52 protein-coding genes (2 of these 52 only partly in view) are annotated in these 57671 nt (G+C 48.6%); 30 read left to right on the top strand and 22 right to left on the bottom strand.

Features of this window, described 5'->3' with window-relative positions; all coding sequences use genetic code 11:
- From ACHZA1_RS04540 to eno, 3 genes are all read left to right on the top strand, one after another.
- On the top strand, window positions 1-988 hold the 3' portion of the coding sequence (locus tag ACHZA1_RS04540) for a DNA-directed RNA polymerase subunit alpha (protein ID WP_320054053.1). Its footprint begins 5 nt before the window's first position; only the last 988 of its 993 coding nucleotides appear in the window; its start codon lies off the left edge, out of view; the stop codon is at window positions 986-988.
- Window positions 989-995: 7 nt separating this feature from the next.
- Window positions 996-1490 carry a 50S ribosomal protein L17 gene (gene rplQ / locus ACHZA1_RS04535; RefSeq protein ID WP_320054052.1) on the top strand — a complete coding sequence of 165 codons (495 nt, stop codon included), beginning with the start codon at window positions 996-998 and terminating at the stop codon, window positions 1488-1490.
- Between the two features lie 102 nt (window positions 1491-1592).
- On the top strand, window positions 1593-2897 hold the full coding sequence (gene eno / locus ACHZA1_RS04530; protein ID WP_320054051.1) for a phosphopyruvate hydratase: 1305 nt from the start codon (window positions 1593-1595) through the stop codon (window positions 2895-2897).
- 282 nt (window positions 2898-3179) lie between these two features.
- Here eno and ACHZA1_RS04525 read toward each other — a convergent pair whose 3' ends face one another.
- A complete protein-coding gene (locus tag ACHZA1_RS04525) occupies window positions 3180-4907 on the bottom strand; it encodes a C69 family dipeptidase (protein ID WP_320054050.1) in 1728 nt (575 codons plus the stop codon).
- A gap of 247 nt (window positions 4908-5154) precedes the next feature.
- Between ACHZA1_RS04525 and ACHZA1_RS04520 the strand changes: the two genes are divergently transcribed.
- A complete protein-coding gene (locus ACHZA1_RS04520; RefSeq protein WP_320054049.1) occupies window positions 5155-6006 on the top strand; it encodes a C1 family peptidase in 852 nt (283 codons plus the stop codon).
- Between the two features lie 219 nt (window positions 6007-6225).
- Here the strand turns inward: ACHZA1_RS04520 and ACHZA1_RS04515 are convergent, their stop codons facing one another.
- From ACHZA1_RS04515 to ACHZA1_RS04490, 6 genes are all read right to left on the bottom strand, one after another.
- Window positions 6226-7350 carry a TlpA disulfide reductase family protein gene (locus ACHZA1_RS04515; protein ID WP_320054048.1) on the bottom strand — a complete coding sequence of 375 codons (1125 nt, stop codon included), beginning with the start codon at window positions 7348-7350 and terminating at the stop codon, window positions 6226-6228.
- A gap of 140 nt (window positions 7351-7490) precedes the next feature.
- Window positions 7491-8264: a DUF6261 family protein gene (locus tag ACHZA1_RS04510; RefSeq protein WP_320054047.1), complete on the bottom strand. Its 774-nt coding sequence runs from the start codon at window positions 8262-8264 to the stop codon at window positions 7491-7493.
- Window positions 8265-8897: 633 nt separating this feature from the next.
- Window positions 8898-9278: a protease inhibitor I42 family protein gene (locus ACHZA1_RS04505; RefSeq protein ID WP_320054046.1), complete on the bottom strand. Its 381-nt coding sequence runs from the start codon at window positions 9276-9278 to the stop codon at window positions 8898-8900.
- Entirely contained in the window at window positions 9271-10692 is a 1422-nt protein-coding gene (locus ACHZA1_RS04500; protein WP_320054045.1) for an NAD(P)/FAD-dependent oxidoreductase, read from the bottom strand. The genes ACHZA1_RS04505 and ACHZA1_RS04500 overlap by 8 nt, the downstream gene beginning before the upstream one ends.
- Before the next feature lie 490 nt (window positions 10693-11182).
- Window positions 11183-11647 (bottom strand): IS200/IS605 family transposase, encoded by a 465-nt coding sequence (gene tnpA, locus ACHZA1_RS04495; protein WP_320054044.1) that lies wholly within the window; start codon window positions 11645-11647, stop codon window positions 11183-11185.
- Window positions 11648-11706: 59 nt separating this feature from the next.
- A complete protein-coding gene (locus tag ACHZA1_RS04490; protein WP_320054043.1) occupies window positions 11707-12291 on the bottom strand; it encodes a Yip1 family protein in 585 nt (194 codons plus the stop codon).
- 197 nt (window positions 12292-12488) lie between these two features.
- Here ACHZA1_RS04490 and purL point away from each other — a divergent pair, with 197 nt between their 5' ends.
- From purL to ACHZA1_RS04475, 3 genes are all read left to right on the top strand, one after another.
- On the top strand, window positions 12489-16178 hold the full coding sequence (purL, locus tag ACHZA1_RS04485; protein ID WP_320054042.1) for a phosphoribosylformylglycinamidine synthase: 3690 nt from the start codon (window positions 12489-12491) through the stop codon (window positions 16176-16178).
- 148 nt (window positions 16179-16326) lie between these two features.
- The gene (locus ACHZA1_RS04480) at window positions 16327-16770 is read left to right on the top strand and encodes a MoaF N-terminal domain-containing protein (protein WP_320054041.1); all 444 of its coding nucleotides are present in this window, start codon (window positions 16327-16329) and stop codon (window positions 16768-16770) included.
- A 243-nt stretch (window positions 16771-17013) separates the two neighbouring features.
- Window positions 17014-17640: a LysE family transporter gene (locus tag ACHZA1_RS04475; protein ID WP_320054040.1), complete on the top strand. Its 627-nt coding sequence runs from the start codon at window positions 17014-17016 to the stop codon at window positions 17638-17640.
- Between the two features lie 81 nt (window positions 17641-17721).
- On the opposite strand, the gene ACHZA1_RS04470 is transcribed toward ACHZA1_RS04475, so the two are convergent.
- Window positions 17722-19308: an Rne/Rng family ribonuclease gene (locus tag ACHZA1_RS04470; RefSeq protein ID WP_320054039.1), complete on the bottom strand. Its 1587-nt coding sequence runs from the start codon at window positions 19306-19308 to the stop codon at window positions 17722-17724.
- 211 nt (window positions 19309-19519) lie between these two features.
- Window positions 19520-19813: an HU family DNA-binding protein gene (locus ACHZA1_RS04465; protein ID WP_320054038.1), complete on the bottom strand. Its 294-nt coding sequence runs from the start codon at window positions 19811-19813 to the stop codon at window positions 19520-19522.
- Between the two features lie 136 nt (window positions 19814-19949).
- Here ACHZA1_RS04465 and mutY point away from each other — a divergent pair, with 136 nt between their 5' ends.
- The 6 genes from mutY (at window position 19950) to ACHZA1_RS04435 (ending at window position 25010) form a co-directional block, all read left to right on the top strand.
- A complete protein-coding gene (gene mutY / locus ACHZA1_RS04460; RefSeq protein ID WP_320054037.1) occupies window positions 19950-21026 on the top strand; it encodes an A/G-specific adenine glycosylase in 1077 nt (358 codons plus the stop codon).
- A 47-nt stretch (window positions 21027-21073) separates the two neighbouring features.
- Window positions 21074-21508, top strand: a complete 435-nt coding sequence (locus tag ACHZA1_RS04455) for a single-stranded DNA-binding protein (RefSeq protein WP_320054036.1) — start codon at window positions 21074-21076, stop codon at window positions 21506-21508.
- A 193-nt stretch (window positions 21509-21701) separates the two neighbouring features.
- Complete coding sequence (gldE, locus tag ACHZA1_RS04450) at window positions 21702-23039, top strand: gliding motility-associated protein GldE (protein WP_320054035.1); 1338 nt, start codon at window positions 21702-21704, stop codon at window positions 23037-23039.
- Window positions 23026-23622: a gliding motility lipoprotein GldD gene (gene gldD / locus ACHZA1_RS04445; protein ID WP_320054034.1), complete on the top strand. Its 597-nt coding sequence runs from the start codon at window positions 23026-23028 to the stop codon at window positions 23620-23622. Before gldE ends, gldD begins: the two co-directional genes overlap by 14 nt.
- A 1-nt stretch (window position 23623) precedes the next feature.
- Complete coding sequence (locus ACHZA1_RS04440; protein WP_320054033.1) at window positions 23624-24271, top strand: 4'-phosphopantetheinyl transferase superfamily protein; 648 nt, start codon at window positions 23624-23626, stop codon at window positions 24269-24271.
- Window positions 24258-25010: a geranylgeranylglyceryl/heptaprenylglyceryl phosphate synthase gene (locus ACHZA1_RS04435; RefSeq protein ID WP_320054032.1), complete on the top strand. Its 753-nt coding sequence runs from the start codon at window positions 24258-24260 to the stop codon at window positions 25008-25010. The genes ACHZA1_RS04440 and ACHZA1_RS04435 overlap by 14 nt, the downstream gene beginning before the upstream one ends.
- 789 nt (window positions 25011-25799) lie before the next feature.
- Here ACHZA1_RS04435 and ACHZA1_RS04430 read toward each other — a convergent pair.
- Together ACHZA1_RS04430 and ychF are read right to left on the bottom strand one after the other, a co-directional pair.
- A complete protein-coding gene (locus ACHZA1_RS04430) occupies window positions 25800-27428 on the bottom strand; it encodes an alkaline phosphatase family protein (RefSeq protein ID WP_320054031.1) in 1629 nt (542 codons plus the stop codon).
- 39 nt (window positions 27429-27467) lie between these two features.
- Window positions 27468-28568 carry a redox-regulated ATPase YchF gene (gene ychF, locus ACHZA1_RS04425; RefSeq protein ID WP_320054030.1) on the bottom strand — a complete coding sequence of 367 codons (1101 nt, stop codon included), beginning with the start codon at window positions 28566-28568 and terminating at the stop codon, window positions 27468-27470.
- Window positions 28569-28768: 200 nt separating this feature from the next.
- On the opposite strand from ychF, the gene ACHZA1_RS04420 reads away from it, so the two are divergent.
- The 5 genes from ACHZA1_RS04420 to ACHZA1_RS04400 are packed head-to-tail and all read left to right on the top strand — an operon-like array spanning window position 28769 to window position 32124.
- Entirely contained in the window at window positions 28769-29614 is an 846-nt protein-coding gene (locus tag ACHZA1_RS04420) for a transketolase (RefSeq protein ID WP_320054029.1), read from the top strand.
- A 30-nt stretch (window positions 29615-29644) separates the two neighbouring features.
- Window positions 29645-30598, top strand: coding sequence for a transketolase C-terminal domain-containing protein (locus ACHZA1_RS04415; RefSeq protein ID WP_320054028.1), 954 nt, complete (start codon window positions 29645-29647; stop codon window positions 30596-30598).
- 16 nt (window positions 30599-30614) lie between these two features.
- Entirely contained in the window at window positions 30615-31163 is a 549-nt protein-coding gene (locus ACHZA1_RS04410) for an RNA polymerase sigma factor (RefSeq protein WP_320054027.1), read from the top strand.
- 49 nt (window positions 31164-31212) lie between these two features.
- The gene (locus ACHZA1_RS04405; protein ID WP_320054026.1) at window positions 31213-31662 is read left to right on the top strand and encodes a hypothetical protein; all 450 of its coding nucleotides are present in this window, start codon (window positions 31213-31215) and stop codon (window positions 31660-31662) included.
- A gap of 3 nt (window positions 31663-31665) precedes the next feature.
- Complete coding sequence (locus tag ACHZA1_RS04400; protein WP_320054025.1) at window positions 31666-32124, top strand: hypothetical protein; 459 nt, start codon at window positions 31666-31668, stop codon at window positions 32122-32124.
- A gap of 76 nt (window positions 32125-32200) precedes the next feature.
- On the opposite strand, the gene folE is transcribed toward ACHZA1_RS04400, so the two are convergent.
- Together folE and ACHZA1_RS04390 are read right to left on the bottom strand one after the other, a co-directional pair.
- Entirely contained in the window at window positions 32201-32827 is a 627-nt protein-coding gene (folE, locus tag ACHZA1_RS04395) for a GTP cyclohydrolase I FolE (protein ID WP_320054024.1), read from the bottom strand.
- Between the two features lie 12 nt (window positions 32828-32839).
- Entirely contained in the window at window positions 32840-33259 is a 420-nt protein-coding gene (locus ACHZA1_RS04390; protein ID WP_320054023.1) for a 6-carboxytetrahydropterin synthase, read from the bottom strand.
- Between the two features lie 704 nt (window positions 33260-33963).
- Between ACHZA1_RS04390 and ACHZA1_RS04385 the strand changes: the two genes are divergently transcribed.
- Window positions 33964-34539 carry a superoxide dismutase gene (locus ACHZA1_RS04385; RefSeq protein ID WP_320054022.1) on the top strand — a complete coding sequence of 192 codons (576 nt, stop codon included), beginning with the start codon at window positions 33964-33966 and terminating at the stop codon, window positions 34537-34539.
- A 78-nt stretch (window positions 34540-34617) separates the two neighbouring features.
- Complete coding sequence (locus tag ACHZA1_RS04380) at window positions 34618-35190, top strand: nitroreductase family protein (RefSeq protein ID WP_320054021.1); 573 nt, start codon at window positions 34618-34620, stop codon at window positions 35188-35190.
- Window positions 35191-35232: 42 nt separating this feature from the next.
- On the opposite strand, the gene ACHZA1_RS04375 is transcribed toward ACHZA1_RS04380, so the two are convergent.
- Window positions 35233-38463, bottom strand: coding sequence for an FAD-dependent oxidoreductase (locus tag ACHZA1_RS04375; RefSeq protein ID WP_320054020.1), 3231 nt, complete (start codon window positions 38461-38463; stop codon window positions 35233-35235).
- 359 nt (window positions 38464-38822) lie between these two features.
- Here ACHZA1_RS04375 and ACHZA1_RS04370 point away from each other — a divergent pair, with 359 nt between their 5' ends.
- From ACHZA1_RS04370 to ACHZA1_RS04335, 8 genes are all read left to right on the top strand, one after another.
- Entirely contained in the window at window positions 38823-39149 is a 327-nt protein-coding gene (locus tag ACHZA1_RS04370; protein ID WP_320054019.1) for a hypothetical protein, read from the top strand.
- Window positions 39150-39396: 247 nt separating this feature from the next.
- Window positions 39397-40299: a PASTA domain-containing protein gene (locus ACHZA1_RS04365; RefSeq protein ID WP_320054018.1), complete on the top strand. Its 903-nt coding sequence runs from the start codon at window positions 39397-39399 to the stop codon at window positions 40297-40299.
- Window positions 40300-40320: 21 nt separating this feature from the next.
- Window positions 40321-41400, top strand: coding sequence for an RluA family pseudouridine synthase (locus tag ACHZA1_RS04360; protein ID WP_320054017.1), 1080 nt, complete (start codon window positions 40321-40323; stop codon window positions 41398-41400).
- 37 nt (window positions 41401-41437) lie between these two features.
- Window positions 41438-42424, top strand: a complete 987-nt coding sequence (locus ACHZA1_RS04355; protein WP_320054888.1) for a D-alanine--D-alanine ligase — start codon at window positions 41438-41440, stop codon at window positions 42422-42424.
- 263 nt (window positions 42425-42687) lie between these two features.
- Window positions 42688-43644: a glycoside hydrolase family 5 protein gene (locus ACHZA1_RS04350; RefSeq protein WP_320054016.1), complete on the top strand. Its 957-nt coding sequence runs from the start codon at window positions 42688-42690 to the stop codon at window positions 43642-43644.
- Window positions 43645-43956: 312 nt separating this feature from the next.
- Window positions 43957-44742, top strand: a complete 786-nt coding sequence (locus ACHZA1_RS04345; RefSeq protein WP_320054015.1) for a DNA/RNA non-specific endonuclease — start codon at window positions 43957-43959, stop codon at window positions 44740-44742.
- An 84-nt stretch (window positions 44743-44826) separates the two neighbouring features.
- On the top strand, window positions 44827-45477 hold the full coding sequence (gene elbB / locus ACHZA1_RS04340) for an isoprenoid biosynthesis glyoxalase ElbB (protein ID WP_320054014.1): 651 nt from the start codon (window positions 44827-44829) through the stop codon (window positions 45475-45477).
- Window positions 45478-45748: 271 nt separating this feature from the next.
- Window positions 45749-46942 carry a helix-turn-helix domain-containing protein gene (locus ACHZA1_RS04335; protein ID WP_320054013.1) on the top strand — a complete coding sequence of 398 codons (1194 nt, stop codon included), beginning with the start codon at window positions 45749-45751 and terminating at the stop codon, window positions 46940-46942.
- A gap of 773 nt (window positions 46943-47715) precedes the next feature.
- Here the strand turns inward: ACHZA1_RS04335 and ACHZA1_RS04330 are convergent.
- Window positions 47716-48114, bottom strand: coding sequence for a hypothetical protein (locus tag ACHZA1_RS04330; RefSeq protein ID WP_320054012.1), 399 nt, complete (start codon window positions 48112-48114; stop codon window positions 47716-47718).
- Window positions 48115-48649: 535 nt separating this feature from the next.
- On the opposite strand from ACHZA1_RS04330, the gene ACHZA1_RS04325 reads away from it, so the two are divergent.
- Complete coding sequence (locus ACHZA1_RS04325) at window positions 48650-48934, top strand: hypothetical protein (RefSeq protein WP_320054011.1); 285 nt, start codon at window positions 48650-48652, stop codon at window positions 48932-48934.
- 840 nt (window positions 48935-49774) lie between these two features.
- Here ACHZA1_RS04325 and gcvP read toward each other — a convergent pair.
- From gcvP to ACHZA1_RS04310, 3 genes are all read right to left on the bottom strand, one after another.
- A complete protein-coding gene (gcvP, locus tag ACHZA1_RS04320; RefSeq protein WP_320054010.1) occupies window positions 49775-52633 on the bottom strand; it encodes an aminomethyl-transferring glycine dehydrogenase in 2859 nt (952 codons plus the stop codon).
- Between the two features lie 111 nt (window positions 52634-52744).
- A complete protein-coding gene (locus ACHZA1_RS04315; protein WP_320054009.1) occupies window positions 52745-53401 on the bottom strand; it encodes an MBL fold metallo-hydrolase in 657 nt (218 codons plus the stop codon).
- A 16-nt stretch (window positions 53402-53417) separates the two neighbouring features.
- The gene (locus tag ACHZA1_RS04310) at window positions 53418-54080 is read right to left on the bottom strand and encodes a protein-L-isoaspartate(D-aspartate) O-methyltransferase (protein ID WP_320054008.1); all 663 of its coding nucleotides are present in this window, start codon (window positions 54078-54080) and stop codon (window positions 53418-53420) included.
- A 146-nt stretch (window positions 54081-54226) separates the two neighbouring features.
- Between ACHZA1_RS04310 and ACHZA1_RS04305 the strand changes: the two genes are divergently transcribed.
- A complete protein-coding gene (locus tag ACHZA1_RS04305) occupies window positions 54227-55054 on the top strand; it encodes a hypothetical protein (RefSeq protein ID WP_320054007.1) in 828 nt (275 codons plus the stop codon).
- A 56-nt stretch (window positions 55055-55110) separates the two neighbouring features.
- Here ACHZA1_RS04305 and rpmH read toward each other — a convergent pair whose 3' ends face one another.
- The 4 genes from rpmH to ACHZA1_RS04285 form a co-directional block, all read right to left on the bottom strand.
- Window positions 55111-55269 (bottom strand): 50S ribosomal protein L34, encoded by a 159-nt coding sequence (gene rpmH / locus ACHZA1_RS04300; protein ID WP_320054006.1) that lies wholly within the window; start codon window positions 55267-55269, stop codon window positions 55111-55113.
- Window positions 55270-55401: 132 nt separating this feature from the next.
- A complete protein-coding gene (rsmG, locus tag ACHZA1_RS04295; RefSeq protein ID WP_320054005.1) occupies window positions 55402-56022 on the bottom strand; it encodes a 16S rRNA (guanine(527)-N(7))-methyltransferase RsmG in 621 nt (206 codons plus the stop codon).
- Window positions 56022-56630 (bottom strand): sigma-70 family RNA polymerase sigma factor, encoded by a 609-nt coding sequence (locus ACHZA1_RS04290; RefSeq protein WP_320054004.1) that lies wholly within the window; start codon window positions 56628-56630, stop codon window positions 56022-56024. Before ACHZA1_RS04290 ends, rsmG begins: the two co-directional genes overlap by 1 nt.
- Window positions 56621-57671, bottom strand: partial view of a glycosyltransferase gene (locus tag ACHZA1_RS04285; RefSeq protein ID WP_320054003.1) — the 3' portion only. The gene runs 98 nt beyond the window's last position; 1051 of the gene's 1149 nt are visible here — the last part of the coding sequence; its start codon lies beyond the right edge, outside the window; the stop codon is at window positions 56621-56623. The genes ACHZA1_RS04290 and ACHZA1_RS04285 overlap by 10 nt, the downstream gene beginning before the upstream one ends.

Here is a 57671-nt window from a genome sequence, read left to right as displayed (position 1 = left end):
AATACTAGCATTCCAAAAGCCCGACAAGGTAATAATGCTCGAGGCAACCGATACGTTCGGACGCTTTGAATTTCGTCCACTCGAACCTGGCTACGGGATTACCGTAGGTAACGCCCTTCGCCGCATTTTACTTTCGTCTCTAGAGGGCTATGCGATTACTACTGTTAAGATTGCCGGTGTGGATCATGAATTCTCTGCAATCCCTGGGGTTATAGAGGATGTCGTAAAAATCATCCTTAACCTAAAGCAACTTCGATTTAAGAAGATTGCTGAGGGTGTAGACTCAGAAAAGGTTACGGTTACCATCTCTGGACAAAATGAGTTCAGGGCTGGTTTCCTTTCGAATTTCCTCACCTCGTTTAAGGTGCTTAATCCAGATCTTCTCATCTGCCGTATGGAACCAGATGTGAAACTTCAGATTGAGTTGACCATTAACAAGGGTAGAGGCTATGTGCCTTCTGAAGAAAACAAACCTGTTGATGCTGAGTTTGGGCTGATACCAATTGACTCCATCCATACTCCAATCAAGAACGTAAAGTTTGCAGTTGAAAACTACCGTGTAGAGCAGAAAACTGACTACGAGAAACTATTATTAGAGATAACCACCGATGGTTCAATCCAACCAAAGGAGGCTCTTAAGGAGGCGGCTAAAATATTGATTTATCACTTCATGTTATTCTCTGACGAGAAGATCACCCTCGATTCTGATGAAAAATTCACCAACGAGGAGTTTGATGAAGAGGTTCTTCATATGCGCCAAATGCTTAAGACCAAACTGGTTGATATGGATCTATCAGTTCGTGCCCTTAACTGCTTAAAGGCTGCTGAGGTTGAAACGTTAGGTGATTTGGTTAAATTCCACCGCAATGACTTGCTGAAGTTTCGTAACTTCGGTAAGAAGTCGCTCACCGAACTTGATGAACTGCTTGATTCCATGAGTATATCATTCGGAATGGACGTTTCTAAGTACAAACTTGACAAGGAATAGCTAAACAATGAGACATAACAAAAAAATCAACCATTTAGGTAGAAAGAGCGGACACCGCAAGGCGCTTCTATCTAACTTGGCGTGCTCGCTAATTCTTCATAAGAGAATTACGACTACCGTAGCTAAGGCGAAGGCTTTGAAGATGTACGTTGAACCTCTTATGACCAAGTCGAAAGAAGATTCAACTCACAATCGCCGTGTGGTATTCAGCTACCTAAAGAATAAGTATGCAGTTTCTGAACTTTTCCGTGAAGTATCTCAGAAGATTGCAAACCGTCCTGGTGGTTATACCCGTATCTTGAAGATTGGATTCCGTCCTGGTGATGCTGCAGAAATGTGCATCATCGAGCTGGTAGATTACAACGAAACCTACACCAAGGCTCCAGAACAAGATAAGAAGGCTGCTGCTAAGACTACTCGTCGTGGCCGTACCAAGAAATCAGAAACAGCTCCTGCTGCTATCGACACTGTTAAGGAAGTAAAAACCGAAGGTGAAGAGTAGTAGCTGTAAGGCTAGTACGATATTTTTTGAGTATCTTTGAGGGGAAAAGGGAAACCTTTTTCCCTCTTTTTTTAACAACTATCATCACTAATTACAAATACTATGGGTCAAATAGTTAGCGTTCACGCTCGTGAAATCTTGGATTCTCGTGGTAATCCAACTATCGAAGTAGAAGTTACAACCGCTAGTGGTGCTTTTGGTCGTGCTGCTGTTCCATCTGGAGCATCAACTGGCGAAAACGAAGCACTAGAACTACGCGATGGTGATAAGGGTCGCTACCTAGGTAAAGGTGTGCTAAAGGCAGTTCATAACGTTAACGAGGTTATTGCTCCAGAAATTCTAGGCATGTTCGTTGGCGAGCAAGTTGCAATTGACAAGAAGATGATTGCCCTTGATGGTACCGCTACTAAGAGCAACCTTGGTGCAAATGCTATTCTTGGTGTATCGCTTGCTGTTGCTAAGGCTGCTGCAAACTTTTATGGTCTTCCACTTTACCGTTACATTGGTGGAACCAACGCTAAGACTCTTCCTGTTCCTATGATGAACATCATCAACGGTGGTTCTCACTCTGATGCTCCTATCGCATTCCAAGAGTTTATGATTCGCCCAGTTGGTGCTACTTCGTTCCGCGAAGGTCTTCGTATGGGTGCTGAAGTATTCCACGCGCTTAAAAAAGTTCTTCACGATCGTGGTCTTTCTACCGCAGTAGGTGACGAAGGTGGTTTCGCTCCAACCCTTAACGGTACTGAAGATGCTCTTGAGTCTATCATCAAGGCTATCGAAATTGCTGGTTACAAGCCAGGACGTAAGAGCGAAGGTGGTCAGGTTTCTATCGGTCTTGACTGTGCTTCTTCTGAGTTCTTTAAGGATGGCAAGTACGACTATACTAAGTTCGAAGGTGCTAAGGGTAAGGTTCTTTCTTCGGAAGAGCAAGCCGCATTCCTTGAAGGTCTTGTTAACAAGTACCCAATCGACTCTATCGAGGATGGTATGGGCGAAAACGACTGGGCTGGTTGGAAGATTCTTACCGACAAGCTTGGTAACCGTTGCCAGCTAGTTGGTGATGACCTATTCGTAACCAACGTAGACTTCCTTAAGAGAGGTATCGAAGAGGGTTGCGCTAACTCAATCCTTATCAAGGTTAACCAAATTGGTTCACTAACTGAGACCCTTGATGCTATTGAAATGGCTCACCGCGCAGGTTACACTTCTGTAACTTCTCACCGTTCGGGTGAAACTGAAGATTCTACCATCGCTGATATCGCTGTTGCTACTAACTCTGGTCAGATTAAGACTGGTTCGATGAGCCGTTCTGACCGTATGGCTAAGTATAACCAGCTGCTTCGTATCGAAGAGGAACTTGGTGAAGAGGCTATTTACGGTTACGAAAAGATTTACCGTAAGTAATTTCCTTATAATAATACAGAGAAGGCTGGAGCGTTGCTTCAGCCTTTTTTTGTGCCGATGCCGTTGCAAAAAGAAACCGACCTGCGCTTCTCAGCAGAGGTCGGTCATTAGTGATGTTGTATATTAAAATCGTTGATTCAATCTTAATAGTGTATAACCAATATTCATCACATGCCCATAAGACGTTGAATTGCTCGAAAAGTGACGCTTGGCATGGTTAATTGGGGTTAATCGTATGCATTCCCATTTGGCGATAAAGTATCTACCAATGGTCTTTCCCTGCTACTTTACCATCTCAAACTTGCTGCCTGTTTGGTCGATGATGGTTTTCTTCCAATAATCGGGCAGCTCGGGCTGTATGGGCGATGCGGGGAAGCCGTATGGGTTGCGGAGGAACTTGCCGTCCTTCTCCTTTTTGATGTTTCCATCAATATACTTTACAAGGAGGTAGTTCGAGAAATCGATCCAGCGCTTGACGGTGTTGTTCCCTAGATCGACAGAGAAGCTGGTGATGTATTCGCGGGCTTCGTCGGGATTGCTCTTGTACAGCTCGGCAGCAGCCGCGTCGGTAGCCTTGGCGAATAGCTCGTTGCGATCCTCCATCTCCTTTTGCAGCTTCTTGATGTCTTGGCTAATTACATCGTAGCGGAGGTAGGCAAAGTTCGAAACGCGGTTAAAGGCCCAGAAGGCTGAGGTTGGCGAGTAGGTAAGCATGTCGCCATTGCCTTCGGCCCAGCATTCGGGTACGCGGGTCATGCCGCAGTAGAAGGGGACGTACACGCACGATGCTGCATCATCAACACCAAACCAGCTGATGCCGCCAATGGCATTGGGCAGCCACGAGCGCATTTGGGCAATAAAGGAGAAGCCCGTTTGCTGGGTGGCGGTGGTGCGCTCGTGGAAGTACTCCTTGCCGTTGTACTTCCAGGTCATTGGGCGCCAGCGGTAGGGGAGGGCGTGTGGGCCGGCACCGATATCCTTGCTCATGTCGAACTCGGTTCCTTCGAGGTGGTTGCGCTTGAAGCCCATCAGGTCGCGGGGCGATAGCTTGCGGTTGGGCTTTACGTAGAGCGGCATGCGGTGCGCTAGGTTTTTCCCGGTAACGTAGTCGAGGTACTTGTCCATGCCGTCGGAGGCGGAGTTGAACATCGCCCAAACCCGAAACTCGCTAAAGCGTGCTGCGCCAAAATCAACAGGTGCGTAGGTGTCCGAGAAACTAAAGTCGCTATCGGCTCCGCTAAACCACTTCTTGTTGCGGGCGTAGCTAATGACGTCGTTGGCGTAAACCACCTCAACTTCGGGATTGAAGATCTTATCGATATTCTTAAAGCTGATGGAGGTCTTCCCGTTTTCGAGAGGGAAGGTGGTGATGCGGGCCTGGTTGGCGTGGGCGCTGATGTACCCGTCGGGGATGCGGATGGCAACCCAGAGCGCACCTTTATCCTTATTATATGCTCTCTTCGATTTCTTGTCGGTTGCCCAGTTGGTGCCCTTGCCGGTCATCTCCAGAATCCACACCTCGTTGGGGTCGCCAATCGAAAAGGATTCCCCACCGCCGTAGTAGCCGTACTGATCTACCAGCTCGGTCATCACCTTGATGGCTTCGCGGGCTGTTTTGGCGCGCTGTAGCGCTAGGAACATTAGGCTGCCGTAGTCGATGGTGGCGGTTGTATCGTCGAGCTCGCGCCGACCGCCAAAGGTGGTTTCGCCAATGGCTACCTGATGCTCGTTCATCAGCCCTACCACCGAGTAGGTGTGGGCTGCTTGTGGAATTTGGCCCAGCGGCTTGTTGGTGCCTCGGTCGAATAGCGAAACCATTGCGCCTGCGGGGTAATCCTTAGCGGGGCGGAAGTAGAGCTCGCCGTAGCGGATGTGCGAGTCGGCGGCGTACGATATCATCGCCGAGCCATCCTTGGAGGCTCCTTTGGTTACCAGGTAGCTGGTGCAGGCGTCGGATGGCTGCGCTTGCAGCAAAAGGAGCGCTGTTAGTGAAAGAAAGATACGTTTCATTAGGTGACGTGTTAATTTTTGCGAGATCGAGATCTCTGTTAAACTTGCTCAGCTGGTTCTTTGTGCAAGGCAAGCAGCCTTGTTTCCTAGCTTGTGGCACAAGAAATGGCAAAAGTAAGAGAAATCGGGAATGGTGCAATTCTTATTAGTCCTTAAGTCAATACAGCTTGTTTTGGTGGAATTCTGCCCCTTGTTCGTCATAATTTGGTTTGGTAATAGTCAATCACCTCCCCAATAATCAGAAACTATGAAAAAGAGAAGAATTATTTTAGCGAGTGCGGCTGCTGCTATTTTGATAGCGGTTGCTGTGTTTATTTCCTGCCAGAAGGAGAATTCGGTTAGCATCGACGAGAGCGTTCAGCCCGCTACCCATCAGCTGGGCTGCTTGATGCTTCCTGCTGAAACATACATGAGCATCGAGCTAAAAGATGCCTCACTTTCGGTGCTTAAGGCAGCGCCTAAGGTCCTAACCCTTAACGTGCCCCCAGTTGGCGATCAGGGAAGCGAGGGTAGCTGCGTTGCTTGGGGAACTACCTACGCCGGGCGTAGCATTAACTGGCAAGCCCTGCATCAGGCCGCTTGGAGCCAATCAGAAAATATCTTTAGCCCCGAATATGTTTATGATCAAATTAAGGTGGGCAGCTGCTCTTCCGGATCTTACGTAACCGACGGGTTGAAGCTGTTGGTAAACCAGGGTGTCGTTCCTTGGAGCATTATGCCTTACAGCGATGTGAATGGCTGTAGCCTTGTGCCAACGGTAGATCAGAAGACGTTGGCGGCTACCTATAAGGTGGCTAGCTACAGTAGGGTTAGCATTACCTCTACCGCCATTAAAGCTGCGCTAGCTTCGGGTAAACCCGTTATTGTTGCAGGTCCTGTAAATATTGCATTCATGTACCTAAGAGGGACTTCTGTCCTCAAAAACTTTACGGGACGATCGCTAGGCGGGCATTGCTACTGTGTTGTTGGGTACGATGATGGCAAGCAGGCTTTCAGGATTATGAACTCTTGGGGCACCTCTTGGGGCACGAATGGTTTTGGTTACATAGGCTATAGCTACGTTTCCAGATGGTGGCAGGAAGCTTACGTGCTTAACTAACTGCGAAAAAAGTATGCAGATTTGTGTAGGGCGGCAGGAACTTGTACCGGTTTACTTGCTTGGATCAGCAATGTGTGCTTGAACCTTATGCTTATTTAGGTAATCTTCCCTGATTGTGCTTGTAGCCGCATCTTTCTGTTGCCCGTATTCTCGTATCACGCAAATAGGCCGCTCTTTTGAGCGGCCTATTTTACTAATGGTATTTTGCGGCTGTAGCGCTTACTTGTTTATCAGTTTCTCTACTGCCTCTCTAAGTTCTGCACCATGAAGTCCTCTAGCCACGATTTTTCCATCTTTTCCTACCAGAATGGTGCATGGTATCGAGTATATAACATAGAGCTTGGCGGCTTCGCTCTGCCAGTACTTAAGGTCGGAGATGTGGTTCCAGATGAGGCCATCTTTTTCGACGGCTGCCTTCCATGGTTCGTAGCTCTTGTCTAGCGAGATGCCTACCATTTCGAGTCCTTTAGGATGGAAGTCGTTGTAGAGCTTTACCATGTTGGGGTTCTCCCTGCGGCATGGCCCGCACCACGATGCCCAGAAGTCGATTACGAACACCTTGCCCTTAAGCGAGGCTAGCTCGAATTCTTTGCCATCGAGGGTGCCTAGCTTGATGTTGGGGAATTCGGCTCCTACATCGGCCTTCTCTAGGCGGCTGATTTGCTCGTTGATCTCCTTTACGATGGTCGATTTCTTTACCTCGTCGGAGTAAAGGCTTAGGTACCCCTTTAGGTCGGCAGCGCTTGCGCCGTAGATGAAGTCCGACTTAACAATGTAGGGCGAAACTACCGACTTGGCGTAGGTGCTGATGCTTTGCTTGTTGTAGGCATCCAAGGCATTTTCGAGGGAGTCCATCTTGGTTCCGATCTGCGCCTTCTGGTCGGCTGTCAGCTTGTCCTTCTGGTCTCTCAGCTTCGAGTTTAGCTTCACTAGAGCATCGTAGAAGGTCTTTTTCCCCTTCTCGTAGGCGTTTAACTGGTCCTGGGTGGCATTTCCTTCGATGGTGGGAGCCAGTGTGAGGTTCTTCTCCTTGTCGATGCCGCCGTGGTAGGTGGTGGTGCCCTTATCAACAAAGAAGACCTTCATGGGCGACTTGTAGGCGCCCAGGTGCACCGTGCATAGTTCGGAGGCATCTACGGTTCCCTTAAAGGTGAACTCGCCATTCTTCATTGTTGTCTTTTGCCAGAATTGCTCCTTGTTGTTCACAATCTTAAAAAGAACGACCGAGTCGGCGGTCATCCCGTCTACCTTGCCCTTGATTTGGAAGGCGTTTTGGGCAAAGATTGATGGGCAAAACCCCATCATTGCAAGGCATAGGCCCAGCTGCATTCTTGTTACGCTCATTGTATTGCTGTTTTATGTAAGCCGATGGGGGTCCATTGGCTCGGTTAGGTTTATCCTAAGCACTGCAGTTTAGACAGCAGTGTGGGCTGATCCTTTGAACTCCTACTGTTAAATAGTGGAAAGATTGCGAATCCGAGCGGCTATTCGGGGGCTTCGCCGCTTATGCCTGAGTCCGTAGAGGGCTTTGGGCTCGCCTTCTTCGCCTTTTTCTTATCGCGGAACGTCTTTTGGTGCTTCATCTTGGCGCGGTACTCCTTGTTCTTGGCCTCGATGTTCGAGAGCGTCCGCGTCCACGCCTCGCTGGGGGCAATCACCGTCATCGCCTCAACAAACATCCAGATTTCTCGGATGGCTGCCTCGTATTCCTTCTTTAGAGATGATGGCGGTGGCGTTTGCCGCAGCTCGTTCTTCAGGTCGATCTTTCGGTTGGAGGCATCGTAGAACAGCGCCTGGACGCTTTCGAACTCGGCAACCGCCTGCCTGAGCCCCAGCTGCTCGATGGCGCTGGTGGCGCTTTCGGTGCCTAGGTGCAGGAGCAGCTGCTGGATGTCCAGCGTTTCCTGCAGGTTGCGCTTGGCGTTTAGCCGGTTGCCGCAGCGCTTGATGAGGCCCATCAGCAGCTTGCCCTGGAGCACATCGTGGTCGCTGGGCGAGTAGAGCGCTGCAATAATGAGGTGGCGCAGGCGCAGGAAAGCCCTGTCGCGGTTGCGGTCGAGCTTCCGAATCGGTTCGTTCGACCTTCGCACCACCGTAAACGAGCTGGAGTACTGGGCGTGCTTCTCCAGGAACAGGGCAATGTGCTCGTCGCCTCGGTAACTCTCCATCGAGGGGACGGTTAGGATGTGCACCAGCTCGCTACCGTAGGCGGCGAGCATCGACGTGTTAAGTCGGAACAGCGAAAGCGATTTTTCCATACGCTTAGATTTATCATTGTAGGGTAATCGATGTCTCTACCCCTTGGGCCGATCATCTAGGTGCCGCAAACGGCCTTCGGATATGTCGGGAAGCTCATCTACCTTCCGGTTTCGACATCTTTTGCCTGCAATATTTATTTCTATCAGCAATATACAAATATTGCAGCGCAATAATGAAATATACCAGCAGAAAATGGGTATAGCAGCATAAATATTAAAATTATATCGGAATAATCGAATATTTAGGATGCTATACTAAAATTCACCAGTCGAATTTAAATATTGCGCTGCAATAATTTGCTTTTCTGGTGATAGTTGAATATTGCAGCTTCTGTTAACCCTAATCGGTTGAGAGATGGCCTGCCGTAGCTCTGCGGAGGTTCTTACCCGATGCCATTTGAACGTTCTCTCCGCAAGGGAGGCTGTTTATGGTGCAGGGATGGATTCCCCTTGGGGTGCGGCGGGGAAATATTGAAGGGGGATGAGCCTCCGTTGTCCGTAGAGATGGGTCTCAGACCCGTCTCCCTGTTGGGGCAAAAGAAAAAGACAGGTTTCAGACCCGTCTTTATGTTGGTGGTAAAAGAGTGAGACGGGTCACAGACCCGTCTCTACGAGAAAATGCAAAATGGGGTTTTACCTCACCCGAATTACGATCACCTTGGTGTTGATGGTGCTGTTCTTTTGGAATACGCGCTGCTCCTCGAATCGGAGGGTGTCAATCCCCGACCTTACTGCCCGAAACTTCCAGATGGTGTAGATGGGGCCGCCGTACTTCCGGGTGTTGGAAGCGCTCCAACGGATAACCCTGATGCTATCCACCACGCTTACCTGCGCCCGGTTTTTCCACAGCCACAGGTAGCCGCCTCCGGTATGCTCGAGCAGCCTAAAGGTGATGGTACCGCCTTTCCTGATCTCGTAGTAGGGCTTCGGATCGGGTGCCTTGGGCTCCTGCGCGCTGGCAGCGCCTAGGGTGGCGATTGCCATAAGGATGAGCAGTGCGATTTTCTTAGCCATGCCGTAGGTCGGTTGTTGTGGGTTGTAGCCGTTTTACGATCTCTCGCCCGATCACCACCCCGTTTACCGAGGCCTGCATCAGGCCGCGGGTGATGCCCGCGCCATCGCCGCCGAGGTAGAGGTTGCGGATGGAGGCCGACTGGAAGTCGTCATCAACCTTAATGATGCTGGAGTAGAACTTCACCTCCACGCCGTAGAGCAGCGTCTCGTCCGACGCCAGGCCGGGCGTAACCTTGTCGAGCGCCTGTATCATCTCCATAATATCGATGAGGATGCGGTGGGGCAGCACCAGGCTGATGTCGCCGGGCACGGCATCCTTTAGGGTGGGGATGATGTTGTTGCGGTAGAGGCGCTCGTGGGTGGTGCGGCGGCCGCGCACCAGGTCGCCGAAGCGCTGCACCAGCACGCGGTTTTGGGTGAGCATGTTGGCCAGCCGGGCGATGTGCTTGCCGTACTCGATGGGCTGGTTGAACGGCTCGGTGAACTGCTGCGACACCAGCAGCGCGAAGTTGGTGTTGTCGCTTTTCAGCTCCTTGTAGCTGTGGCCGTTTACCACCGCCAGCCGCTCGTCGTAGTACTCCGACGATACGAAGCCGCCGGGGTTGGCGCAGAAGGTGCGCACCTTGTCGTCGAACGTTTTGGTGTAGTGGATGAGCTTGGCCTCGTAGAAGCTGTCGTTAATCTCCTGCATGATCTCGTTGCGGCACTCCACCCGCACGCCGATGTCCACAATGCCCACCTCGGTGGTGATGCTCTCCTTGGCGCACTGCCTAAAGAGCCAGTCGGCCCCCTCGCGCCCAACGGCTACCACCACGTACGGCGCCTCGAAGTCGCCCTTGCCGCAGCGCACGCCCTTTATCGCGCCATTCTCGATGATGAGGTCAGTGACCGGCGTGTTGAACTTCACCTCCACGCCCTTTGATGCCAGGTGGTCGTACAGCTTGCCGTACAGCTCCTGCGTTTTTTCGGTGCCCAGGTGGCGAACGGGGCAGTGCACCAGCTTCAGGTTGGCGTCGATGGCGCGGCGCTGGATGTCGCGCATCTGCGGGGTGAAGTTTTGCCCGTGGACGAGGGTGTCCGCCCCAAAGTCGAGGTAGATCCTATCGGTATAGTCAATCAGTTCCATCGTTGGCTCGATGCCGAGGTAGTCGGGCAGCGTGCCACCCACCTCGTGCGATAGCGACAGCTTGCCGTCGGAGTAGGCGCCCGCGCCCGCCCAGCCCGTGGTGATGCTGCAGGGCTTGCAGTGTATGCAAATCCCACCGTTGGTGTGCTTGGGGCAGCTGCGCCTGGCCATACTGCGCCCCTTCTCGAGGATGAGGATGCGCAGGTTGGCGCCTGCCTTTACCAGCTCGTAGGCCGTAAAAATGCCGGCAGGACCGGCACCTACAACTATAACGTCGTATTGGTTCATGATAATAGCGTTGTAGATGTAAACGTATGGTATATCCGCTACGCGGAAATCATTCGATATCTCACCTGGTTTCTACCAATCCTAATCCGCTACGCGGAATAGTTGCGCGTCATTTCACCCCTTGGTTTCATGGCTATTCGGATGAGCCGTAAATGGGGGCTTGCCCGTAGGGCATTGCGATTTGTAGAAATCTAGTACCCGTTCATTCAAATTGCCCGCAGGGCATAAGCAAGGTTGTTCAAAGAACCTGAATGTGTGTATTCCCTTCGATTTGATGCAGTATGGTATATCCGCTACGCGGAAATGCATTCGAGATCTCACCTAGTTTCTACAAATCCTAATCCGCTACGCGGAATAGTTGCGCGTCATTTCACACCTTGGCTTTATGGCTATTCGAATGGGCTGTAGATGGGGGCTTGTCCGTAGGACATTGCGATTTGTAGAAATCTAGTACCCGTTCATTCAAATTGCCCGTAGGGCATAAACTCGATTATTCAAAGAACCTGAACATGTACGATTCATTAAACTCGAGACTGTTTTTATTGAGAATGTCTAGGTATTCCTGCCTGAAAGTCCTCTTCTTGTGATGATTCTCTTGCCCTTCAATGTATCGAATAGCTGCATCAATTTGTGATCTGCTGTACGAAAAAGCACCATACCCTTCTTGCCACTCAAAATGCCCAAGGCAGAGATTGTTCTTGTTTATGAATAAGGAGGAGCTACGTTTGATTTCATAAACAGTTTCCGATATCGATTTTGTTGGGTTGAATCCAATCAGTATATGGACATGGTCTACATATCCGTTTATCTTAAGCGGTTTATGATTCATCCCGTTTATAATAGCACCAATGTACTCGAATAATCGTGGTCGGATGGCGGATGTCAATATTCTATCACGATGCTTTACGGCGAAGACGAGATGAATGTAGACTTGCGTGAAAGATTGCGGCTTCATTGCAATGGCATTGGTTCCTATCGTAAATGCTGAATCAATACGAGATCGTAAATTGATTGCTACATCAGATATGGGGAAATAAAAATGGACGAAAATACTGCCGATATGGCAATGGTAACCAGGATTATCACCAGCAGGCTAATTAGAAAGAAGGTGGGCTGCCTGTCTTTGGGCGTTTTCATCATTGGCCGAAGGCCTAGGTAAAGGATGTAAAGCCCGTAGATGCCGGCTATCATCTGGATAAATGCCATGGCTGGGAAGATGAGCACCACGCCTGCAACCAGCGAAGGGGTGTAGGAGTAGGCCACCAGCGTAAAGGCCCGGCCGAAGTTTCTTTCAGATCCAAATGATGGCGCCAGAAATCCGATCACCCAGGACGCCAGGTACACCGACAGTATGGTGGATACGTACGAAATAAACCCCTGGCGGATGCCGGTGCCGATGGCGCCTTCGACATGGATAATCTCGCCGTACGACACCCCCATAACCCCGAAGCCGATGAAGGTGGCAACCGCAGGTATTAGGGCAAGAACAAAGAGGTACTTAAAGAGCAATGTCTGCGCAGGAGTATTCTCTCTATTGATGGTTTGCCATTCCGACTCTGGGGCGATGATGATCTGCTTTACACGTTCGAAGAGGTTCATGGTTTGCATTTTTTTGTTGAACCAGCACAAGTTACGCCATCAAAATGACGAATGCATAGCTTCACATCTGCCGAAACGGAATTGGTGATATCAAAAAAGAGTTAACGTGGCTGTTTGTTGGTTTAGAATGATGAAATAGCGTTGAGCCCTTCCTACAAATTGCTAACTTTGTGCGCATAATTCCAATCTACGGTTCAATGATACTTTTCTTTAAGGGTACTTCTCCCGTTTTCTACGCAGTAGATGTAAAGCATCCTCTTTCGGATGAGGATATCGCAAAGCTTTGTTGGCTATTTGGTGATGCCACGGCAATAAAAGAAAGCGCGCTGAGCGGTTTCTACGTTGGGCCGCGCCGCGAGATGATTACTCCTTGGAGTACAAATGCCGTCGAAATTACTCAGAACATGGGAATCGACGGCATTTTTCGTATCGAAGAGTTTTTCGAAGCCGCCAGCGCCGATGCGCAGTTTGACCACATGCTGCAGCGCCTTTACACCAACCCCGGACAGGAAATCTTTACCATCAACAAGCAGCCCGAGCCTATTGTGTACATCGAGAACATCGATGAGTTCAACAAGAGCGAAGGCCTTGCGCTTAGCCAGGAGGAGGTGGAATACCTTAACGAGGTAAGCCGCCAAATCGGTCGTAAGCTTACCGACTCGGAGGTGTTCGGCTTCTCGCAGGTGAACTCGGAGCACTGCCGCCACAAAATCTTCAACGGTACCTTTGTTATCGATGGCGAAGAGCAGGAAAAGTCGTTGTTCCAATGGATCAAGCGCACCTCGCAGGAGCATCCCGGCAGGTTGGTTTCGGCCTACAAGGATAATGTAGCCTTTATCGAAGGCCCCAAAGCCGAGCAGTTTGCTCCGGCAACGCACGATAAGCCCGACTACTTTCAGGTAAAAGATATCGATACGGTGATCTCGCTTAAGGCGGAGACCCACAACTTCCCAACAACCGTAGAGCCATTCAACGGAGCTGCTACTGGTACTGGTGGCGAGATTCGCGACCGTCTTGCAGGAGGTAAGGGATCGCTTCCAATTGCCGGAACTGCCGTTTACATGACATCGTACCCCCGTTGCGAGGAAAACCGAGAGTGGGAGCAGGCAACTCAACCCCGCGAGTGGCTTTACCAAACTCCAGAGGAAATACTTGTTAAGGCATCGAACGGTGCCAGCGACTTCGGTAACAAGTTCGGTCAGCCGCTTATCTGCGGTAGCGTTCTTACCTTCGAGCACTTCGAAAACTCCAAAAAGTTTGGCTTCGACAAGGTGATAATGATGGCTGGCGGTGTTGGCTGGGGCAAGAAGGCTGATAGCCTAAAAGGTCACGCCGAGGTTGGCGATAAGGTTGTGGTAATGGGTGGCGATAACTACCGTATCGGTATGGGCGGTGGCGCTGTTTCGTCGGTTGCCACCGGCGAGTACGCCAACAGCATCGAGCTAAATGCCGTTCAACGTTCGAACCCAGAGATGCAGAAGCGTGCTGCCAACGCCATTCGCGCCATTGTTGAAAGAGATGAAAATCCAGTAGTTTCCATCCACGACCACGGTGCTGGTGGTCACCTTAACGCGCTTTCGGAGCTGGTTGAGGAGAAGGGTGGAAAGATAGATATTACGAAGCTGCCTGTTGGCGATCCAACGCTATCGGCAAAAGAGATTGTAGGTAACGAGAGCCAGGAGCGCATGGGACTTCTTATTAAGGAGAAGGATGCCGAGTGGCTTAAGAACGTATCCGATCGCGAGCGTGCACCAATGTACGTTGTAGGTGAGATCACCGGCGATATGCGCTTTTCGTTCGTTAATCCGCAAACCGGCGAAAAGCCAATCGACTTAAAGCTGGAGCATTTCTTCGGAAAGCCACCTCGCACCTTTATGCGCGATAGCGCTAAGGTCGAGAAGTTCGCCGAGATTACTTACGATAAGGCAAAAATCCAGAGCTACATCGAGCAGGTTCTTCAGCTCGAGGCTGTGGCTTGTAAAGATTGGCTCACCAATAAGGTAGACCGTTCGGTTACTGGTCGTATTGCCCATCAGCAGTGCGCAGGTCCGCTTCAATTGCCATTAAACAACCTTGGTGTTGTGGCGATGGATTATCAGGGCGAACGTGGTATTGCAACTTCAATAGGTCATGCGCCCGTAAGTGCCATGGTCGATCCTGAAAATGGTTCTATCCTATCAATTGCCGAAGCGCTTACCAACCTTGTATGGGCTCCCATTGAGCAAAAACTTGATGGCGTATCGCTCAGCGCAAACTGGATGTGGCCATGTAAGAATGAGGGCGAAGATGCACGTCTATACAAGGCAGTAAAGGCAGTTAGCGACTTCTCTGTTGCCCTTGGGGTAAACATTCCAACGGGTAAGGACTCGCTTTCGATGACCCAAAAGTATAAGGATGGCGATGTGGTTTACTCGCCTGGAACCGTTATCATCTCTACTGTTGGCGAGGTAACCAACATCCGCAAGGTGGTAAGCCCAGCACTCGAAAACGACACAAAGACTTCGTTGATATACGTTGATTTCTCGAAGAGCGCATTTAGCCTTGGAGGAAGCTCTTTTGCGCAGGTGGTAAATCGCCTTGGCGAGGATACGCCAACCGTTGCCGATGCTGCTTACTTCAAGATCGCGTTCAACACATTGCAGAACTTGGTTGAAGAGGGTAAGATTCTCGCAGGACATGATATATCTGCTGGTGGTCTTCTAACCGCTCTTCTCGAAATGACCTTCTCGCATAACGGACTAGGATTGAAGGTTGATCTTTCATCTTTAGGCGAGGCTGATGCCGTTAAGGTTCTCTTCAGCGAAAAGCCATCGGTGCTTATTCAGGTTGCCGATGTTGATGGTGTTGCTGCAGCTCTTAAGGCTGCTGGCTTGAGTTTCTCTGTAGTTGGCTCGCCTGTTGTCGGAAATGCTGTTGAGGTTAGCGTTAATGGTGCTAGCTACTCGTTCGATATTCCATCGCTACGCGATAAGTGGTTTAAGACCTCCTACCTGCTCGATCGTAAGCAAAGCGGCGAGCAAAAGGCAAAGGAGCGCTTCGAGAACTACAAGAAGCAGGAGCGTCAGTTCAAATTTAATCCCAATTTCACGGGTAAGTTTGCTCAGTTTGGTATCGATCCTAAGCGTAGAACTCAAAGTGGCGTAAAGGCTGCCATTATTCGCGAAAAAGGCTCGAACGGCGATCGTGAAATGGCCTACTCGCTCTACCTTGCAGGTTTCGATGTTAAGGACGTTCACATGACCGACCTTATCACCGGACGTGAGACACTCGAAGATGTAAACTTCATCGTGTTCGTAGGTGGATTCTCTAACTCCGACGTACTTGGTTCTGCAAAGGGCTGGGCTGGTGCCTTCCTTTACAACCCTAAGGCAAAAGAAGCGTTAGATAAGTTCTACGCTCGTAAGGATACGCTTAGCTTGGGCGTTTGCAACGGCTGTCAGCTAATGGCTGAGTTAGGTTTGGTTTATCCTGAGCACGAACAGAAGCATAAGATGCTCCATAACGATACCCATAAGTACGAATCGTCCTTCTTAACCATAGATGTGCCAAAGAACAACTCAGTTCTGTTTGGCTCGATGGAAGGGCAGACCTTAGGTATTTGGGTTGCGCATGGCGAGGGTAAGTTCAACTTCCCATACGAAGAAGGTCGTTACAACATTGTTGCCAAGTATAGCTACGAGCAGTTCCCTGGCAATCCCAATGGCTCGATGTACAATGCCGCTGGTGTTGCTTCTGCAGATGGACGCCATCTAGCAATAATGCCACACTTCGAGCGTGCAATCTTCCCTTGGCAGTGGGCGCACTACCCATCGGCTCGCAAAAACGAAGAGGTATCACCTTGGATAGAGCCTTTTGTTAATGCACTTAATTGGATTAAGAAGCACTAGTAGATTTAGATTTTACCATTATAAAAGCCCCAGCAAGTTGTTGGGGCTTTTTTGTTGCATGCAAATGCGCCTGTTTAGCTTTTTTGAGGCTCTTGTTTTCAACATTATTAGGTTAATAAAGGTTGTGCATTTAAAATAAGTTGAAACGATGAAGTTTTTGAATTTGCTTATAGGAGTCGTTCTTGTAGGAACCATCTCCTGTCAACAACAAAGAAGCACGAAAGACGCTGTTAAGGAAGTTACAACTTCTGATATTTTTTCTGATTCTACACGGATCATAGGTAAGCGCTTGCGTTTAACATACCCAGAATATACCGTTTTCGAGTCATTTAAATCCGATTCGACAATCGCTTGGACAAGCGTGAATATTGATGGAGAGCGGGACGAAGGATTCGAAGATATGAGTTACTTCCTAGTTGAGGATAACATCCATTTTGTAGAATGGGTTACCAAGGAAGGTGAGGTAATAAGCCAGGTGTTGGATACAAAAGGAATGAAAGTTTATACAATAGTTAACCATCTTGATAGAGGCAAGAAGCCTGTGAAGCAGAAAAAAGAAGCATTAAGCGGTACAATCAAATATTTGAAATAAATTTCCCCGATGTTTGTGCTAGGCCAAGATTTAGTCTTGGCCTTTTTGTTGGACAGTTGAGGTGTGATGTTTTTCTGTAAGTGATTTCTTTCAACGAGATTACAGTATTTACTCGATATAGGCCGTGAGGGTATAGAAATTATAACATTCCAAGTCTTAAAAACTATTGATGTGGTTTGTTAATGTGGCTCGATTTGTAGATATTTGTCCGCTATGAAAAACATGTTACAACAGGCATAGAGCATGGGGGTGATGCTACTCTTAAAAGGGATAATTGTTGGGTTGTTGGCGTCCGTTCCGCTTGGTCCTATTGGCGTGTTGTGTGTTCAACGAACTATAAATAAAGGGCGGCTCTCCGGCTTTTTTTCGGGTATGGGGGCTGCTTGTGCTGATACTTTTTTTGCTACTGTAGCAGGGTTTAGCCTTAGTTTTATAGTGGATTTTGTTGAGGAGTGGAAAACTGAATTTCAAATTGGGGGAGGAATTTTAATATTCTTACTTGGTTTGAAGATTTTCATGACCAATCCGATATCGCAAATGCGCAAGACCCGAAGGCAAAAGAATCGTCTCTTTGAAGATTTCGTTTCAGTATTTTTGCTTACTGTTTCAAATCCAATGGCGATTTTCCTTTTTGTTGCACTTTTTGCTTATGTAAATGTTGTCGCCGATGGTGGAAACTTTATGAGTGCAGGTGCCGTTTTAGGAGGGGTTTTTTTTGGTGCCTCGGTGTGGTGGTTTACGCTTACCTCATTTGTAAATATGTACAGGAAGCGTTTTCGTATACGACAGCTTTGGTGGATTAATAAGATTGCTGGAGGTGTTGTAATGCTAATTGGAATAGCAACAGTTGTGGAACTCCTTTTTAAATAGCTTTTTCTTTTTTTTTATTATTAATATTTTTTCTTTCATTCAAACAAAAAACGCCTCGCAAGAGGCGTTTTTTGTTATAGGTTATTCTTCATCCGGTTTTTGCAGTTCAATTATACCTTCCTGGGTAATTTGATCGCCATATCTATCGTATAGCTTAAACTCCATATACGAGAACGATTGCGATTCCGCAATCTTAATGAAGCATTTGTACTTCCACATCCATTCCATTCGTTTGGAATAGAATCCTCGCTTTAGGTATGCTGCAATGTATGGATGAACGATTAGTTTTATCCATCGAAGCTTGCGCTCCTCTAAAAAGTAGGCCATTTGATTCTCGATTTGCGTGTCGAAAATGATGGCTGGGCTAATTTGACCGGTTCCTTGGCAACTGGGACACTGTTCCGTTGTAGTGATGTGCATTTCAGGGCGAACCCTTTGTCGGGTTATCTGCATAAGCCCGAACTTGGTTAACGGAAGGATGTTGTGCTTCGCTCTATCGGTGGCCATTGCCTCACGCATCTTATCGAAAATCTTTTGCTTGTTTTCGTTGCCATGCATGTCGATAAAGTCAATAACGATAATTCCTCCCATGTCGCGCAGCCTTAACTGGCGAGCTATTTCTTGCACTGCGGTAGAGTTCACCTCAAGGGCATTAGACTCCTGGTTGTCGAGCACTTTGCTGCGGTTGCCGCTATTGACGTCGATAACGTGAAGTGCTTCGGTATGCTCGATGATGAGATATGCACCGCTCTTAAACGAAACAGTTTTGCCAAAGGATGCCTTTATCTGTTTGGAAACCCCATATTGGTCGAAAATAGGAACGTTTCCCTTGTACAGCTTTACAATTTTTTCTTTATCAGGTGCAATGCCGCTGATATATTCTTTGACATCTTCGTAAACGATATCGTCGCTAACGTAGATGTTGGTGAATGAACCGTTGAGCTCGTCGCGGAGGATAGCTGTGGTGCGGTTCATCTCGCTGAGAACTAAGCCTGGTACCGGGGATGTACGTAGTTTTTCGTAAACCAATTCCCATCTGTGGATTAACTCCTTAAGTTCTGCGTCAAGAACAGCTACCTTTTTACCCTCGGCAGCGGTGCGGACAATTACTCCGTAGTGCTGAGGCTTGATGCTTTCGAGAAGCTTTTTAAGGCGTTTCTTTTCCTCGTTCGAACCTATTTTCTGTGATACGGATATCTTTTCGGAAAATGGCATCAGCACCATATTGCGTCCAGCAATTGATATTTCTGATGTTAAACGAGGCCCTTTGGTGGAGATGGGCTCTTTTGCAATCTGTACTAAAATATTCTGTCCAGGAGTAAGCTGCGCTGATATCTTTCCATTTTTGTCGATGTCGTGCTCCATTTTCATGGAGTAGAAAGGGTTGGATTTGGGCTTACGCGCTGTTGCCTGGAGCAAAAATTTAGACAGAGAGCTGAATTGGGGGCCAAGGTCAAGATAGTGGAGGAAGGCATCCTTGTCGTAACCAACATCAACAAAAGCCGCATTTAGACCTGGCATTAGCTTGCGAACTCTCCCGATGTAAATATCACCAACCGAAAACCCTTCTTCGCGGCGTTCGGTGTGAAGTTCGACGAGTCTTTTGTCTTCGAGTTGCGCTATGCTGATCTCTGTCTTGCTAACGTCAATAATAAGTTCGTTACTCACTGTTCTCCTTTTCTTACCTGTTTAATGAAACAAACCTAAAGAATCAAAAAGACTCTTTAGGTTTGATGTTCTTTTTTAGGTTAATGGCAGTCACCTATTTTTTCTTTTTGTGCCTGTTTTTTCTTAAGCGTTTTTTGCGCTTGTGAGTAGCCATTTTATGTCTCTTCCTTTTTTTACCGCTTGGCATGATTGTGATTATTTAAAAGGTTAACTATTTGCTCGATTTTACTGTTGTCTTTACTTTCCCAGTAAAACTTTTAGCAGGCTTAAACGAAGGGATGTTGTGTTCAGGAATAATGATGGTTGTGTTCTTCGAAATGTTGCGAGCAGTCTTTTGAGCTCTCTTCTTAACGATGAACGAACCAAAACCTCTTAAGTAAACGTTTTTGTCTTTCACTAAAGAGTCCTTAATCGCATCCATAAATGCTTCAACTGTCTTCTGTACAGTTACTTTCTCAATTCCGGTATTTTTCGAAATCTCGTTTACGATATCTGCCTTTGTCATGGTTAAAAGCTTTAATTATCAATCGTTTGAATTGTTATGCTTTATTCAGATTGCAAATATATATGATTTATATCTATAAATGAAACACATTTGGATTATTTTTGGTTGCTTTTTTTGCTTTTTCTAGTTGATACTTATGGTATTCTCACAAGTTTTGGTTGAATGGTACGCTGCCAATAAGCGAATATTGCCGTGGAGGGAGACTGTCAACCCCTATTATATATGGGTGTCGGAGGTGATTTTGCAGCAAACCCGCGTTGCTCAAGGAATTGACTACTATCTTTGCTTTATAAGGGCTTTCCCTACTGTGTTCGACTTGGCAGCAGCAGATATTGATAGGGTTCTGAAGGTTTGGCAAGGTTTAGGCTACTATACGCGCGCTCGGAATATGCATGTAACTGCAAAAGAAATTGTGGAAAGGCATAACGGATCATTTCCTAGAACATACAAGGAGTTGATAAAGCTAAAAGGCGTTGGGGACTACACTGCATCTGCGGTTGCTGCCTTTGCATTTGGCGAAGCTGTGGCGGCTGTTGATGGAAATGTGTACCGCATATTTGCCCGTATATTTGGCGTCGACACTCCAATTGACACACAAAAAGGAAAGCAAGAGCTAAAAGCGATAGCGGATAACATGCTTGACAAGGAGCATCCAGGTGTGTACAACCAAGCGATAATGGATTTCGGGGGGACGGTGTGTATGCCTAGGAAGCCCAATTGTCTTTCTTGTCCGGTGATGGAGATTTGCAGTGCGTTTCGTAATCGAAAGGTGGAGCAGTATCCGGTTAAATCGAAAAAGATAAAGCAGACGGAGCGATTCTTTACCTATATAATACCTCAGAAAGGAGGGCAAACCTACATCACAAAGCGGGTAAAGAATGATATATGGAAGTCGCTTTACGAATTTCCGCTTATTGAAACGGATCGGCAGATGGAGGTGGACGAGATCGTAGAAACCGAAGAATGGCAGACGCTGTTTGAAGGGAAACGGGTGGATGTGTTGTACTACTCGGTTCCAAAGAAGTACATGCTGAGCCATCAGCGCATTTTTGTCCGCTTTGTTGTTGCCCGAATTAGCGAAGAATCGCAGCTGTTGAAAGAGAATTTTTCGGCAATAGAATTGTCTAAAGTTCACGATTACTCTACATCTCGGCTTATTGAAAACTTCTTAGCAGCAGAGCCTGTCGAAAAATATTTTAAAAAAGACGATTAATGTTAAATGTTTTATTTGTAATTTGAGCCAGTAATCAATATTTCTCTATGATAAATAAAGTAATTCTTGTAGGAAATGTCGGCGCCGACCCAGAGGTGAGGCGTTTTGACTCGAACACTCCAGTGGCCAATTTCCGTATGGCAACTAGTGAAAACTATACCGATAAGCAAGGTGTACGTCAAACTATTACTGAATGGCATAATATTGTAGCCTGGAGAGGATTGGCCGAAATAGTGGAAAAATACGTGAAGAAGGGATCTCAAATTTACGTTGAGGGCCGTTTGCGTACTCGCAGTTACGATGATGCTAATGGCGTGAAGAAGTATGTTACGGAAATTGTAGCGGATACCATGAAGCTTCTTGGTAGGCGCGAAGGCGAAGGCCATGGCGAAAACAACTCGTATGGTCAGTCAAACTCGGCGGCTATTGCCAGTCAGGTTGAAGAAATTGAGGCAGAAGGCAGCGACGATCTTCCTTTTTAGGTCTGAGCTAATGTTGAAGAGTAGAGGGTGTCTGGTGATGGTGATGCCCTCTTTCTGTTTTTAGGCAGTAGGTGCTGTTTGTCGATTATTCTCTGGAGCCTGTTACCAACTTCCTCTATTTTGCATTGGATGCATTTTGCACTATATTTGCTATGTGCGACTGTCGCGGCTAGTTTAACCTAAAATGAGCGTTTTGGCTGATAGTTTCCCGGATAATATGTTTTTGGGGTTAGATGTAACCTTTCATTCTTTCTCAATTGAATTAGCCTTTCTGCTTCTTACTATTATAGTACTGATCGTTGTTTCCGGGTTGATTGCCGGATCGGAAGTTGCATACTTCTCCCTATCGCTTTCCGATAAAAATAAGCTCAGCAAGAAGAACTCAAAGTCGGCAGGGGTGGCTGTAAGGCTGCTCTCTAAGTCTGACTACCTGTTGAGCGCTATTCTATTTGCCAGTGGTATCGTAAATGTTGCCATTGTTATTCTATCCGGTTATCTGATAAATTCTACCGTAGATTTTAGGAGCGAGCCAACCGCAGGGCTTGTATTCCAGATTGTAGCAATAACCTTAGTCCTTTTGCTATTCGGGCAGATGATGCCTAGGATATTGGCTGCGCATCGTCCCCTTCGGTTTGTGCTTTTTATGGCTCGGCCGCTCGTTGTGATTGTGAGGTTGTTTAAGCCGCTATCGTATCTGCTCATAAGCTCGTCTTCGTTGATTAGCAAGCGTCTTTTTAGAAGGTCGATGCGGAATATATCGATGGACGACCTTTCTGAAGCAATCGATATCGCCGAGCCGAAGTCGCAGGAGAGCCGAAATATTCTAAAAGGTATCGTTGAGTTTGTAAATACGGAGGCTAGCGAGATTATGACTCCAAGGTTGGATGTGGTGGGTGTTGATGTCTCGGATAGCTACGATACGCTTCGAAAGACCGTTTTTGAAACTGGCTACTCCAGAATACTGGCCTACGAGGATTCGCTCGATAACGTAAAGGGGATTTTGTACATCAAGGATTTGCTGCCGTACCTCGACGAAAAATCGACCTTTGGGTGGGCTTCCTTAATCCGTAATCCGTACTTTGTGCCCGAGAATAAGAAGATCAACGACCTGCTGGAAGAGTTTCAGGCAAAGAAGATACACCTCGCGGTGGTGGTTGATGAGTATGGCGGAACGTGCGGGATTGTGTCGCTGGAGGATATCCTCGAGGAAATTGTTGGTGAGATATCGGACGAGTCGGACTTCGACGAGGAGAAGGACTACGTGATGCTGGATGGCAACACCTACCTCTTTGAGGGGAAAACCCTGCTCAACGACTTTGTCAAGGTGTTTGAGGAGGCCGAGGATGTCTTCGATGAGGTAAGGGGCGAGGCGGAAACGCTGGCCGGATTGCTGCTGGAGATCAAGGGCGACTTCCTGCAAAAAGGGGAGGAACTTGCTTTCGGAGATTTCACCTTTAGGGTGGATTCGATTGAAAGGAGAAGAATTAAAAAGGTAAAAGTTACAATACAGCATAAGGATGATGAAGAGTAGACGCTCGTTTTTATACCTGGTCCTATCGGTAGGGTTGGTTTCGCTAATTATGGCATCGTGTGGTGGCAACTACACGCCAAAGCCTAGGGGGTATTTCAGAATTGCCCTACCCAAGAAGTCGTACACGCTCTTCGATTCGGCGGGGTTTCCCTACAGCTTTGATTATCCGAAGTACGCCAAGGTTGCTCCCGATAGGGAGGCTGGTGCTGAACCCTACTGGGTGAACGTTAGCTTCAGGGGGTACAAGGCGGTGCTTCATCTTAGCTACAAGAAAATCAACAACGACCTGCCAACCCTGCTGGAGGATGTGCACGCCTTTGTGTACAAGCACACGATTAAGGCTGATGCCATCCTCGAAACCGGCTACAGCGCTCCCGAGCGCAAGGTGTACGGGACGCTCTACGACATTGAGGGCAATGCCGCTAGCGCCCTGCAGTTCTACCTAACCGACAGCACCAAGAATTTTGTGCGCGGAGCCCTCTACTTCTACACTCGTCCGAATAAGGACTCGCTCGCTCCCGTTGTTGCCTACTTTAGGAAGGACATCGTTCGGTTGGTGGACACCTTTAGATGGAGAAGGTAGCATGGCGGTAACCTTTATCAGCAGGGATGAGCGGCTGTCGGTTTTCCTTTGGAAGATCGAGGAGGAGCTGCCTATTCTGCTGAAAAGCGCAGCGCTTACCCCGGATGAGCAGGTGCAGTACGAAGCGTTTAGGGCTGAGTCGCGCAAGCGGCAGTGGCTGACGGTTCGGGCGCTTGCCAACAAGGTCTTCGGGCATAAGGCAACGATTACGTATAGCGCCGCTGGTCGCCCATCTTTAGGAGGCGATGGCGCGTATATTTCCATATCGCACGCCGATGCCTATGCGGCCATAACTATTGGTGGGGCCAACCATATTGGGGTAGATGTGGAGAGCATCAACCGGAAGTACACCACCATTCGGCACAAGTTTGCATCCGACGACGAGGCTGCCATCTTCACCGCTAGCGGGTTCGAGGAGAGCCTTTATCTACCTATTATATGGTGCGCCAAGGAGGCTGCCTTTAAGGCGGCTGACTGTACCGATGTCGACTTTATCCGCGATGTGGTGATCACCAGGGTGGAGGCCAACGAGACCTTTACGGCTGGCGAGGTGGAGGTGAGGTTCAATCCGCTAAGGGCCGCTGGAATGTTTAAGTTTACGGTTATAGATAATCACGTTATAGCTTGGGGGAAGTATGAAGGTGTTTAGCGATATGCAGCGCACGATAAGGCGGCGCCCGATGCTGGCGCTGCTGGTTGACCCCGACAAGGTGGGCGATGCCAATAGGAGGGAGGCCCTCATCAGTAAGATTGCCCGCTCGAAGGTGGACCTGGTGCTGGTGGGCGGAAGCCTCATCTTTTCGAGCGTCGAGGAGATTGTTGAGGCGCTAAAGAGGGGGTGCGGTAAGCCGGTGGTGCTGTTCCCCGGGCTATCGTCGCACTTTACGCCCTCGGCCGATGCCATCCTGTTTCTGTCGCTCCTCTCGGGGCGCAACCCCGAATTTCTGATCGGTAACCAGGTGCATGCTGCCATCCCCATCATGAAAAGCGGCATAGAGGTTATCCCCACCGCCTACATTCTTATTGATGGTGGACGAGCCACCTCGGTGGAGTACATGAGCAACACCATGCCCATCCCGGCCAGCAAGTCCGACATTGCGCTTGCCACTGCGGCAGCGGCCCAGCTGCTGGGCTTTCGGATGATCTACCTCGAGGCTGGTAGCGGTGCGCTAAACCACGTTCCGAAGGAGACCATCGCGATGGTGAAGCAGCACGTGAGCCTTCCGGTGATTGTGGGGGGTGGCATCCGAACAGAGGAGAGCCTCCGCGAGGTGCTCGATGGTGGCGCCGACGTGGTGGTGGTGGGCACCGCCTTCGAGGAGGATGCGGGGCTGATCGATCGCTTTGCCGATATCGTAAGCAAAAGAATTAGAGAGGAGGAGCGCTAGGGCTCCTTTTTTTATGGGCATCAATAAGCTGATGTCCACTTTCGGTTATCTGGAAATCGACATCAATAGGTTGATGTGCACTTCCGGGCATCTGGTAAGTGGGCATCAATAAGCTGATGCCTACTTTCGGTTATTTGGAAATCGATATCAATAGGTTGATGTGCACTCTCGGGCATCTGGTAAGAGGGCATCAATAAACTGATGCCCATTTTCGGGTATCTGGAAATCGGCATCAATAGGTTGATGTACGCTTTCGGACATCTGGAAATCGACATCAATAGGTTGATGTGCACTCTCGGGCATCTGGTAAGTGGGCATCAATAAGCTGATGCCCACTTTCGGGTATCTGGAAATGGGCATCAATAAGCTGATGTGTACTTCCGAACAACTGGTAAATGGTCGACCGCCGATGGATGAGCACTGCATACGGTTGGAGGCCGTGCTGAACCAAGCGTAGGGAGGACGCATTAGCCGTAAGGCTAAGGGGAAGTTCAAAATATTCGACTCCTACGGAGTCGTGGTGCTGGGAGGATGATCTATCTACAAACCTTTAATGCCTCTGGCATTATGCTTTTTTCTGAAAAATCCCAGCGGGATTTAAGGTTTGTAGAAAAGGCTTGGCCGCCATACCGACCCGGTACGGGTCGTACTAGAGCATTCAATTTACAGAATTGCTTTTTTCTTAGCCTGACGGCTATGAGCGAAGGGCCGCAACGCCTAGCGGAGCTAAACGAAAATCCCCCAGTAGAAACATCTGCTGGGGGACTCCTATAGTATGGTAGCGGTATGCTATTGAGCTAGCTCGTTGATGGGCTCGCCCGAGGCGGCATTCGACCACGAGATGTCGAGCAGGTTGGCAATCGTAGGGGCGATGTCCGTAGGGTCGACCTTGCTCGAGATGCTCTCGCGCTTGATCTTCCATCCGTACCAGATCAGCGGCACGTGGGTGTCGTAGCTGTAGGGCGAGTTGGACGAGGTGGCCACCTCGTCGGTGTCGATCCAGCCGGGCTGCAGGTTGATCACCACGTCGCCCGAGCGCTGCGCGTAGAAGGAGTTCTGCATCTTCTGCATGATGCCGTCGGTGAAGCTGGTGTACTCCAGCACCGATGCCGGGATGGCCTGCGCCACGCCCGTAAACTGCTTCAGGAAGTTGGCCACCTTGGCCTGCATCTCGCCCAGGTTGATCTTGGAGTCCTCAATCAGCGTATGGTTGAGGTAGATTTGCTTCTGGTGGTAGGCCTTCACCCAATCGCCGCGGCCGTAGGTGGCGTTCAGGAAGATCTTCAGCAGCATCAGGCTGCGGTTGAGCTCGAAGTAGCCTGCAGGAATCTTCTCCTTTTGGATGAACTTGGGCGCGTTGGCCACGCCGTTGTCGGAGGTGAGCACCACGAGCACGTTCTGCTTGCCGATGTTGTCGGCGAGGAACTTGATCAGGTGCGCGATATCCTCGTCGAGGCGGTAGTAGGTATCCTCCATCTCCATGGAGGTGGGCCCGTACTTCTGGCCGATGTGCTTGTTGGCATCGAGGGTGATGGTGAGCAGGTCGGTGGCCTCATCCTTGCCTAGCCCCTCGTTGACGATGGCCGCAATGGCAAAATCCTTGGTGAGGTTGTTGCCGTAGGGCGTGTCCATCAGCTTCTCGTAGGTAGGGCGCGATTTGGACTTCAGCATGCCGCCCAGACCGTTGTCCGGATTGGTGAGCAGCGGCTTGGCGGTGGTGTCGAAGTTATCCTTCGAGCTTATATACTTGCTCAGCGGCTTGGTGAGTCCCCACTTGTTGTAGATGTAGATATCGGGGAACTTCTTTTGGTTGAACTCGTCGACCCACTTGGGCAGCGATGGCATGTAGTAGCTGCTGGTCATGAACTTCCCCATCGAAGGGTCGAACCAGTAGGCCGCATCGGCGCTATGGCCTGCCAGGAACACCGCCGAGGTGGGCTCTAGGGCAACGCCAATCACCTTCGAATTCTTGTTGGCCATCTTGATCTCGTCGGCCAGCGTGCCGGCCAGCAGGTTGCGCGGCGACACCTTGCCCAGCTCGCCAAATCCGCCCACGCCTTCGGCCTTCGAATCCTGAACGGCCTTCACGTTCTGGTCGGTAAGCGGGATGTACCACATATCGCCCACAACGCCGTGCGTAGAGGGGTTGGTGCCGGTAGCAATGGTTGCCAGCCCTGGGGCCGACTGCGTGAAGCTGTAGCTGTACTTGGCGTTCTTGCAAACAGCCCCCTCTTCGAGAAGTACCCTAAACCCGTTATCCGAGAAGTTGTCGTGGTACCGCTGAAGATAGTCGTAGCGCATTTGGGTAACCACTATCTCAACGATCAGTTTGGGCTTCTCGGAGGGAATGGCTCGTCCTTGTCCAAAGGCGCACGATGCGATAAGCATCGATGCCGCTGCTACTGAAATCTTATACATTTTGATTGTCATTAAAGACGGTAAAATATCTCCTTAAGCCTACACGTTGAAGCGGAAGTGCATGATGTCGCCGTCTTGAACAACGTACTCTTTCCCCTCAACCGCCAGCTTGCCGGCTTCCTTAACGGCGGCCTCCGAGCCCATCGCAATGTAGTCGGCATACTTAATAACTTCTGCACGGATGAACCCCTTTTCGAAGTCGGTGTGGATTACGCCTGCGGCTTGTGGAGCCTTGGAGCCCTTGTGGTAGGTCCATGCGCGGCATTCGGTTTTGCCAGTGGTGAAGTAGGTCTCCAGGTTAAGCAGCGCGTAGGCCGACTTGATGAGGCGCGATACGCCCGATTCGTGCAGGCCAACCTCCTCAAGGAACATCTGGCGCTCCTCGTAGGTGTCCAACTCGGCGATGTCGGCCTCGGTCTTTGCAGCAACAACTAGGATTTGGGCACCCTCGTTCTTAACCGCCTCGCGAACCATCTCCACGTATTGGTTTCCGTTAACCGCGCTAGCCTCATCGACGTTGCATACGTACAGAACAGGCTTTACGGTAAGCAGGTGAAGGTCGTAGCAAAGAGCGTTGCCCACTTCGTCGAGCTCTAGCTCGCGGGCCGAGCGGCCGCTTTGCAGCAGCGCCTTGTACTCAAGTAGAATTTCGTAAAGCTTCTTAGCGCTTTTGTCGTTGCCGGTCTTGGCCATCTTCTCAACGCGGCTGATGCGGCCCTCAACGGTTTCGAGGTCCTTCAGCTGCAGCTCCGCATCGATAATCTCCTTATCCCTAACCGGGTTTACGGAGCCATCCACGTGGGTTACGTTCTCGTCGTCGAAGCAGCGAAGCACATGGATGATGGCATCGGTGTCGCGGATGTTGGCCAAGAACTTGTTGCCAAGGCCTTCGCCCTTGCTGGCGCCTTTTACTAAGCCTGCAATGTCAACGATTTCAACGGTTGCAGGAACTATTTTTAGGGGCTTGTCGATGTCGGCAAGCTTTATGAGTCGCTCATCAGGTACTGTAATAACGCCCACGTTGGGTTCGATAGTACAGAATGGGAAGTTAGCTGCCTGTGCTTTTGCGTTCGAAAGGCAGTTGAAGAGGGTCGATTTCCCAACATTAGGAAGCCCTACAATACCACATTGTAATGCCATTGGATATTAACGTAATAGTTTAGATTAACGAGGCGCAAATTTAGCGGAAAAAATATAGTACCCTCTTTCCCTATAGTTTAAAACACCTTATTAAGGGGAAAATTACAAAACATTAGCTGGTACTTATACCGTATTCGGTTAACTTTGCCGCCGATAAATTAACATTATCAAATTTTTATCTCACTCTAATTTAGGTCTTCATGGCAGAAATAGCAGAGCTAAAGCAGATGGCTTCTCAGGTTCGAAGGGACCTTATCCGAATGATTTCTGGAGCAAATTCTGGGCACCCCGGCGGTTCTTTAGGATGTGCTGATTTTATGACGGCACTTTACAAGAATGTTCTTAAGAATAACCCCGAAAAATTCAGCTACAACGGCGATGGGCAAGATATGTTCTACTTGTCGAATGGGCACTTGTCTGCACTTTGGTACAGCGTGCTTGCCCGTAGTGGATATTTTGGAATCGAGGAGTTGGGCACCTTCCGTATGCTCGGTTCTCGCCTTCAAGGGCATCCAACGCCCGATAAAGGTATTCCAGGAGTTCGTGTTGCATCAGGTTCTCTAGGACAGGGGCTCTCTATTGCCATAGGCTCCGCGCTTGCCAAAAAGATGAATGGGGATAAGTCGATCGTATTTACCCTTCATGGCGATGGCGAACTTCAGGAAGGTCAGATTTGGGAAGCTGCCATGTTTGCAGGGGCAAAGAAGGTTGATAACATCATTGCAACGGTAGACTACAACGGCAAGCAGATTGATGGACCAGTTGATCAGGTGCTCTCGCTTGGCGACCTAGCCGCTAAGTGGCGCGCATTTGGTTGGGAGGTACTAACCATGAACGGAAACGTTATGGAAGAGGTTGCTGAAACGCTTGAAAAGGCAAAGGCAATGACCGGGAATGGTAAGCCAATTGTTATCCTCATGAAGACAGAGATGGGCTTTGGTGTCGACTTTATGATGGGAACCCATGCATGGCACGGGAAGGCTCCTAATGCCGAGCAAACCCAAAAGGCGCTTGCTCAACTCGAGGAAACTTTAGGAGACTACTAATCGATCAACTTACCTTAAGATTATTTAGAGATGAATAAATTCGAAAATACAGGCAGCAAGGATACCCGTTCGGGGTTTGGTGCTGCTCTAGATATACTAGGCGATGAAAATCCTAATGTTGTTGCCCTTTGTGCCGACCTTATCGGATCGCTTAAAATGGACAACTTTGTAGCAAAGCATCCCGATCGCTTTATTCAAACCGGTATTGCCGAAACCAACATGATTGGTATGGCCGCAGGTTTGGCCGTTGCTGGTAAGATTCCTTTTGCCGGAACCTTTGCCGCATTTGCCTCGGGGCATGTGTACAACCAACTTCGTCAGTCGGTTTGTTATTCGAAGACCAACGTTAAGATTGCCGCATCGCATGCTGGCATTACCCTTGGCGAGGATGGCGCAACCCACCAAATTATGGAGGATATAGGGTTGATGAAGATGCTGCCCAATATGGTAGTTATCAATCCCTGCGACTATAACCAAACAAAGGCGGCAACCCTTGCTGCTGCAAAGCACGTAGGTCCTGTTTACCTTCGTTTTGGTCGCCCTGTTGTTCCAAACTTTACTCCTGCCGATCAAAAGTTTGAAATCGGTAAGGCCGTAACGTTGAATCCGGGCAAGGATGTAACCCTTATTGCAACAGGTCACCTTGTGTGGACTGCAATTCAAGCCGCCGAAGTTCTAGAGAACGAAGGCATCAGCGTAGAGCTAATCAACATCCATACGATAAAACCTTTGGATGCCAATGCTATTATTGAGTCTGCTAAGAAAACTGGTGCTGTAGTTGTTGCCGAGGAGCACGTGATTAGCGGCGGCCTAGGCGAGAGCGTTGCACAGGTTCTATCGCAGAATTTACCTACCCCAATGGAGTTTGTTGCGGTAAACGATAAGTTTGGTGAGAGCGGAACTGCCGATCAGCTGATGAAGAAATTCCACTTGGATACTCCTGATGTGGTTGAGGCTGTGAAGCGAGTATTGGGCCGTAAGTAATACGCCTATAAGTTTAATGGTAGCATACACGGATAGCGAGCTTTTATCTCAATTCCAAAAAGAAGAGACAAAGAATTTTGCGTTTCGCCTGATAGTGCAAAAGTATCAGGAGAAGGTTTATTTGCATGTTCGGAAGCTTGTTATCGACCACGATGATGCCAATGATATAGTTCAGAACACCTTTGTAAAGGCATGGAGTGGCCTTGAAAATTTCAGGGAGGACTCGCAGCTGTTTACCTGGTTATACCGCATTGCGACAAACGAGGCGCTTACCTTTTTAAAGAGGAAGCGCACTCGTTTTTTTTTACCCCTAGTTGACGTAGAGGCCCAGCTGGCCAACACGCTCGAAACCGACCCTTACTTCAATGGCGACGAGGCGGAGCTTAAGCTCCAAAAGGCGCTGCTAACCCTTCCCGAAAAGCAGCGAGTCGTCTTCAACCTCCGGTATTTCGATGAGCTCTCCTACGAGGAGATGTCTAAAATTCTAGGAACATCAGTGGGGGCTCTAAAGGCATCCTACCACCTTGCCGCAAAAAAAATCGAAAATTTCTTAGAGTCCGATTAAACCTTTGGCTATTTCTGTAGTCAAAGAAAAGTGAAACGAATCAATTGCTATGGAATTTAAAGGAAACAGGGTAACGGAAAAAATGAAGGCGCAAAGCCCATTTGCCGTTCCTGATGGCTATTTTGAAGGCCTTCCTTCAGAAATTCAAAATAGAATTGCTGAAGGAAAGGCCTCAAAGCCATCAATCGACTACTTCCACTTATTTAAGCATCAAATGGGAATAACAATAGGGGTGCTGTTTTTTGGCGCTGTTGCTTATACCGGCTATCGCTATAACAAGTATGCGGATGAGGCTGTTGTTCAGCCTAACGACTACTACGAGTATGTTTCGTACAATTCGGGAGAGTTTAACGAGCAGGATCTGCTAAGCGAGCTTAACAGCGAGAAGAAGGTGGTTTCGAAGAAGGCCTTAAAGAGGGAATCCAACAAGATAATAGACTATCTAGTCGATCAGCAGATTGAAACTGCTGCTGTTGAAGAAGAGTTGTATAATAATTAAAGGATGAATTTACTTAAAGCAATAAGCATAGGTACGCTTTCTGTATTGATGGTGTTTAGCGCGACTTCGACAAGCGCAAGATCTGGTGTAAAGGAAGATAAGATTAAGGCAAAGAAGGTTGCTTTTTTCACTCAAAAGCTTAACCTGAACTCCGACGAGGCAGAAGTTTTCTGGCCCGTGTATAACGAGTACCAAGAGCAAAAGGATGACCTGTTTGAGCAGCGGAAGGCAATCCATAACCAATTTGCACGGAACTTACATAAGATGTCAACGAAGGAGGTTGATGAGTCTTTAGACAGGTTGATGGAGATATCCAAGAGTGAGGCAGCATTGCTTGAGACCTATGTTGCTAAGTTTAAGAACATCCTTCCGGATAAAAAGGTGGCTCAGCTTTTTGTGGTAGAGGAGGATTACAAGCGGTTTTTGCTGCAACAAATTAGAATTAACGCGAATCGTAGATAATTGTACAGTAGTTTTTGTGAATACGAAAACGGGAAGCGCTTCGCTTCCCGTTTTCTTTTTTGTATGGTGCAGTTGCCTAGTGCAGCTTTAGACCAATGAGGTGGATAAACTCCTCGCGCGTCTTGCTGTTGGAGAGGAAGGCGCCGGTAAACGCCGAGGTGGTGGTTACCGAGTTCTGCTTCTGAACGCCGCGCATCTGCATGCACATGTGCGAAGCCTCGATGACAACCGCCACGCCTAGCGGCTTGAGCGTTTCCTGGATGCAGTCGCGGATTTGAACGGTAAGGCGCTCCTGCACCTGCAGCCTGCGCGCGTAGGCCTCCACCACTCGGGCAACCTTGCTGAGCCCGGTGATGTAGCCGTTGGGGATGTAGGCTACGTGAGCCTTCCCGTAAAAGGGGATCATGTGGTGCTCGCACATCGAGTAGAGCTCGATGTCCTTTACCAGTACCATCTGCTGGTAGTCCTCCTTGAACTTGGCGGAGTTGAGGATTTCCTTTGGGTCGAGGTAGTAGCCGTGGGTGAGGAATTGCATGGCTTTGGCAACCCTCTCCGGTGTTTTTATGAGCCCTTCGCGCTCGGTATCCTCGCCCAAAAGCGAAAGAATTGCACTGTAGTGCTCCATCAGCTGCTGCGTAACCTCGGAGTTGTACTTCTCCTCCTTCTCGTATCCCCGAATGGTGCCGTTATCGAAATCGTTCATTTTGGTTATTTGTTAGAAGCCGTAAAACTCGGCAGAATTGTTCTCAGTTTCCTCAATTTTGACGCAGTGCAGCTCGATTCCCAGCGCCTTGATGTGCGGCTCGAGCTGCTTCCAAATGGCAATGGCCAGGTTTTCGGTGGAGGGGATGATGCCCCTCATAAAGTCGACCTCTAGGTTGAGGTTCTTGTGGTCGATCTTTTCCGTTACTTCCTCCCTGATGATTTTGCTGATCTCCTTCAGGTTCGCCACGTAGCCTATTTGAGGGTCTACCTCGCCCTTTACCGTTACCCAGAGCGTGTAGTTGTGCCCATGCCAGTTGGGGTTGCTGCACTTTCCGTAAAGCTCAAAATTTGCTTCGTCGCTAAGCCCCGGTTGGTGGAGCCGATGCGCGGCGTTGAATAGCTCCCTGCGCGTTAAGAATGCTGTTGGCATACGCTTGGTGGTTTTGGATTTGGGGTGTAATGTTAATTCTTTTGCCCGTTTTAGGCAACAGTACAACAATATTAATGTTGATGGGTTCAGCAGCTCCCGGTTTGGGATGGAATTCCTGTTTGTCTGTAAAGGACTTTCAGTTTCTAGCTGAGGGTCGATGATTGTCGGCAATGGAGCAGCATCCTCCGATTGCATTTATATGGTTTCTTTAAAATAAGGCAAAAACTCAACCTGAGTTTTTATGGTTTTGGTGATGGGGTTGCATCCTCAGGCTGAGGATTGACGCTTTTGTGCGAATAGGCAAATCCTCAGGTTGAGTTTTAAAGGCTTTGGTAGATATGTATCATCCTCAGCTTGAGGATTGGTGCTTTTGCCAGAAACGCCCATCCTCATCTTGAGGGCGCGCGCTTGTTGTCGAAGAGGCGGCCTTTTCAAGCCGCGGAGGTGCCTTCACCGAAAAAAAAGTGTGCCGCGAAATGCGCTGCGCCTGTTTGTGTTGCAAAAAAATATCGCGCAAAGCTGGCTTTTGCGAATTTTTCGGGTGAACATTTCCACCCAGCCGCTGTTTTGTGCTCAAATAATCGAAGATAAAGTCGAAGAACACGGAGGCTGGCGTTGTGGATAATTCGGAACAGCAACTTTGCATCTAACCGCTTTTGATCTTATCTTTGGTAACAGCGTAAAAAACTTAAAATCTTATAACGATGAAATTTGAACTGCCAAAACTACCCTACGAGGTTAGCGCGCTAAACCCAAGCATTAGCGATCGTACCATTGAGTTCCACTACGGCAAGCACCATCAAGCCTACGTGAACAACCTGAATAACCTTGTTCCGGGAACCAAGTTCGAGGATGCCGATCTCGAAACCATTATTCGCGAAGCCGAGGGGCCAATCTTCAATAACGCCGCGCAGGTGTGGAACCATACCTTTTACTTCAACCAGTTTTCGCCTAAGCCTTGCACCCATCCAAAGGGCGAGCTGGCAAAGGCAATCGACCGCCAGTTTGGCTCGTTCGATAAGCTTAAGGAGGAGTTTACCAAGGCGTCTGTAGGGCTGTTTGGCTCGGGATGGACCTGGCTGGTGAAGAACGATGATGGCTCGCTGGATATCGTTCCTGAGCCGAATGCCGGAACGCCACTTCGCAAGGGCAAGAAGCCAATCCTCACCTGCGATGTTTGGGAGCACGCCTACTACCTCGACTACCAAAACCGCCGTCCCGACTACGTATCCAACTTTTGGAATATCCTCGATTGGGATGTCATTTCGGATAGATATTAGGAAGTAAACCGTATATTCGTAATCCCTGCATAGGTCTATGCAGGGATTTTTCGTGAATGTAATACAACAACTGTAGTCATGGTTAAGGAGCTAGTTTATAAGAATAGAAGCTACCGCCGCTTCCACGAAGAGGTGCCGGTGAGTCGCGAGGTACTGGTTGATCTGGTTGATCTGGGACGAATGTCGCCCAGCGGGCGCAACCTGCAGCCGCTAAAGTATTTTATTTCGAACGACAGGGCGCTTAACGCCAAGATATATCCAACCCTTGCCTGGGCTGGTTACCTTAAGGAGTGGGATGGTCCGGTTGTTGGCGAACGCCCCAGCGCCTACATCGTGATTCTGGAAGATACATCGCTAGGGCAGGGGATGGTGCACGATCAGGGTATCGCTAGCCAGAGCATACTTCTAGGGGCTGTAGAAAACGGGTTGGGCGGATGCATCATTGCTTCGGTAAAGAAGGCCGAGCTGGCACAGATCCTCAATCTACCCGAGCATCTGAAGGTAGCCCTTGTCCTTGCCCTCGGAAAGCCCAAAGAGGAGGTGGTTGTCGACGATATGGGCGAAGACGGCGACATCAAGTACTGGCGCGACGCCGAGCAGCATCACCACGTACCTAAACGAACGCTGAAGGAGGTTTTGATTAACCTATAGCATAAGAAAAGGGAGCCCTGAAGGACTCCCTTTTTTCTATTTCTACTTAAACGCCTGTTCCGGTAGACCATCTCCCTTTATCGAGAGCCTATCGAAGTAGGCAGGTGTCGGTTTTCCGGTAATCTTGTCGACGTACAGCTTTGCCATCTCCAAGCCGAGCATAAATCCATGCCCGCGTAGCCCTATTAGAAGTCCCGCTTCTGGGTCGACGTACATTCTAGGCTCGGTGTAGTAGCCTGCCCAGAATGCCTGGAAACCGATGTTCGACAGGTTAGGAATCCAATCGGTGAACACCTCTGAAACAATCTTCAGGAACTCCTGCGAGTTGATGGTAAGGTTCTTTCCTGCCTCCTGGGGGTCGCTCATTGGCGAAGCGCAGCCGATGATCTGTCCGGTATCAGCCAGCTGCTGACCGTACACGGCAACAAATCCCTTGTACCTACGCCTGTCGATAAGCATTCCAAGTGGCGTAGTCTTGGCGCCAAGCCAAGGTAGGCGGCGGGTAATAAATGCTTGATGTTTTACCGGGTACATCCCAAGGTGGTACCCCAGCTGCTTGGCAAACCTGTCGGCATCGCCACCCAGCGCATTCACGAATAGTTCCGTGCGGTACTCGGTAAACTCCTTCTTATGGTTTCGAACAAGTGCAACGTACTCCTTGCCCTCCTTGTGTACGCTGATTAGCTCGCTATCCTCCTCGACGGTTCCGCCATGCTGTTTCCCCAAGTCGCGAACCAAATCTACCGTCTTGCCAGGAGTTGCCTGCCAGCAGTCGCGGGTTATAAGCGCACCCTTGTACAGGTCGAGTTTGGGGTTCATGAATGGCGATATCTCCTTGTCGAAATCCTTTGGAGCCACCATGTAGGCGTTCGACCAAGCCTTAGATGCCTCAAGAGCCTCGTAGGTCTTGTCGTCGTGGGCAAAGCTAACGTAGTTGATAGGGCGATAGTCGATGTTCGATAGCTGCTGCAGCTGCTTAAACTGCTCGTTGCTATTGATGGCTATGTCAGCAATCTCCGGAAGACTAAAGGCAGGGCGTCCTCCGGCAATGTTCCTCCACGACGAGCCTCTTCCGAAGTTGAGCAGGGTGGGCTCGAGGCCAGCCTTTGCCATGTGCATAAACAGCGAGCTGCCGGTGATTCCACCGCCGGCAATTAGTGCAGTAACCTTTACCTTTTTGGTGGGTTTCGAGTTGATGTCGGTGATAAACTTTTGCTCCTTGCCGTTTGGCTTTAACTCGCCAAGCGTAATTTGGTTCGATAGCGGTCCGCGAGGAGTAGAGTCACCCACAATCTCGATACCCATTGGAGCAAGGGCAACCTTTAGGCGCTTCATGCAGCGCTTGCCGCGGCAAGGTCCCATTCCAAGATGGGTGGTGTGCTTAATCTCGTCGGCAGAGATAAACTTGCGGTTGCCAATAACCGAAAGCACCTCGTCGAGCGGAACGTCGTCGCAGTGGCAGAGGTAAAGTTCCGATTCCACATCCGTTGGTGCCTCTTTAAGAGCTATTGGCTCTGGATATCTATCCTTAGCAATAAATCCGCGGATGTTGGTAAGGTCGTCGGTGGTGGTTGAGGTGCATTTTACCCTTGCCAGGTTGGTCTTGTTCGGCTTGGTGATTACCTTTTCGATAACGCCTTCGCCCATCTTCTTGCCGTTATTATCAACAAGGTAAACCTCGGTTCCTTCCTCGACGTGGAACTCAACGGGGAGGAAGATCTGCTTCTTGCCGATGTTGTACCCGAAGATAGCCAAGCCAGGGCAGAGCGTAACGCACTGCATACAGCCAATGCACTTGGTGTAGTCGATAACGGGAGTTGAGCCTGTAGAATGCTTGGTGATGGCTCCGTACTGGCAGGCAAAGCTGCAAGGGTTGCAGGCAAATCCGTAGAGGCAGTCGGCAAGCACAAAAGGCTTTTCGAGGCGTTCGCCCGATGGCTTATTTGCCTCCTTTAGCAGATGAACCGGGTGCTGCTGCGATTCGATGTACTCCTTCGAAACCGCAAGGTAACGGTTGTAGGAGATGTGCAGCCCAAGCTCCTGCATAATCTCGTAAGCCACCTGCTGACCGCGAAGCACGGCGCTGGTTCCCTCGCCAATACGGATGGCATCGCCAGCCCCGTAGCAGCTTTTGCCGAACACCTCGTTGCCCTTAATCAGGAGATGGTTGTCGGGGAAGAGCCCGGTGCAGATGTTTATGGCATCAATACCATCGATGTACTTTTCGGTACCGGGGATTGGCAGGAAGTTTTCGCTTTCGGCAATAATGGCGCCAACGATGCCATTGTGATCCTTGTTGGGGACTGCCTTTACCAGAATGTGCGAAAGCATTATTGGAATGCCCAAGCGGCGAACACGGTTGGCCTGAACGGGGAATCCGCCTTCGTGTGGTGCCGCTTCGATTATTGCCTTCACGTTGGCTCCTGCCTGCATCAGCTGGTAGGAGGTAAGGTAGCCAATGTTGCCAGCCCCAACCGTTAGCACGTTTTTGCCAAGGAGCGTGTACTCCTGGTTCATCATCTTTTGTACAACGGCGGCGGTGTATACGCCTGGCAGGTCGTCGTTCTCGAAGGCGGGCATAAATGGAACCGCGCCTGTTGCCACTACAAGGTAGTCCGCATCGATGTAGTAAATCTCGTTGGTTACGATGTTCTTTACAGCAATGCGCTTCCCTTCTAGAATATCCCAAACGGTGCTATCGAGGAGAATCCCATCCATGTTGTCGCCGGCAAGGGTCTTGGCAATCTCGAAGCCGCGCATCCCCCCAAACTTCTTCTCCTTCTCGAAGAAGAAGAACTGGTGCGTTTGCATGTTAAACTGACCGCCAATCTTGCTGTTGTTGTCGACCACCAGGTTGGGGATGCTGTTCTTGAGTAGCAGCTCGCGAGCGGCAAGCCCCGATGGACCTGCACCAATAATGGCTACGGTTGTTCGGAATATCTTCTCCTCTTTTTGAGCCGCTGGCTCCTTGCTCGAAGGGATGTAGTCCTGCGGTATCTCCTGAACTTCCTTTACGCCATCAACAAGGGTTATGCAGATGCGCTTGGCAACGCCATCGACCAGCATCTCGCAGGCACCGCATTTGCCGATGCCGCACTCGAGGCTACGCTCGCGATTGTCGAGGCTGTGGCTGTGAATGGGGTAGCCCGCCCGGTGTAAGGCGGTGGCAATGGTTAATCCTGCTTCCCCTTTAATGATCTTTCCGTCGAAGCGAAATTCAACTTCTTTCCCCTTTGGAATATCCAAAATGGGGTGTACGTCTACTTTATACATAGGTTGGTACTTTTGGTTTACGGTTTAGGTTGTGATTTAGTGCTGCCCAATTTAGTTAAACTTAACTGTCGTTGTATTCGAAAAGACAAGAAAAATGATGGTGGCGTAGTTGTTTTTTAGGATAATAGTGGCGATGGTCGTGTTTTAACAGTACTCCGGTGCATTTTATTCTGTGTTAAAATGCGTGTGGGCTGCTTTCTGGTACTTGGCGGATTGGCGAAGCCCTCTTTTGTGCTGCTGCCATCCACGCTTAGCTCACGTATATTTCTTTTCAACCTTCAGCTGCAACTTTAGGGGACGGAAGCCTTTGCTGGTGCATGGCAAAGGAGCATTTATGAAGTGCAAAGCTCATCCGCCGCATGGCAGACGAGCATTTACATCGTGTAAAGTTCTATCGCCGCACGGCAGACGAGCATTTACATCGTGTAAAGTTCATCCGCCGCATGGCAGACGAGCATTTACATCGTGTAAAGTTCATCCGCCGCATGGCAGACGAGCATTTACATTGTGTAAAGCTCCTTCGCCGCACGGCAGTGGAGCATTTACATCGTGCAAAGCTCAATCGCCGTATGGCAACGGAGCATTTACGAAGTGTAAAGCTCAATCGCCGCATGGCAGACGAACATTTACAAAGTGAAAAGCCCTGCGCTTTTATTGCTCCGTATTGGAGAGGCCGGAAGCGTTGAGCGTTGATCGTTGGTTGGCAAAGATTGGGGTAAAAACCATTCTTAAAATTTGTTTTGAGACTCGATGCTCGCGTCTCCACCAGTCAGAGTCAGCGTCGCGGGATAGAGGCGCATTGCATGCGTCTCGTTGTATTGAAGAATTTGGGTTAAAAGCGAAATCCCTATGTTACCTCCTCTGCATAGCATTACTTCAACCAGATAATTTTATCTTTGTCTGAATTTTAGTCGGTTTTTTAAAATTACTGGAATGGATTTCGATAAAATCGCAAAAACGATCAAGGTAAAGGCTAAACGCGCATGGGCAAATGTTTATAGCCGCCAGCTGATTATAGCATTCGGGTTACTGATTCTGCTGTGGCTGGTTATGTCGCTTTTCTTGAACATTATTACCCAGCATGGGATGTCGCAGCCTGTTCCCGAGTTTAGGGGCATGATGATTGACGATGCCATTACTAAGGCTGATGATTCGAACTTGGAGATTCAGATTGCCGATTCGATCTACATTCCCGGAAGGCAAGCCGGCATGATTATCGACCAAAACCCCAAGCCTAACGTGCAGGTCAAGAAGGGGCGTAAGATATTTGTCACCATCATAACCCGTACGCCTAAGCTAAGCAACGTGCCCAACGTGGTTGGCTACTCGCTTCGTCAGGCTAAGGCAATTATTGAATCGCAAGGGTTTGTTGTAGGTCGCCTGGAGTACGTAAGCGACATTGCCACCAACAACGTGCTCGAGCAGCGCTTCAACGGGCGAAGCCTGAACTCTAGCGTTAAGATTCCGGTTGGCTCTGCCATCGAGCTGGTCGTTGGGCTGTCGCAGGGCGATGTTACCGAGGTGCCCAATGTGGTAGGGCAAACCTTTGGAGGAGCCCGTTCGTCGATAGTTGAGTCGTACCTAAATGTCGGAGAAGCCCGATACGACGAGACCGTTCGCAACTCGATAGATTCGCTCGAGGCCAAGGTTTACTACCAGAATCCATTGGTAGGAACGAAGCTCGGCCTCGGTAAGAAGGTGAACGTCTACCTGTCGAAGAACACGAAGAAGAAGCCGCAGTCGTGGATGATGGTATCGCCCAATGGCGCCGATACGGTTACTACGGTTGATACAGCAACAACCCCCGAGGAGCAATCAACGGAAGAAAATTTATAGGAAAATCATTAATCCCGCATAATGAAGGAATACGAAGATCCTGACTTTGTCGACGAACAGGAAGAGGAGGAGGAAGATGAGCAGTCGGGGCTGTACGAGCATTTCAGCTTCGGCGTCGATAAGGGACAGGGGATGCTTCGCATCGATAAGTGGCTTACCAACCGCATGGAGAAGGTGTCGCGCAACCGCATTCAGAGCGCTGCCGATGCCGGAAATATTCTGGTTAACGGGAAGTCGGTAAAGTCGAACTACAAGGTAAAACCGCTCGACACCATTTCCATTGTGCTTCCATATCCCCGCAGGGAACTGGAGATTATCCCCGAAAACATTCCGCTCAATATCCTTTACGAGGATGATGATGTCATTATCATCAACAAGAAGGCAGGTATGGTGGTGCACCCTGGTCATGGCAACTACAACGGAACCTTGGTGAATGCGCTGACCTACCATCTGAAGGATCTTCCGCTGTTTCAGAGTGGGGATATGCGTGCAGGATTGGTTCACCGTATCGATAAGAATACTTCGGGCATACTTGTTATCGCTAAGAATGAGTTTGCCCACGCCTATATCGCTAAGCAGTTCTTCGACCATACCACCAAGCGCGTATACACTGCGCTGGTTTGGGGTAATCTACCCGAGGATGAGGGAACCATCGTCGGGCATGTTGGTCGTAGCACCAGAGATCGTCTAAAGATGACCGTTTTCCCCGAAGGCGATCAAGGCAAGCATGCCGTAACCCACTATAAGGTGCTGGAGCGCCTTGGCTACGTAAACCTGATCGAGTGCCGACTCGAAACCGGGCGTACCCATCAGATTCGCGTCCACATGGAGTACCTCAAGCATCCACTGTTTAACGACGAGCGCTACGGTGGCGACCAAATTCTTAAGGGAACTACCTTTACCAAGTACAAGCAGTTTGTGAAGAACTGCTTCGATATCTGTCCGCGCCACGCGCTGCACGCCCGCTCGTTGGGTTTTGTGCATCCCACTACCAAAAAGGAGATGTACTTCGAGAGCGAGCTGCCAAGCGATATGGCGCTGCTGCTTGATCGCTGGCGTACCTACATTGCCAGCCGTGAGCTGGAACTTGAAGAAGATTAACGACAAGGTGCTTGCACCTACAAGAATAACTACCGTTATGAACAAGAAAAACATTGCCATCGTTGCAGGTGGCGACTCGTCGGAAGCCGTCATCTCGTTTAAGAGCGCGCAGCAAATCGCCGAGGTTATCGACCGCGATAGCTACAACGCCTACACCATTTTTATAAAGGGAGCCGAATGGACGGTGAAGCAGGAGGGTAAGACCGATATCGCCATCGACAAGAACGACTTCACCTTTGTGGAGAATGGTGCAAAGGTTGCCTTCGACTGCGTGCTGCTGATGATTCACGGAACTCCAGGGGAGAATGGCATTCTCCAAGCTTACTTTGACCTTATCCGCCTACCATACACCGGCTGCCGCACCTTTACCTCGGCGCTTACCTTCGATAAGTACACAACCAAGAAGTACCTCGATGGCGAAGGCGTTGATATGGCACGAGGCTTTATGTTTCGCAAGGGGCAGCAGGTTGATGCCGATGCGCTGGTTGAGGAACTTGGATTACCCATGTTCGTTAAGCCAAACGCAAGCGGTAGCAGCTTCGGCGTAACCAAGGTAAAGAGCGTAGAGCAGCTCCAGGGTGCCATCGATGCTGCCTTTACCGAGGGCGATGCCATCCTTATCGAGGAGTGCATCAACGGTATTGAACTGGGCAATGGGCTGATTAAGACTCCAAGCAAGGCTCTTGTATTTCCTGTTACCGAAATCGTTCCTAAAACTGAGTTCTTCGACTTCGAGGCTAAGTACACCTCGGGCATGTCGGAGGAGATTACCCCAGCCCGTATTTCCGAGGAGGTTACCGAACGGGTTCAGGAGTTGTCGTCGCATATTTATGATGTTTTAGGTTGCCGTGGCATTGTGCGCGTCGATTACATCTACAGCAACGATAAGCTTTACTTCATCGAGATTAATACCATCCCTGGTATGAGCCAAGCCAGCATCGTACCACAGCAGGTGCGTACCATGGGGCTTGAACTCCGCGATGTGCTTACCCTCGAAATTGAGGATGCTATTGAGAGATTTTAGACATTAGATGTTAGATAATAGAAAAGGTCGGCACACTAAGTGTCGACCTTTTTGTTTGTAAGACATTGTATTTTTGGTAGAAACGCTATTAGCCTTGCCTTCTGTTTAGTGTTTATTTGTCATAGTATGATACCATTCTTTCAGAGTTACCTTTCTGTGTTAACCAGTGTTATGTTTTGGTCTATATTCGTGTCCTGATTGGGCCTTATATCGCAGATATCGGGCTTCCGTAAGTTAAACATTCGATTTGTGGAGTTATTAAGATGAAAAGATTTGTTCTGGCACTAAGTTTTCTCGTGGTTTTTGGTGTGGCAAGCGCTCAGCTGGTGAAAAAGCACGGGGCTTTAAGCGTTAAGGGCACTCAGCTGGTTGACGCAACGGGTAATCCTATCCAGCTACGCGGTGTAAGCTACGGCTGGCACACATTTTGGCCCCGTTTTTACAACGCTTCGTCGGTAAAGTGGGTGGTTAATGACTGGGGTGCCACGGTTATTCGGGCCGCGATGGGCGTGGAACCCGAAGATGGCTATCTGAAAGACTCGGTATGGTCGGAAAAGCTTATCACGACCGTGGTTGATGCTGCCATTAAGAACAACGTTTACGTTATTATCGACTGGCATTGCCATCATCTTCAGCTTGATGCTGCCAAGGTCTTCTTTAGGAAGATGGCGACCAAGTATGGGAAGTGTCCAAACGTGATTTATGAGATATTTAACGAGCCAGAGCGCCAATCGTGGCCCGAGGTTAAGTCCTACTCCGAAGAAGTTATTAAGGTTATCCGTAGCATCGACCCAGATAACGTTATTCTTGTCGGAAATCCCCACTGGGATCAGGATCTCGACGTGGTTGCCGACAATCCCATCGTTGGACATACAAATATTATGTACTCACTTCACTTCTACGCCAACACGCATAGGCAGGAGCTGCGTGCAAAGGGCGATTATGCGCTGTCGAAGGGCATCCCGCTCTTTGTTTCGGAGTGCGCATCCATGGAAGCCTCTGGTGATGGCCCGGTTGACTACACCGAATGGCAGAAATGGATCGACTGGATGGAGAAAAATCGCCTAAGCTGGGTTATTTGGTCTATTTCGGACAAGAATGAGACCTGTTCGATGCTTAGTCCTCGTGCAAAAACGGAAGGAAATTGGGATGATAAGGTGTTAAGGGAGACCGGGAAACTTACTCGTGCAACGGTGCGCAAGTATAATGGTATTCAGTAGCGTTTTTTTTATGATCGTTTTGTAGTTTGAATTGAGGCAGGGGACAACGTTACCGTTGTCCCCTGCCTTTTTATGCAATTTGCTAAGCGCCGATTGCTCGTGCGCCAATTGGTGCCTATGTTTTTCGGCATAGCGCCATGTTTTCGTGCATTTTTCCACTGCCAACGTCAACTTCGGCAATCGCGGAGAAGAGTATTACCTATATATATTATGTTATCCTTTAAAAAATGCCGTGACGACAGGGCTGGAGCCGTGGAATGTCTTCGGATATGCTCTCTTTGTTTCGCTATCTTTGCAAAATAATATGTAGAGATGAAAATACGCTACTACTTTTTGCTGCTGCTGCTTCTTAGCCTCTCGGTTTTTGCAGCGCAGAACAACCGGGGAGCCGTAAATGAGGTTAAGTACGAGCTGCCCAAGGCCGATTCACGGTCGCAGATTGTGCAGCACACGGGTTATACCCTATCGTATAGCGAGGCGAACGAGCAAGCCTCGTGGGTTGCCTACGTACTTACAAAGGAGCACGTGGAAACTAGGGGGATTAAGCGTACCAACAAGTTTATTGAAGATCCGCTGGTTAAAACTGGCTCGGCAACCAATGCCGATTACGCGCATTCGGGGTACGATCGCGGTCATTTGGCACCTGCTGCCGATATGGGATGGTCGGAAGCCACGATGAGGGAGTCTTTCTTCTTTAGCAATATGAGTCCGCAGGAGCCCAGCTTCAATCGGGGCGTATGGAAGGAGCTGGAGGAGCAGGTGCGCGCATGGGCTATCGATAACGGGAGGCTTTACATCGCAACAGGACCTGTTCTTCGCGCTGGACTTGCCAAAATTGGCTCGGATGGTGTTGCCGTACCCCGTTACTACTATAAGGTTATTCTCGATTACACCGAACCTGGGCTAAAAGCTATTGGATTTATTATGCCCAACCAGGGTAGCGATCTTCCGGTTAGGCATTTTGCCGTATCGGTTGATAGCGTTGAGCATTTTACGGGCATCAACTTCTTCTATCAGCTCCCCGATGATGTGGAAAAGCGCCTCGAAGCAAAGGTTGATCCTAATCTTTGGAGCTGGAAGCGTAAGAAATCGCACTAAAGGCCTACTTATACCGATGATCTTGGCCACTTTGGTCTTGATTCTTGCATCTTTAATTGATATCTTTTCGAAAAAGAACCTACCATGAAGAAGTTTGCTATAGTACTTTCAGGATGTGGCGTACAAGATGGCGCCGAGATTCACGAATCCATCATGGCGATGCTTGCCGTTGATATGGCTGGCTGCTCGTACCAGCTGTTTGCTCCCGATGTTGAGCAATTTCGTGTGGTAAACCACCTGACGGGCGAGAAAGTTAGCGAAAAGAGAAATGTTCTTGTTGAATCGGCCCGTATTGCCCGTGGAAACATCAAGCCGCTGGGCGAATACCGTGCGGCTGATTACGACGCGCTGCTCTTCCCCGGCGGATTTGGCGCGGCGCTTAACCTCAGCACCTACGGTAGCGATGGGCAGCGCATGAAAGTTAACCCCGAGGTGGAGCGAGCCGTTAAGAAGGCCTACGATCAGAAGAAAATGATCGGTGCAATGTGCATCGCTCCCGTTGCTATCGCCAAAATATTGGGTAAAGGGGTGCTCACCATTGGTTCGGATAGGGGAACTGCTGCCGATATCGAAAGCTTTGGGGCAAAGCACGAGAATTCGGGGAAGGGCGAGGTTGTGGTAGACGCGAATAATAGGCTATTCACAACGCCATGCTATATGCTGAACTCTACCATTAAGGATATCTTCGAGGGGGCTACCAATTTGGTTGCCCAAATGGTGAATGCGATGCGGTAAATGGCTTCATGCCGCCCGTTGTGCCTTGATATGCGCCCTACCGGTGGGTTGTTTTTCCCTTTTTTCGGTCTTTTGAGCGTTGCGGTACGCCTGTTTATCCCTTTATGATGGCATAGTAGAGCCTATTTTGTGGTTGTTTTACAAATAGGCTCTTTTTATTTGCTTACTTTAATTGAAGTTGGCGATTATGGAGCGCCTATTTACGATAATCATGAGTTGTGCAGCTCTATTTTTCATAATATCTACTATCTTGCGGTAAATTTTGAATCGTATGATACACACTTTAGTGGTATCGCTGCCATCGCTGATAACGTTATTTTGGGCAGCCACGCTAACTTTTGATAGGCAAAGGGATAATAGGGCCCGTAGGTTTCTTCCGGTATTCATGTTCACGGCATTTTTGCTATATGTCTGCTACATTCCCTTTTTCAACGGGCAGATACAGCGCTTTGTATACCTGCTTCCCCTGTACACCATGGCCAGTTTGCTGGTTTTTCCGATGTACTACCACTATATCTGCTTGGTGACAACCTATCAGCGCTACCAGCCCCGATTTTTGCTCCACTATCTGCCGGCTTTCCTGTACTTTATAGCCCTTGGCGTGGGCGTTTTGACGCTTTCGGGGAAAGATTTGGTGATTATCGAGCAAGCAGTGGCAAAAAACCACTTCGCGCAGCTACTTTTCTCGTCGGGGAGGGCCTCTTTTGTGGCAATTCTGTTCGTTTCCTCGCGAATTGTCTTTGCTGGGCTGGTAATTTTTACGCTTGTCAACAACTTTAGGCGCATTCGGGTGTACAATGTCTCCATTCGCGACTTCTTTTCCAACCCCGAGGCCCGTAATATCAACAATCTATCGTTCATTCTCTTCGCGCTATCGGTAACTTCCATCCTTAGCATCGTTTTCAATGCCATCGGCTTTCAATTTTTTAGTAAAAGCGACTGGCTGCTGATCATTCCTTCCGGCATTCTTAGCTCGATGCTCTACCTTATCGGCTTTGTGGGGAATCGGCAGGAGCAGGTTTGCCTTGAAGTTGAGTGCGAGGAGGAGAAATTTATGGAGGAGCAGAAGGTTGATGGCGTTGACATCGTCGACGATTCCTTTATTCAGCGGTTCGACGAGTGCTTTTTCGAGAAAGAGCTCTACCTGAAGAAGGATTTGAAGATTTGGGACGTGTGCGATGCCATCGAATCCAACCGTACCTACATTTCGAACTACATCAACAGGAGCTTTGGCCTTAACTTTTGCTCGTTTGTCAACCAAAAGCGGGTGGAGCATGCCATGAAGATGCTTTCCATCGAGGAAAATGACATCTACAGCCTGAACTATATTGCCGAGGAGTCGGGTTTCAGCTCCATGAACTCTTTTTACAGGGCCTTTGCCAAGGAGTACGGCATGAGCCCCGGTAAGTTTAGGCAGGTTCGCCCGCTTTCGGCCTCCAAGGAGGCTGTTGGAGCCGCATCGTAGCCATAATTCTGCGGTCCTACCCCTACAGCAGTACTTAAAACATAGCTTATTGCCTTTTACACGAGCCAAATGTGCCTGTGTAAAGGGCAATAAGCATTTCCGCGCACTTTGGGCGGGTGGCTTACGGTTGTATCCTGCGGCTTTAGCGAGTAGGTAACCTTTTTTGTCAAAAGGTAAATTATGCACCTTATGGCATTAGCATCGTTTGCAGGGGATGCTTGCCCGCAGTACATTTGTCCAAGCGTTAAGGGAAGCGCTTTTATAGTGTAGTACATTTTTTTCTCCCACATACTAGTGTTTTCAGAAGTTAGGTTTAGCATTATTGACTAATGTTTTTAATCAAAAAGGTTCTAAAGGGAATTACTATTGTGAAATAGATGAAAGAACTACTTTTGATCTGAAGTTTCAAGGGCGCACTCGCGAAGAGTCCGCCCTTATTTCGTACTTATACCCGATATCTTTACCGAAAGGGCTAGCTTGCTCGGCCTTTTTACCTCCTTTTCCTCGACATTATTTATCTTTTGAAGCTAATATGGCGCTAAGCTGGCTGAATGTGGCACCTCACGCGCTGCTCGGCGCTCTTTCTGGGCGTATTGTATGCGCCTGCTCCTGCTTTTCGATGGCAGCACCTCGTAGGTGTTCATTAGACAGCCGCTGTAGGCGTAATTGTGCGCGTTTTGGGCGTTGTGCGCTATCCGATGGCACTAATTGGGCGAAAACGACGAAGGGCACCTGCTTAAGCAGGTGCCCTTCGTCGTTTTATGGGGGGCGCGCTATTCCTCTGGATTCTTCTTGTTCTTCGTAACCTTCTTGGTTGTCTTCTTATTGGTGGTGTAGCTTACGTTGAAGCCCCATTCGGCTAGCACTTTTGGATTCTTTTCGTTGATAACCTTGAGCAGGTTCTTGCTTAGGCGTAGCGTTTCTGCGATAGGCTCTATGCAGTTGTCTCTTTCGCGGTACTTTGCATCTGTTTTCGCCTTCAACTCCTCTGCTTCTTTCTGCAGCGCCAGTGCTTTTGGTAAAATGGCCTCCATCTGTGGGATGTTGACGCTCGGAAGCGCATGCAGTGGCGACGATTCTCCTTCGGACTTGTGCTTAGTAATTAATGTTTGCAGGTTGGTAAGAAGATCAGGCACATTTGTGCTTAATTTAATCTTTGAGTTATTCTCCATGGTCGTTTCTTTTTTTAATAAAGTTGTTAATGTTGGTTCCTTGTTATAGCAAATGTAAATTAATTATGTGTAAAGCGCAATATTTTTCAAAAAAAATATATTCCAGCTAAATGTTTATATGCTATTAAACTAGCTATCTTTTATTGCCTGTTAGCGAATGGTGTCTCAGCTAAAGTTTGATGCTTGTATTGTTGGCATATTGGCATATATAGCTAATACGCTTGGTGTGTTTCTAAGTATATATGCCAAAACACGGGTTAATGTAGGTGAATGTATAGTAAATGTTGGGTGCTGCGGCTAGTATGGTGGTTTATTGCTCGGCTCGGGGCGTTAGCCGCAGGTGCTACAGGGGTCCAACCTGGGCTACCAATGGAAGAAACATGCGTTTGAGGCTGCTGCGCTTGGGCTGCTTGGGTAAAAGCGGAATGATAGTGGCTGCTGGCGCTTATGCCGATAGGCTACGCGCCGTATTGGGGTTAAGTGCCTTGCATTTAGGCGGTAATCGAATAGATGCGGGGCCTCAAAGTGCGAGAAATTGGGGGAATTTCACGATAAAATCGCCAGGTTTCACGAGAAAGTTGGCGATTTTATCGTGAAAGCTGCCAATTATCACCATAAAATCGGCGAGCTTATCGTGAAAGTTGCCAGCTTTCTCGTGAAAATTGGGGGGATTCTTGATCAGCTTGGCGGCTATCTCCAGAAAAATGGAGGGTTGCACGGTAAAGTTGCCGGATGTCACATGCCATTTTGGGGGCAATGTCATAAAGTTAAGGAGTCGCTTCCCCTCGGAGTGTCATCACGTGCTTATCTCGGGGGCTAATGGCTGCCCGAAGGGTATTTTATAGAATATATTGGGTTCCTCTTTAGATTTCGGGGCAAGTTTGGCATGACAGCGCTGGTTGAGCTCTATGTTTAACCTAATGTCATTGCATTTGGGGGAGGGCAGACTGGCTCGCTTGCCCCCTGCTTTGTGCTGTATGGCGCTTATCTTGGTAAACCCATCAGCTTTCTGGATGAATCCTTCGGGTTGCGCGAGAAACTCGCCAGATATTCTGCTAAAGTTGGGGGATAGCATGGTGCAGGATGGTGGTGACAACCGCTTCGGCAGTCCGCTTGCATGCTGGGTTGGCGTAGGGGCGGATGCCCGGAGGCAAAGCTTACGCTAGGGGGCAAATCCTACGCGTGCGGCTGCTCCGCGTTGGTGGCAATTGAGCAAAAGCAGGCGCTTGCTTGGTGGTTGTGCAGCGCGCTTCCGCCTTCATCGAAAGATATGGCGCCGCAGCGCCCTGCTTGATGCCCATTTTGGGCTCTTTGCGGGGGTAATCGGGCTCCAATTGGTAAAAGGCTTGAATACGTGGTGCTTACTGATGTTTCAAAAGGTAAATTCTGTACATCTTGACGATAGTAGCGTTAGGAAAATTACACAAACGCCCCTACTTTTGTATAGAAAGTTTGAAAGGAAGAGTCACACTTTAAATTGACATTCAACCCCACTCTTAGTATGATTAGGTTTAGCTATTAAGGTATACATTAATTGTAAGGAAGGCGTAAAATGCCAGGTAAGCATTGAGAAAGTATAAAGGACAAGGATCTTTTTAGAAAGAAGAAGAGCGCTCATCGTGAGATGAGCGCTCTCTGTTTTATACGGGGGTGCCCTAAGCTAGAGGTAAGACTCTATTGATGCGCAGGTGCAAACAAGATTGCGGTCGCCGTAGCCATTATCAACGCGCGAACATGCGGGCCAGAACTTATTTTCCTTGATCCATTCGAGCGGATATGCTGCCTTCATTCTATCGTACTTGTGGTTCCATTCGTTGCCGCAAGCTTCTTCGGCAGTATGGGGGGCCATCTTGAGTACGTTGTCGTCGGCATCGGCAATTCCTGCCTTAATCTCCTCGCACTCGTTCTTTATGGTGATCATGGCCTCTACAAAGCGGTCGATTTCCTGAACTGATTCGCTCTCGGTAGGCTCTACCATTAGCGTTTCGTGTACTGGGAACGATAGGGTAGGGGCGTGGAAGCCAAAATCCATCAGTCGCTTTGCAATATCGGTAGCATCAACGCCGTATTCGCGCTTAAACTGCTGTACATCGATGATGCACTCGTGACCAACACGTCCGGTTTCGCCGGTGTATAGGGTGCTGTAGTGCTTTTCTAGCTTTTTCGAAAGGTAGTTGGCGTTTAGAATGGCCATTTCGGTAACTTTCTTCAATCCTTCTGCACCTAGCATCTTAATGTAGCCATAGGTGATAGGCACAACGCTGGCGCTACCAAATGGCGCTGCGGCAACCGAGTTGATGGGCTTATCTCCACCGGTCTTTATCATACTGTGCGAGGGTAGGAACTGGGCTAGATGCTTTGCCACGCAGATTGGACCAACGCCAGGACCTCCACCGCCGTGAGGGATGGCAAATGTCTTGTGCAGGTTTAGGTGGCAAACGTCGGCGCCGATAAATCCAGGGTTGGTAAGGCCAACTTGAGCGTTCATATTGGCACCATCCATGTACACCTGGCCTCCTGCCTCGTGAATAATGTCAACCATCTCCCTAATGCGCTTCTCGAACACGCCGTGGGTAGAGGGATAGGTGACCATTAGGCAAGAAAGGTTGTCGCGGTGCTGGTTTGCCTTGTCGCGGAGGTCGTCTATGTTGATGTTTCCCTTATCGTCGCAGGCAACTACCACTACTTCCATGCCAGCCATGGAAGCTGATGCGGGGTTGGTGCCGTGCGCCGAAGCCGGAATGATGGCAACGTTGCGATGGCCTTGACCATTATTGATGTGGTGCTGACGGATAACCATCAATCCAGAGTATTCGCCGGCTGCGCCAGAGTTTGGCTGAAGCGATGTTGCGGCAAAACCGGTGATAATGGCTAAATCCTTCTCCAAATCCTTAAGTAGCTCGTAGTATCCTTCGGCTTGATCGGCAGGAACGAAGGGATGCAGGGCTGCGAACTCAGGAAAGCTGAGCGGAAGCATCTCTGCAGCGGCATTTAGCTTCATTGTACACGATCCCAACGAGATCATGCTATGCGTTAGCGATATATCCTTGCGCTCGAGCTTCTTTATGTAGCGCATCATCTCGGTTTCCGACTGGTACTTGCTAAATACCTTCTCGGTGAGGATGGCTGACGTTCTCTCGAACTGCTTATCGAAGCAAATGGTGCTACCAATTTCGGTAGATGCCTCGTTTTTCTTGCCAGCGGCAGCGGCAAAGATGTCGAGGATAGCCTTAATCTCGGCCTCGGTGGTAACTTCGTCGAAGCTCATGCGAACAGTCTTGTCGCAGGGGTAGAAAAAGTTGATCTCTTTGGCAAGTGCAAGGGCCTGGATCTTCTTTGCGTCGGCAACTTCTACCTCTAGCGTGTCGAAGAAGCTGGCGTTACGCTGCTTGTACCCTAATGCAGCGAGCCCCTTGTTGGCTGTGCAGGCAGAGTTATGGGCATGAAGGGCAATTCTGCGAATTCCTTCGGGTCCATGGTATACTGCAAACATTCCGGCCATAGATGCAAGAAGCGCCTGCGCGGTACAGATGTTCGATGTTGCCTTTTCGCGCTTAATATGCTGCTCGCGGGTCTGTAGCGCTAGTCGGAGCGACTGCTTTCCAAGTCGATCAACCGATACGCCGATGATTCTGCCGGGCATGTTGCGCTTGTACTCGTCTTTGGTTGCCATGTAGCCAGCGTGAGGCCCCCCAAATCCCATCGGAACGCCAAATCGCTGGGTAGATCCAACGGCAATATCGGCGCCCCACTCGGCTGGAGCCTTCACAAGGGTAAGGCTAAGGATGTCGCATGCGGCTGTAACGAGAATTTCCTTCTCGTGGCACCTTGCGGCGAATGCGCTATAGTCTTTTAGCTTGCCCGATGCGGTTGGGTACTGAACAATTGCCCCAAACATCCTGTCGGTAAGCTCTATTTCCTCAAATTTGCCAACCACAACCTCAATATTTCGTGGTGTGGAGCGAAGTTTTATAACATCCAGCGTCTGAGGGAAGATATCTTCGTCAACAAACAGGACATTCTTGCCAGCTTTCACGGACGCCCTCGACCGTGCACCGAGCATCATGGTCATTGCTTCGGCCGCGGCGGTAGCTTCGTCGAGCAGCGAGCAGTTGCTAATCTCCATGCCGGTAAGGCTAAGGACCACCGTCTGGAAATTAAGCAGCGCCTCTAGTCTTCCCTGAGAGATTTCTGCTTGGTAAGGGGTGTAGGAGGTGTACCAGCTGGGGTTTTCGAAGATATTTCGCTGAATAACAGCTGGCGTGTAGGTGGGGTAGTATCCCATGCCGATAAAGCTGCGGAAAAGCTTGTTCTTGGAGGCAATTTGTTTGACCTTTTGGGCAAATTCGTACTCGCTGATCTCCTTTTCTAGGCCTAGCGGTTCCTTTAGTCTGATATCTTCAGGTACAACCTGGTTGATTAGCTCATCTACCGAAGCAACGCCTATGGTTTTAAGCATTTCTTCCGTCTCATGCTGACGTGGACCATTGTGTCTTTCGACAAAATTATCGTTTGCCATTGTTTATGTTGTTACAAGGTTAAGTTCTGAATCGGAGCTTAAAAGTAAATATACACTTTTAATATCTAATCTCTTTTCCGTAAAAATGCAGCAGCATGTAATCTTTTAACATTACAGCTCAAACGGGTGTTCGTTTACAAAAGGATTGTAGCGGCGCTCGTGTCCAAGGGTGCTGCTCTCACCATGTCCCGAGTAGTACTTAACTTCGTCGCCAAGCGGCAGCAAATTCTTGATGATGCTACGGATAATCGTCTCATAGTTCCCTCCCGGCAGGTCGGTTCTCCCAATGCTACCTCTAAAAAGGGTGTCGCCAACCATGATGATCTGCTGTTCGTCGTTGTAGAACCCAACTCCGCCCTTGGTATGCCCGGGTAGGTCGATAACTTTTAGCGTCGAGCTGCCAAAAGTGATAATGTTACCGCCTTCAATGAAGTTTACCTTGCAGGTAGGCAGCTGAATGTTGAATCCCCATGCGGCACCCATCGTTGCCGACCTAGTAATATTGTCTACATCATCGGCATGCAGGTAAAGTTCTACTCCATACTTCTTGCTTAGGTGCTCTATGCCGGCAATGTGGTCGATATGCCCGTGCGTGTTGAGCAGCTTAACGGGCTTTAGGCTATTTTCCGCAATAAAGCTGTCGATGTTTTCCTGCTCCTCTGGTCCGTAGCAGCCTGCATCCACAATTACGCATTCTTTGGTCTCGTCGTATAGGATGTAGGTGTTCTCCTGAAAGGGATTGCAGATAAAAGTTTTTACGCTGATCATATAATAATGGTGTGTGTTAGCGATTATTGGTTCCTTTGAGCATAGGAACGAAAACAAAGTACCCATGCTCGCGTACATTTACCTGTGTTGATGATACTTTGTCGATGGTAGTCATCACTTGGAGGTCCTCGGCGCCAATCGGGATGACCATTCTGCCTCCTACGGCCAGCTGCTCAACCAAAACTTGGGGAATTTCGGGCGCTCCTGCCGTCACAATGATCTTGTCGTAGGGCGCATAGGTCGGTTTTCCAAGATATCCATCACCAAAAAAGTAAAGAGGGTTGTAACCGAGCATCTTTAGCAGATGCTGGCAGCCTTGGAATAGATCTTTTTGGCGTTCGATGGTGTAAACCTTGCCCCCCAGCTCCGAAAGGATGGCTGTTTGGTAGCCTGAGCCGGTCCCAACTTCAAAAACCTTGTCATGTGGTTTAATATTGAGGAGCTCAGTCATAAATGCCACGGTATATGGCTGCGAAATGGTCTGCCCAGCAGCAATTGGGAATGCTTTATCCTGATAGGCGAACTCAACAAAGCTGCTATCCATGAACAAATGCCGAGGAACTTTGTCAATAGCATTCAAAACACGCTCGTCACGTATGCCTTTTCGGCGAAGCTCGTCAATTAGCTTGCGCCTTAGCCCCTTGTGCCTGTAGCTATCTTCAAAATTTACGATTTCCATGGTTTGCGCTTTGTGCAAATATACCGAATGGCGCTGGTTTGTCAATCTCTTTAGCCGGATTTGGGCCGGCTGTTAATAACTTTATCGCGCTACGGAGGTGCGTGCGTGCTCTTTTCTGCTATGTTTGTAGTAAAACAGGTAATACTATGCTTATTGGACTTTTTGAAGACTCTAAACCTGCCCTTTACGAGTTGATGAATGGTCTATCAATGGAGTTAGGGTTCGATTTGAAGGTGTTAGGGTGCGTCGATGACGTGACAGATGAGAAATTAGACGGACTTATTGTTGATAATGAGTTTAAATCCTCAACATCTATCGCCGAAATCCTGAAGCAGTTTAAGAATATTCTACTGCTCGACCCGTTGCAGGCATCGGAGATCGTTAATCAGGAGCTCTTGATCATTTGCGAGGAGGCCAATGTCGACCTGATGGTTGCTGGTCCTGCAGTAAACCCTCATATCTTCGATTTTATCCGTAAGTATGCGAGCGATCCCTACTATGTTAGGGTTATTCACGAGGAAGATACCATGGGTGTCAGCTTTGATGTCTTGTATAGATCCCTTTACTGGAATGGTTTTTTCTCCGATGGCGATATTCGTAGGGCAAAGGTGAATGCGTTGCCTTCGGTGAACGATAAAGGCATCGTTTTTTATGGAAAGACCGAGTCGGCGAAGAGCATTCCTGTCGATACATGGTTTACCAACCTCGGATTTAGCAAAGTTCAATTGGTAAAGGTGTTCTCGCAGACAAACGTAGTTGAACTCGACTGCAATACTTGGACATTTAAGATGAAGGATACGAGTATGGAGGTGGTAGATAACTATAAGGATGGTGGAAATTCTCAGGAACCTTTCGTCCGTTCGTTTATCGAGCAGCTTCTTGGCGAAGATGTCCGTCCACTAAACATGTCGATATCCAATTTTTTAAAGATAAAGGAGCTATATGCGATGGCTCTGCAAAAGTTGGCGCTATAAATATTAAAAAGGCTGTACTAATTAGCACAGCCTTTTTAATATCTTGAAAGCAAATACTAGTATTTACCTCTTGATTCGTCAGATACACTAAGTTTCTTACGACCTTTTGCTCTTCTAGAAGCTAGAACTCTACGTCCATTGGCAGTAGACATTCTCTCTCTAAAGCCGTGTTTGTTTCTTCTCTTCCTCTTCGATGGTTGAAATGTCCTTTTCATTGGGAGACGCTTTAAACTATATTATTAACTTGTTACTCCTTTTTTTCGAACTGCAAAAATAGCCTTTTTTTTCTTCTCGCAAATAATGTTTACTCAAAATATCACATGTAGGTAACGAATTTTAGACTTTTGCTAGCGTTGAAGGTATACAACCTTTTTTGTTTCAAAGAATTCGTCGTCAAAAAACTCTGGGATGTCATACACAACACGGGGGTACGGTATGGTGCTAAGTTCTTCAGTTAAGTCGCCACCTTTAAGGTAAAGGATACCGTTAGGAAGCGCGTTTTTCCCTTTTGGCGTAATCCTTTTCCATACCCACGAGCAAAAAGTTTTGATGTCGGTAACGGCGCGGCTCACCACAAAATCGTAGTTCTCGGGAAGTTGTTCTGCCCTAGTTTGCATCGCCTTTACATTTTTAAGCCCAATGCTGTTTGCTACGTTTTGAACAACTGTAATTTTCTTACCAATTGAGTCGACAAGGGTAAAGTTCACCTTTGAAAACAAAATGGCTAAAGGAATGCCGGGGAATCCTCCACCAGTTCCTACATCTAAAATCTTGGTTCCATCTTTAAATGAGATGACCTTTGCAATGGCAAGCGAGTGGAGTATATGCTTGGTGTAGATGTTGTCAATGTCTTTTCTGGAGATAACGTTTATCTTTTCGTTCCATTCAGTGTATAACTCTTTCAGCATCCCAAATTGTCGCTTTTGCTCGTCGGTTAGGTTTGGGAAGTATTTTTCAATGGTTTCCATTAAAGTGGGTTGTCTTTATTGTTTTTCATATAGGTCGAAAGGAGTTCTTTCGCCCTGAAAAGTTGCGCCTTTACGGTGCCAATCGGTAATTCAAGTTCTTCTGCAATCTCCTCGTAGGAATACTCCTTAAAGTAGCGGAGTTCTAGTAGGCGGCGATATCGAGGCTTTAACTTAGACACTAAGTCCTGTATCAGTTTTGCATTTTGCTCCTTTATCATCGATTCCTCGGGATCTGGAGTGCTTGCCGCAATGTCTACATGAGGGGAGAAAGAGTCCTCAGTGTCATTTTGCTGGTCTATAGATATAACGTTTGCCTTATTCTTTCTGATAAAGTCGATGCAGTTGTTGGTGGCAATCTTAAACAGCCAGGTGCTAAAGGCAAAGTTTGGTGTGTAAAGGTGTATGTTGCGAAATGCTTTTCCAAAAGCTTCGATGGTAAGGTCTTCCGCATCAATTTTATTATTTACCATCTTTAGCAGCAGAAAGAAAAGAGCATCCTTGTACCTATCCATTAATTCGGCGTACGCCTTTTGATCTCCCCAAAGAGCTAGTTGTACAAGCTTATAGTCGTACTTCGCTTTTTCCGATAGATTATCATCTAGCTCCATTGTTGCCTCTTAGGTGTAAATTTGCGCTTGAGGTAGAACGCAAGATACAAAACAGGCGAAATAATATCAAACAGAATCATTGGAAACCAGAGCCCTTTTTCTTGGAGTTTATTGATGCCTGTTTTGAAGCAAATTGTTACTGCTACTAATCTGACAAAGATGAAGCCAAGAGCAATATATGGAATTGGCAATAGAAATATTAGCACTATAGCGGTTGCTAGAAACGCTATTCTGCTAACCATTTCGAACGAAATATTGAATTTTGATCCAAACCTGTAATGCTTAAAGGTTGAACCATGTCTTGTTTTCTGCTGAATCCATGAATCCCATGTAGTTCTAGGTTCAGTGGTTAGCAAAGAATCTTTGGAAATGCAGACGCTGGTATTGCTGCCAGTTGCCACTTCGTTGATGAACAAATCATCGTCGCCTGATACGAGCGTATGATGGTTGGCAAATCCACGATTTTTGAAAAATAGATCTTTCTTGTATGAAAGGTTGCGTCCAACACCCATGTACGGGGCTTTGCTCAATGCCAAACCGAGGTAGTTTAGTCCGATGAAAAAGGCATCACATCTGATTAATTTATTTAGCCAGCCTTTATTGCGCTCGTATCCACAGTAACCTAAAACGACTTCGGTTTCTGATTCGTACGAATTAACCATCTGCTTAATCCATTGGTTCGTTTTGGGCGTGCAGTCGGCATCGGTAAAAATGATGATCTCGTTAATGGCCGATTTTATTCCAACTGTAACAGCAAGTTTTTTGCCATGCCAGAATTTCTCATCCTTCTTAATAAAGGTTTGGCGAAGGTGAGGGTATTTCGCCTTTAAAGATTTTAGGATGTAGTGGGTGTCGTCGTCAGAACAGTCATCTACTACAATAATCTCGTAGTTGGGGTAATCTTGTTCTGCAATAACAGGTATGTTTTTATGAAGGTTGTCTTGTTCGTTTCGGGCGCAAATCACCACAGAGACTGGAGGCCATTGACTGCGCAATTCATCGATTTTCACCTGTTTAAACCTTCCAACTTTTCCGTAAATG

It is taken from the genome of uncultured Acetobacteroides sp. (genome assembly GCF_963667355.2).
GTDB lineage: Bacteria > Bacteroidota > Bacteroidia > Bacteroidales > ZOR0009 > Acetobacteroides.
The sequence above is the reverse complement of the archived record's forward strand: the minus strand, read 5'-3'. Positions and strand labels throughout refer to the sequence as shown.

Bases quoted from the DNA above. Each gene is read 5' to 3' on its own strand.
- rplQ (WP_320054052.1), top strand. From the start codon at position 996: ATGAGACATAACAAAAAAATCAACCATTTAGGTAGAAAGAGCGGACAC.
- eno (WP_320054051.1), top strand. From the start codon at position 1,593: ATGGGTCAAATAGTTAGCGTTCACGCTCGTGAAATCTTGGATTCTCGT.
- ACHZA1_RS04525 (WP_320054050.1), bottom strand. From the start codon at position 4,907: ATGAAACGTATCTTTCTTTCACTAACAGCGCTCCTTTTGCTGCAAGCG.
- ACHZA1_RS04520 (WP_320054049.1), top strand. From the start codon at position 5,155: ATGAAAAAGAGAAGAATTATTTTAGCGAGTGCGGCTGCTGCTATTTTG.
- ACHZA1_RS04515 (WP_320054048.1), bottom strand. From the start codon at position 7,350: ATGAGCGTAACAAGAATGCAGCTGGGCCTATGCCTTGCAATGATGGGG.
- ACHZA1_RS04510 (WP_320054047.1), bottom strand. From the start codon at position 8,264: ATGGAAAAATCGCTTTCGCTGTTCCGACTTAACACGTCGATGCTCGCC.
- ACHZA1_RS04505 (WP_320054046.1), bottom strand. From the start codon at position 9,278: ATGGCTAAGAAAATCGCACTGCTCATCCTTATGGCAATCGCCACCCTA.
- ACHZA1_RS04500 (WP_320054045.1), bottom strand. From the start codon at position 10,692: ATGAACCAATACGACGTTATAGTTGTAGGTGCCGGTCCTGCCGGCATT.
- tnpA (WP_320054044.1), bottom strand. From the start codon at position 11,647: ATGAAGCCGCAATCTTTCACGCAAGTCTACATTCATCTCGTCTTCGCC.
- ACHZA1_RS04490 (WP_320054043.1), bottom strand. From the start codon at position 12,291: ATGAACCTCTTCGAACGTGTAAAGCAGATCATCATCGCCCCAGAGTCG.
- purL (WP_320054042.1), top strand. From the start codon at position 12,489: ATGATACTTTTCTTTAAGGGTACTTCTCCCGTTTTCTACGCAGTAGAT.
- ACHZA1_RS04480 (WP_320054041.1), top strand. From the start codon at position 16,327: ATGAAGTTTTTGAATTTGCTTATAGGAGTCGTTCTTGTAGGAACCATC.
- ACHZA1_RS04475 (WP_320054040.1), top strand. From the start codon at position 17,014: ATGGGGGTGATGCTACTCTTAAAAGGGATAATTGTTGGGTTGTTGGCG.
- ACHZA1_RS04465 (WP_320054038.1), bottom strand. From the start codon at position 19,813: ATGACAAAGGCAGATATCGTAAACGAGATTTCGAAAAATACCGGAATT.
- mutY (WP_320054037.1), top strand. From the start codon at position 19,950: ATGGTATTCTCACAAGTTTTGGTTGAATGGTACGCTGCCAATAAGCGA.
- ACHZA1_RS04455 (WP_320054036.1), top strand. From the start codon at position 21,074: ATGATAAATAAAGTAATTCTTGTAGGAAATGTCGGCGCCGACCCAGAG.
- gldD (WP_320054034.1), top strand. From the start codon at position 23,026: ATGATGAAGAGTAGACGCTCGTTTTTATACCTGGTCCTATCGGTAGGG.
- ACHZA1_RS04440 (WP_320054033.1), top strand. From the start codon at position 23,624: ATGGCGGTAACCTTTATCAGCAGGGATGAGCGGCTGTCGGTTTTCCTT.
- ACHZA1_RS04435 (WP_320054032.1), top strand. From the start codon at position 24,258: ATGAAGGTGTTTAGCGATATGCAGCGCACGATAAGGCGGCGCCCGATG.
- ACHZA1_RS04430 (WP_320054031.1), bottom strand. From the start codon at position 27,428: ATGTATAAGATTTCAGTAGCAGCGGCATCGATGCTTATCGCATCGTGC.
- ychF (WP_320054030.1), bottom strand. From the start codon at position 28,568: ATGGCATTACAATGTGGTATTGTAGGGCTTCCTAATGTTGGGAAATCG.
- ACHZA1_RS04420 (WP_320054029.1), top strand. From the start codon at position 28,769: ATGGCAGAAATAGCAGAGCTAAAGCAGATGGCTTCTCAGGTTCGAAGG.
- ACHZA1_RS04415 (WP_320054028.1), top strand. From the start codon at position 29,645: ATGAATAAATTCGAAAATACAGGCAGCAAGGATACCCGTTCGGGGTTT.
- ACHZA1_RS04410 (WP_320054027.1), top strand. From the start codon at position 30,615: ATGGTAGCATACACGGATAGCGAGCTTTTATCTCAATTCCAAAAAGAA.
- ACHZA1_RS04405 (WP_320054026.1), top strand. From the start codon at position 31,213: ATGGAATTTAAAGGAAACAGGGTAACGGAAAAAATGAAGGCGCAAAGC.
- ACHZA1_RS04400 (WP_320054025.1), top strand. From the start codon at position 31,666: ATGAATTTACTTAAAGCAATAAGCATAGGTACGCTTTCTGTATTGATG.
- folE (WP_320054024.1), bottom strand. From the start codon at position 32,827: ATGAACGATTTCGATAACGGCACCATTCGGGGATACGAGAAGGAGGAG.
- ACHZA1_RS04390 (WP_320054023.1), bottom strand. From the start codon at position 33,259: ATGCCAACAGCATTCTTAACGCGCAGGGAGCTATTCAACGCCGCGCAT.
- ACHZA1_RS04385 (WP_320054022.1), top strand. From the start codon at position 33,964: ATGAAATTTGAACTGCCAAAACTACCCTACGAGGTTAGCGCGCTAAAC.
- ACHZA1_RS04380 (WP_320054021.1), top strand. From the start codon at position 34,618: ATGGTTAAGGAGCTAGTTTATAAGAATAGAAGCTACCGCCGCTTCCAC.
- ACHZA1_RS04375 (WP_320054020.1), bottom strand. From the start codon at position 38,463: ATGTATAAAGTAGACGTACACCCCATTTTGGATATTCCAAAGGGGAAA.
- ACHZA1_RS04370 (WP_320054019.1), top strand. From the start codon at position 38,823: ATGGCAGACGAGCATTTACATCGTGTAAAGTTCTATCGCCGCACGGCA.
- ACHZA1_RS04365 (WP_320054018.1), top strand. From the start codon at position 39,397: ATGGATTTCGATAAAATCGCAAAAACGATCAAGGTAAAGGCTAAACGC.
- ACHZA1_RS04360 (WP_320054017.1), top strand. From the start codon at position 40,321: ATGAAGGAATACGAAGATCCTGACTTTGTCGACGAACAGGAAGAGGAG.
- ACHZA1_RS04355 (WP_320054888.1), top strand. From the start codon at position 41,438: ATGAACAAGAAAAACATTGCCATCGTTGCAGGTGGCGACTCGTCGGAA.
- ACHZA1_RS04350 (WP_320054016.1), top strand. From the start codon at position 42,688: ATGAAAAGATTTGTTCTGGCACTAAGTTTTCTCGTGGTTTTTGGTGTG.
- ACHZA1_RS04345 (WP_320054015.1), top strand. From the start codon at position 43,957: ATGAAAATACGCTACTACTTTTTGCTGCTGCTGCTTCTTAGCCTCTCG.
- elbB (WP_320054014.1), top strand. From the start codon at position 44,827: ATGAAGAAGTTTGCTATAGTACTTTCAGGATGTGGCGTACAAGATGGC.
- ACHZA1_RS04335 (WP_320054013.1), top strand. From the start codon at position 45,749: ATGATACACACTTTAGTGGTATCGCTGCCATCGCTGATAACGTTATTT.
- ACHZA1_RS04330 (WP_320054012.1), bottom strand. From the start codon at position 48,114: ATGGAGAATAACTCAAAGATTAAATTAAGCACAAATGTGCCTGATCTT.
- gcvP (WP_320054010.1), bottom strand. From the start codon at position 52,633: ATGGCAAACGATAATTTTGTCGAAAGACACAATGGTCCACGTCAGCAT.
- ACHZA1_RS04315 (WP_320054009.1), bottom strand. From the start codon at position 53,401: ATGATCAGCGTAAAAACTTTTATCTGCAATCCCTTTCAGGAGAACACC.
- ACHZA1_RS04310 (WP_320054008.1), bottom strand. From the start codon at position 54,080: ATGGAAATCGTAAATTTTGAAGATAGCTACAGGCACAAGGGGCTAAGG.
- ACHZA1_RS04305 (WP_320054007.1), top strand. From the start codon at position 54,227: ATGCTTATTGGACTTTTTGAAGACTCTAAACCTGCCCTTTACGAGTTG.
- rpmH (WP_320054006.1), bottom strand. From the start codon at position 55,269: ATGAAAAGGACATTTCAACCATCGAAGAGGAAGAGAAGAAACAAACAC.
- rsmG (WP_320054005.1), bottom strand. From the start codon at position 56,022: ATGGAAACCATTGAAAAATACTTCCCAAACCTAACCGACGAGCAAAAG.
- ACHZA1_RS04290 (WP_320054004.1), bottom strand. From the start codon at position 56,630: ATGGAGCTAGATGATAATCTATCGGAAAAAGCGAAGTACGACTATAAG.